Consider the following 40958-nt stretch of genomic DNA (forward strand, 5'->3'; position numbering starts at 1 on the left):
TCCCGAACGCCGCCCCCGCCGAGCTCGCCGACTTTCCGGTCCGCTGCGTCCGCGAGGGCTTCCGGTGGGAAGAGCTGCCTCCCGATCCCGCCGCCCTCGAGCTCGGCTGCGCCGTCGGCCGATCCTGCTATGAGCTTTCCCGCCGCTGCCGGCGTGTCGTGGGGCTCGACCGCTCCGAAGCCTTCCTCCGAGCCGCCCGCCTACTCCAAAAAGCCGGCTCGATCCGTTGTCCGGTCCCGCTCGAAGGCGACCGGACCGCCCCATGGGAATTTTCCCTTCCTAGGGGGGTTCGCCCGGAGCGTGTCGAATTTCGATTGGATGACGTCCTCTCGACCGCCCTGGACGAACCGTTCGATCTCCTCCTCGCCGCCAACCTTCTCGACCGGCTTCCCGATCCCGCGGCCCTCCTCCACCGCCTCCCCTCGCTTCTCCGCCCCGGCGGCCAGCTCCTTCTTACCTCCCCCTACACCTGGCTGCCGGAGTACACGCCCCGAGAGCGTTGGCTCGTTCCGGGATCGGAGGCAATCGAGCGGTTGCTCTCTCCCTCCTTTACCCTCCTCCGAAGATGGAATCTCTCCCTAGTTCTCCGCGAGCATGCCCGGAAGTTCCAATGGTGCCTCCCAGAAGCCACCCTCTGGCGCAAAAAGCCGACTGGATTCCGGCCGCCAAAGAAAAGCTGACGGCTGCAAAAAACTTTCTTATCCTCGAAGTCGGAGCTTCAGATGAGAACCCTGGCCGGATGGATTGCTCTCTTCCTCTCCCTTCTTCCCCTCTCGCCGGCGGTCGCGAGCAGCGCCCGGTGGGTGACGGTGCAGCGACCTCCCACCCTGGTTCGCACGGGCGCGATCCTTCTCCGGGAGGTGGACGGGCTTCCCGTCTACATCCAAGGAGCCCCTTCCCGCTACCACATCATCGGTGCGGTCTTCATCGACGATGACGATTTCGATGACTCGATCCACGAGCTCGTCGCCAAAGGAGCGGAGCATGGTGCGGAAGGATTGATCCTCTTTTCCCCAAGCGACAAGCGGGCCAATCCCAAGATCTACACCCGCGGCATCTGGGCTTGGTGCTACCGGTAGCCGTTTCTCCGACGCTTGCTCCCGCAGCACCTCGTCGGGAAGGGCGATCATGGGATCTTCGGCACGACGCGCCGGAAGAGCTGCTCTCCCTTGCGCTCCATCTGCATGGGTAAGCTCTTCTTGATCGCCCAATCGAGCCTCGGGGTCAGGTCCTCTTGCACATGATCGGTGGTCCCCGAGAGCCGAACCGTCGTCCAGAAATAGCCCCCCGCCCCCAGCTCAAAGAGTCCGAGATTCACCCGAGGAATCAGCTGAGCGAGCTCGGAGCGCAAGCCGACGTTGAGCACGCCGGAGACCCGCTTCCCCTCAACCTCGGCCCAACCGTGGATCACCATCGTCTCCCCGGATTGGATCGCGATGTCGGAAATGCGCATCCGCTCCCCTTTCCCCTCGACGTGGCATTGCGCCCGGCTCAGGGACACATCCTGGAGCGCTCGCACCCGCAAAAGGGAGTCGAGTGCGACAAGAAAGGGAATATCGTGGAGAACCCCCTGGTCGAGGAAGAGATCCCCTTTCCACTCGTAAGGTCCCCCCTCCTCCGCCAACACCTTGCCGAAGCCGCGCACCTCCCCGCTCACCCGCTCCTTCCACGGGCTGGGCAGAACCGTCCAGGTAGGCAGCGCCTGGATCTGCCAGGAAAGGTCGGTCGGCTCCGACGGCGCAAGGCCGAGCTTTCCGGTCCCCGCAACCAGCGCTTCCGGAGCGTCCTTAGGATGCAATTCGGCCGCTTCCATGCGAAGGGTCTTCCCCTCCAAAAGCCCATGCGCCTCCGCAAGACGGAGTTCCGGCAGCCCCGCCACGCGAATGCTTCCGCCCTTGGCACGCAGCCCCCAACCCTCTTCGCTCCCCTCTCCGCGAAGATCGATTCCCTCAGCCGAACCTCCCCCAGCCATCGTTTCGGGCCATCCGATCCCAAGCGAGGCGATACGAAACCGCCCCAAAGACCACCGTGCCAACCCCTTCTCCTCCCCAGCCGCAGATGTGCCGGCCGTCCCGGCTTTGTTTTCGACGGACGGCCTTTGGAGCACCGCCACAAGCTTCCGAATCGAAACCCTTCGTACTTGCAGCGAGAATCGGAGGATCGCCAAGGGATCGAGCTCGATCCGCACATTCTTGGCCGCGATCGAGGCGAAGTGGGAAGCCGAATTCCCCTTCCCTTGGTAGCCAGCCGTTGCCAGACCGAAACCAGCGAAGGAAAAGGGATCGAATCTTCCCGTGCAGCCGGTCGCCCGTTCCACGAGCTCTGCCGCGTGGTCGGCAAAACCCTTCCCTTGGACCGTCCTATAGACCCAGAAAGCTCCAACAACTCCCGTAACTACCAAAAGCAGAGCGGCAGCCAAGCCGGCGATCCGGAGCCATCGAGACAAGTTCTTTTTCGAAATCGTCATACCGCTCCCATCGATTTCGCCGAGAGAGCATCCTCCCAAGGGCCGATGCCTTTTATCCCGCGTCCCACCAAAGAACATTTGACGCTTCTTGCCAAGAGCGGAAAAAACCCTTCCCTTCTTCGAGGGACCGCCATAAAACGGGCTCGCCCTGGCACCCGTAGCTCAGGGGATAGAGCAGCGGATTTCTAATCCGTTGGTCGCAGGTTCGAATCCTGCCGGGTGCGGTTGGTAACTCCCATTGTCTCTTGATAAATACAGCTGTTATGAGCTTTTGACTCTGGTGATTTCGATTTCTAGCTTGTATTCCCTGATGTTGACTGGATTCCTTGGCCAACATTCTCTGGTAGGGCGAACAGTGAAGTCCCTTTCGGAACCCGAAATGCCGTCCTTAAGTGGTCACTGCTCCAGGGAAGCAACCATGCGGTGGCCGGTTTCCCGTCGTTTCGCCGGCCGAAAACCCACGCCCGAGCACGGAGCGTCGAAGCGGCAAATGGATGATTCGTATGAAGAATTCTCTTCTGCGGGAACGCAAAAACGACACGTCAAGACCGATCAACCCGACCGTTTCGAGACGAAATCCCGCCCTTGATCCCCGAGAGGGATTGGCGCGGAGATCCGCGGAGTACTTTCTCCCGAACAAAAGAGCGCCAGGAAGAATCGGCGCGTGCTAGGAGAAAGAGGAAGAACTGTCGCTTGATGCGGTTCCCCATCTCGCCCCGAGCGCAGGAGAACTTCTCGTAAAGCTCCGAAAGCGGGCCACTCCTCGGCGCCGAGGGAAGTGATGACATAGGGCGGGTCCTCTCCCTTTTCGAGCTACTCGGCTCTCGCGATCACCCGGGGTTGCCTCGACCAACTTTTTCGGGTGCGGTAGGGAAACTCGGGGAAGAGGCGAGCGGGTCTGCCGCTCGGGTTCGTGCAGAAGCCGAGCCTCCTCCATCGACGCCGCAATGGTCCGCTGCAAGCGCTCGTTGCAAGCCAAGCCGAGGAGATAGTCGACTGGACTCCTTTCGCACCAAGTCATGATCTCCTCGCAGCTGTGCCGGGGTCCGACGTCCGTCAAAGAGAAACGTCGATTTCGGCGAGACGGGGAGAGGAAAGAGCAAGCGAGAGCCCGGGAGAGCCGGAATCGGGCAGCGCTCGCCACAGGCGCAGCGTCCAAAAAGGACCATCCCAAGATCTCCGCCGTTTCCGACCAGTGGATCCATCCCGCTCAAACCCTCGCAGGGAGATCGCCCGCTCCTTCCTAACCCGCGATCCTTCCTCTTCGCCGTAGCCGTTGATCTCCCAATCTCAAGAAATCCCGGCTCCCATAACCCAATCGGTTACTTCGCTTGTTTCCCCATGATTCACTTTTCGTTGACAGATTTTCGCGTTTTGACGTAATCTTAATACTAGGTTTTCATCTGGCGATGCCGCTACCGGAGCCTGCACGGGGTTCCATGTGACGGTAAATCGGAGGATTCCGATGGTTTTGCCGATGGAGATGCAGGCTTGGGTGGCCGAAGGGGCCTTGGCGCAATCAGCGCGGAGGAGCATTCGCGCTTGCGGTTCCAACCGATGCGAGGCTGACGGGCGGCTCTTATCTGCAGAAGCCAGCCGTATTCCGGCACCAGCAGAAACCCTCCGGGCGAACGGGGAGCGGGGAATCCGGCTTTCCTCTCGGCTTTCTCCCTCGTGGAGCCAGTCCTACTATCCCACTTTTTCCGCATCGGAAGAAAGTCCCCTTCCGCAGCCGTTGGGTCTCCCCGTCTACAAAAGCTCCCATCCGTCAGCCCAAGGGCTCTTCAGCCTAAATAGAGAAAGCAAGGCAGATTGCACACGAGGAAAAAGAATGACTTACGATCCTGGGGAAGAACTATGACCAACCACAAACCGCGTTTTCGAGGTTTTGTTCCCTTTGCCGCTGCATGCGGATTGACGCTTCCCATGCTTTCCCCGGCACTTGCTCTACCGATAATGGGTCAGCTTCCCGGCCATGGAGTGGTTGCTAATGGTGCCCACCACGTTTCCTATTCCCTGGCGACTCCACACGAAGCGCTTCTACAGGTATCGCAACCCACTGCAATCGTCTGGCAAAGCTCGGGAGGATCGTTAAATGTACCTGGTTCCGGGCCGGGCTTTAACGTGGGCACACATGCGGAGCTCCTCATTCAGTCCTCCAACTCAGGATACAATCCGGTCTTGAACGTCGATACTTCGGGCAACCCTTCCATGATTTTCGGCATGGTCCAATCGACGCCTACCGCTCCATTCATTCTCGCGAACGGAAATGGCATTCTGGTAGGTTCGACCGGAATCATCGCTTCCCCCGCCGGTGTTGGCCTGATTGGATACAATCTTCCCCTTTCCGCAGCTCAAAGCTTCACTGGGTATGGATTAGGGATAACCCCTGGTCTGACCGGGAGTTATGTGACGATTCAGTCTGGAGCCTCGATTACCTACGGACCGACAAGCATACCACCGCTATCTTATGGAACCCCTGTCGGCAGCGCACTTTTGGTTACCGCCCCACAGATCGATGTTGGGATTGCTTCCCCAACATTGTTTAATGGAGGAGCGGCCAATCATTTTCTTGATTTTATTTCGGGCTACCAGTTTTTGTTTTCGTTTCGGGTCCTTGGAGATCACAATGGCTTTCGAATTGCACCCACACCCATTCTCGGTAGTAATGGGTCCATCACGCTTAGCGGACCTGCCTCGGGTAGCCCTTTTGCATTTCCAACGTATTCGTATTTACTTTCCTCGAGCATATCACTACCAGCGGCAACTTGATATTACCAGGTGGACCCTTTCTTCAGTGGGGAACAGCTACTCCCCACGTCTGGCAGGGCTGGCTTTTTAACTACGGCAACATCGCCTTTGCTTAAACATTAGATCCTCAAACACTCTCTACTCGTGGATCCCTTCTCAACCACGGATCTATTTATTCTTATCCCAACGCCCCATTTTATAATTCCGAGGGCGCTTTACTTCCCAAACTGGGAGTTACCCCAACGTTAGTTCTTTGGGTTAATGGTTCGATCATCAACGAGCCACAGGCAGCAATGAATGCAACCTCGACGATAACCGGGATGCCATCGAAAGGAAGCATCGATCTGTGGGCACAGCAAGGAGCGCTTGTCAATTATGGGGCGATGGTTGGTTATGATTTCATTAATCTTTTTGCGCAGAACCCGGCCCGCTTAAATTCTCAGTTTCCTCTGGGCAGCGTTTATAGCAATGGAACATTAGCGATTACGAGCCCGACGGCTTCGACTGATTCTTTTGTTAATCCAGGGAATGGCGCGATTACCGCCTTTGCGCCCTTATATCCTCATCAGCTGACCAATGTCCCAAACATCAATCTTTGGATAAGCAGCGCGACAGGCAATGTTGGCCTTGCTTTCGGGTCGATTAATATCACCGATCCAAGTGGCATTCATGCCGCCGCGTTATCCGCTTCGCAATCTGGTGGGCAATTTACTCTCGATCTGCCGCTGACGTCCCAAATTGTGAGTTTCAAGGGGGGGTGGCTTAACCGGTTCTGGGACCATCACTACTGACATTTTTGACCTCACGGTAGCGGGTAACGCAAATCACCGGATCAGCACGAACCCGCTGCTCAACGGCTTCCAGGTGGCGAATGGCACCAGCGGCAACACGGTGATCACGATTAACGCGGATGGGATCGGCCGTCAGGCCATTAATCTGGCGGTTTCGGGGAATGCGACGATCAACTCGGGCAGCACGGCAACTTTCCTGAACAATCCCCTCCCTGGCGTGGATTCCACTCCAGTCGCGAATGCGACGAGCAACTTGCTCGTCCAGGCTAGCGGCAACTTGTCGGTGGCCTCAAGCGCCTTGCATGTGACAAGCCTGAGTCACGATGCTTTAGGGGTGCAGGGGTTTGTCTTCCCTGGCGGGGTGGTGCTTCTTTCTGGATACACCAACGGGGTGGTGACCAATCCGTCGGCTCTTCTGACGCTGAACACCGTAGTCGACAACGCCTATGCGTCCAGGGTGGTGGCTGGTCAGGGGATTTTCTTCCAGGCGCCCACGATCATGACGGCGGCTCCCGCTGTGACGAGTGGCAACGCTTGGGTCAACTTCAGCACCAGACCGTCTACCGTGCCAGGAATTTATGGGGCTGTTTCGGCTTCTCCACTAACGCCGAGCTTCTTGACGCTGCAGCTGGACCCGACGGCCTATCACGTTCGTCCGTTCGTGCCGTAGCCGAGCCTCTGCAAGGCCGTGATCTCAGTCATTTTTTATAACGACCTAAAGCGTTCGCTTTGCCTGGTGGGCCAGCTGGCTTCGCCAAGAAGACCGAGCCCCCTCTGGCAAACAAACTCTTGCTCCTCTCTGCCTTACGCCTCTCAACCCACAAACCATGGCATCTCCCAAAGACGCCGAAATTAACCGATCTTTCGCAGAGGAATGTTGTAAGAGACTGCAACAGAACGATGATGATTTGTTAGCCCCCTCTACCCTGCCCATTGGGCCGATGAGCAAAGAGGGGCAACAGGTCGAATTCTCGGAGCAATGCATTGAGTTCTGTTGGGATCCGGGAGGAGAGGCCGATCCAGGGCTGCCCGCTTCCGGCGAGTTGGCTCAAAATGGAGCGCTTGAAGGCCGCGAGCACCTTGGGAACTTCTTCGCGGAAGCCATTCGCAATCCATTCGGTTCCGAGCCGCACACGGATCCAGAAGGCCAAGAAGCGGAGCCGCATAGGGCTGTGGACTCGGGCTCCCCGGCCGCCAGCGATAGACCGGCCGGACTTCCCGGTAACTCTTGAGCTTGGGATATGGCTGCCGCGACCTCTGCGAGCCTCTTAGTTCGCCTCCAGGATCCCGAACCTTCGTCGGACCGTCACCAAAAGCCCCGTCACCGTCGTGCGATCCGCCCGCTCCCCTCGGAGCACCTCCCCATGGATCGGAATCTCTCGGCCATCGGTGGCGACGGCAAGAAGCAGCTGGGGCCGCTCCTGCCAATACTTCTAGTTCTCAGCCGTCTCTCACGTTATTCCTCGTCCTCAACCTCATCCACACCAAATTTTGGGAGCCTCGGCTCACCGCTCCCGAAAGATGGAATGTGGAAATCTCGGTTCCTTCCGGAGCTTCCGAAGCTGTAACTTCTCAACCCTCCGGAACCTACTCGATTGTAATAGAAACCGGAACACGGGGCTATCCCCGGTGAACCCCTGCGTGATCGGGCCGTTGTCCCAGAGAAAGTAAGAACGAGAGCCATGGAATCCCTGGTAGATTTCCCCTCTTCCTTCCGCCGTCGCCGCAGCTGCCAGCGCCAACCCCAATCTTACGATCCTAATCCAGGTCGTCTTCCGTTGCTCTCTCTTTATACCTGCTCCTTATTTTGTCTTTTCTCAGCTGCCTTTAGAGCCGTTCGCTGCGAGTAGGGTTGATTCATGATTCATATGTCGGCGGGATTTCTTCTCCGCCTGCGCGTCCGTTCACGACGTCGGGAGACGTATTGGCAGGCACATACATGTCTCAGGAGCCTGCGCGGCGGTCCTGATCACAAATAAACACTGAGGCGGGCGTCAGGGTTGGGGAAGATGCTCGCAATCCGAGTGCGTCGTCGCAACTTCCGGTTGATGCGTTCCAGGTTATCGGTCGTGCACCGCCGCACACGGTGCGCTTTGGCGTAGTCGAAGAGCCTGCCACTTTCAGGAACGGCGATTTCAATCCAATCGACGAGTCTGGGATCTTCCTTGCACCAGATGTGCAAAGCGGCTCTGAGTAGGTACTCGGCCTCTCCTTTGTCGAGGGCGCAGAAGGGGCACGCTACCGGGCGGCACCGGTCTTTCCGGCCTCCCGACGGGTGGTACACTGGCCGGCACGATCGTCGGCAACGATCATGCATCCTTGCAGGCATAGCTTCTCGCAACGGGCATCGAGGAAAGAGATTGGAGGCACTTCGCCCAACAGGCGCTCGCGCCAGGACTTGAGCCCCTGGTCGAGCTTTTGGTAGCGCTCGCTCGGACCCCGTCGACTCCAAGCGGTTGCGCGTGCTCTTGCCGGCCAGGGCTTCCTGGAAATCTCTTTTCCCGCTTACGAGGGCAATCAACGGCTCGGAACGTAACCCCTCGTGGTTACGGAGATCGTCGTAGCCTAGCGCAATCCCGAAGATCTGCTGGGCCAAGAGCGCCCGAGCCGGGTGCGGGATCGGTCCCGAGCAAGCGGTCGCAGGAGGAGCTCCCGCAGCTGCCCGACCGCCATCCCTCCTCGTCGCGATGGCCGTGGCGGCCCAATCTCAAGAAATCCCCGGCTCCCGGAACCCAAGCGGTTACTTCCCCTATTTTTGCGGCGGTTCCTTCACTTGTTTGCGAGAAAAATGAGATTTTTGTTGTGGGACGGTAGCTGGCCCAGTAGGATGCAAGGCAACTCTGTAAAGGATCGCTCGCTGCCATCCTTTCTGGAATGGCAGTAACTTTATTAACTCACCGCCCCGCATGCGCGGGGATTCCTCTTTTGAGCCGTATCCTGGCCCACCAAGGGGATACTACAGAGCCCATTGGATATTATGTCGTCTTCTCTCTCCTTTCGTAGCTTCCCCTTGGGAACCAAAATTTGGCAGGCGGTCGAAGAGGCGGGTTACACCCAGCCGACTCCGATTCAAGCCGCAGCGATTCCGCTCATTCTCGAAGGACGGGACCTGATCGGCATCGCGCAGACGGGCACCGGAAAGACCGCGGCCTTCACCTTGCCGATTCTCGCCAAGCTCTGCCCGGAGGGGAACATCCCCGCCCGCAGCGGCACCCGGGCGCTTATCCTTGCGCCCACTCGGGAGCTGGCGGCGCAGATCGAGGAAAACGTGCGAACCTACGGCAAACATCTGCCCGTGCGGATGGCCACCGTCTACGGAGGAGTGAGAGAACGGCCTCAGGTCGCCGCGCTCCGTTCCGGGGTTGATCTCGTCGTTGCGTGTCCCGGTCGGCTCTTGGACTTATTGGAGCAGCAGCATGGCAACCTCGCCCGGCTCGAGTTCCTGGTCTTCGATGAGGCGGATCGGATGCTCGACATGGGTTTTATGCCCTCGATCCAGAAGATCATGAAATGGGTGGCCCGCAAGCGCCAGACGCTGCTCTTTTCCGCCACCTGTTCTCGGGAGATTGAAACGCTCGCCCAGGAGTTTCTCTGCGCGCCGGAGCTGGTCCAGATTGGACGCCGGGCGAATCCCGCTGAGGCGGTCACCCAATCGGTCTACGAAGTGGCGCGAGAGCGGAAGGCGGAACTGCTCTGCCATCTCTTGCAAGGTGCGGCACTCCAGAGCGTGCTCGTCTTTTCTCGGACCAAGCACGGGGCAGATCGGATCGGGCGGACATTGGAACGAGCAGGGATTCGGACGGCCACGATGCATGCCGACCGGTCGCAGGGCCAACGGACTCGCGCCTTAGAGGACTTCAAGGCGGGGGCGGTTCGCGTGCTCGTGGCGACCGATATCGCCGCTCGAGGAATCGATGTCGATGGCATCTCGCATGTCATCAATTTCGATTTTCCGGCGACTTCCGATGACTATGTGCACCGGATCGGGCGGACTGGACGGGCTCAAGCGACCGGGGACGCGATCAGCTTCGTCACTCGAGAGGAGTTCGGGGCGCTGAGGGCCTTGGAGCGCTTTCTCGGTCGAACGATCGAGCGGAAGCAGATCGAAGGGTTCGAGCTGGGGGAAGCCTCTCGGGGCGCCTCTTCCGAGGAGCGAGTAAAAAGGCCCGCCTTTTCCCCGGGTCATCCCACAGGCAGAAGCCGCCCCGCAGGCGGAAGCCGCTGGGGCCGGCAGCGGAACGAAGGTCGCGGAAGCGGTCGGCGCGAACCGCGATCCTTCCGCTCGGCCTAAGCCGAGTCGGGGCGAACACGAGCGCGTTGCCGCCTCCCGGGACGGATTTGTCGCCGAAAGGCGCGTCGGCCCTTCTCCTTGCTTTCCCTTCTTCGGAGGGGCTTCCAAGAGGAGCGGGGCCTTCCCTTCTTGGGAACCCGAGGCCTTTCCGGAAGCGCTTTTCAAACACCCTTCGGACGCAGGAGAAAGAGGAGCAGCGAGTGGCCAGTCAATTGATAAACGGCACCGCAAGAAAAATCAGGCTGTTCTTCTTGCTCTGGTAGGTTGGTGTCCAAGAGCAGCGACCAGCTCCCGCCTCCCGCACATTCGGGGAGATGAAACTCGACGACGTCACGATAGCCGTTGAGCAGGAGGAGAAGGGTTGCATCCTCGCCCCGCTTGCGGATCCCGGTCACCTGGGCACGGCCATCCATCAACATGCCGAAGCACTTCATGTTGGCGTCGCTCCACTCCTCGGTGCGCATCTCGGTGCCGTTGGCGTTGATCCACGTGACATCCTTGACTCCGAGCTCCTCGTTGTATTCTCCGGTGAGGAAACGAGCGCGGCGGAGAATCGGATAGCGGTGGCGAAACTCAGTGAGTTTTTGGGTGAATCGGATCTGTTTCCGGCCCGCTTCGGAAAGATTCCAGTCGAGCCAGCTGATTTCGTTGTCCTGGCAGTAGGCGTTGTTGTTGCCTTGCTGCGTCCGGCCGAACTCGTCGCCGGCGAGAATCATCGGCGTGCCTTGGGCGAGCAGAAGCGTTCCGAGCAAATTGCGCATCTGCCGCTGGCGCAGCTTGAGAATCTCCGGATCTTCCGTCGGACCTTCCACGCCACAATTCCAGGAGCGATTGTCAGAGGTGCCGTCTCGATTCTCCTCCTTGTTCGCCTCATTGTGCTTGTCGTTGTAGCTGACCAGATCGTTCAGGGTGAAGCCGTCATGAGCGCTGATAAAGTGGACGCTCGCCCAGGCTCTGCGGCCGCATCGGTTGAATTGGTCCGGAGAGGCGCAAAGGCGCTTAGCCAAAGCGGAGGCGGGAGCCTCGCCGCGCCAGAAGTCTCGCACGGTGTCGCGGAACTTGTCGTTCCATTCCGCCCAACCGGGCGGGAAGCCACCGACCTGATAGCCGCCTGGGCCACAATCCCATGGCTCTGCAATCAGCTTCACGGTCTTTAGCAATGGATCTTGCTGGACCGCCTTGAGAAAACCGCTCTCTTCATCGAAGCCGTAGCGCTCTCTGGCCAAAATGGTTCCCAAGTCGAACCGAAATCCATCGACATGCATCTCCTGCACCCAATAGCGAAGGCTGTCCATCACCAGCTGGATCACCCGGGGATGGCTCAAATTGAATGTGTTTCCTGTGCCGGTGTCGTTGATGTAATAACGAGCCTGATCGGGAAGGAGCCGATAGTAGCTGACATTGTCGATGCCTTTGAACGATAGGGTCGGACCGCGCTCGTTCCCCTCGGCGGTATGGTTGTAAACCACGTCGAGAATCACCTCGAGGCCGGCGTCATGGAACCGAGCGACCATCTCCTTGAACTCGCGGAGGCTGTTTGCCACGTCGGCTGCGTAACGAGGATCGGGCGCGAAAAAGCCGATGCTGTTGTATCCCCAATAGTTGGTGAGCCCTTTTTCCAGCAGATGTTGATCGTTGATGAAGGTATGAATCGGGAGAAGCTCGATCGAGGTAATCCCCAGCGAGCGGATGTATTCGATCCCCTCCCGAGCGGCGAGGCCGGCATAGGTGCCGCGAACTGGTTCCGCCACAGCGGGATGGCGTTTGGTAAATCCTTTGACGTGCATCTCGTAGAGAATGGTCTCCTCCCATGGCACGAAGTTCCGCTTCGCCTCTCCCCGCCAGTCGAAATTGGGATCGACGACGACGCACTTCGGTAAAAAGGGGGCGCTGTCGCGTTCATCGAAGGTGAGATCGTCAGCCGACTCTACCTGGTATCCGAAAACGGCCGGGTTCCAGATCAGCTCACCGGCATGGGCCCGGGCATAAGGATCGAGGAGTAGCTTGTGGGGATTGAATCGGTGGCCCGCCTCCGGCTCATAGGGGCCATGCACCCGATAGCCGTAGAAGGTGCCCGGACCCACCTCGGGCAGGTAACCATGAAAGATTTGATCGGTGTATTCGGGGAGCGCGATCCGTGCGGTCTCCGTTTTTCCGGAATGATCGAAGAGACAGACCTCCACCTTGGTCGCGTAGGCCGAGAAAAGGGCGAAATTGGTGCCCCGGCCATCCCAAGTGGCTCCGAGCGGATGGGGGAGACCCTCTTCGAGCGGATAGGGATTTTTCGACATGCGGCCTTCGGGAGATTCTCGGGTTCTCGATCGCTCCGCAAGCTCTTTTGCCTCTTCCCAAACCTCCCACGCCTCAACATATAAGTAATTCCCGAATAGTCTCTTGTGTAATAGAGTCGCCTAGTGGACTACGCTAAGGGACAGGGGAAAGACGGAGGAAGAACGCGTTTGCGAGTGGCGGGGTTCGGTCGGCTCCTTCCGCTCGAAGAATGAGAAGTCGGATGGCTTCCTTTTCCCTGCGGAATCGGCCCAGTCCTTCTCTTGCACGGGGAAAGATCTGCGCAAAAGGGATCATCGAAGCGGGGAGTATGCTCTCTCTTGGAGAAGGGCACGGATATCCTTCGCCACCTGCTCGGGGATCTGCGGGTGCAGGCCGCCATAGTAGCAACGGCGAATCCACCCTTTCTCATCGACGAGGTAGAGCCGCGTGGCATGGCGAAAGCGACCGTACTGCGCGCGCTCCTCGGGAGCGGTCTCGGCCACCGGAAGATCGAGCGTTGTCTGCAGGAAGCGCGTCCCCGGCCCGGTGAGGAAAACCCAGCGCCCGGGGATGGCGTGATGAGCCGCTGCATAGCTCCGAAGAACCTCTGGAGTATCCCGCTCCGGATCGAGGGTGACGGAGACGAGGACCACGTGCCGAAGAGAGTGAAGCAGCATGGAAAGCCGCTCCAGGCGTAGGGCCTGCAGCCGGCAGGGACCTGGACAATCGGCATGGAAGAAGTGGAGCAAGAAGATCTTCCCCCGGAGATTCTCGAGTCGAAAAGGCTTTCCCGAAGCGTCGACCAGCGAGAAGCCGTCCACCGCCTGGAGCATGGGCAGCGACGCCTCCGCTCGCGGATCTCGGGAGGGCTCGAGGACTTCGAGCAGCAGCGCCAGAACGCAGAGACCTCCTAGGGTATTCGTTTTGCTTTGGTTCATGCTGTGAAAAATAGAGCCCGGGAGCGTCCGACATTTCCGCCAGGGAAGGATAAGGCCCGTTCCCTCTCCTCTTCTCCGGAACTCGCTTGTTGCATGATTCCTCGTTTTCCTAGCTGAGCCGCACCGGCCGAACAAACCGGGCCATCCTCCCCACTCCGCTCGTTTTCCAACTCTTGGATCCCTAGCGCCGGACCGAAAAGCGCCTTGCAAGAGTGTTTGCCTTTCTTCGCAAGGCCGCCGAAGCGGGCGAACCAAGCGGCTCGCTTCCCAATCCTTCCCGGAAATTACCACGAACGAAGGAGGCCCTTGCACAAGAAGAGCCAGGAACTCTCGGAGGCACCGGGAATCCGCATGCGCAACCTATCCCCGTTCGACGCCGCCTTTCGTGGAAACGTTCATTCCCAAGCCGAAAGAGCGCATTTTCCGGATCGACTCGGACACGTCCCCTCCCTCGGGAGATCGGGAGGAGTCTCTCCGCTTCGGAACGTGAGTCCAGCCTCAGGAGCGAATCCGGGAAGATCACAGAAGGAAACCGGGAGCTTCCGCGCTTTTCTTGGCGAACATTCTCCATGCCTCCTTATATGGACTACTGGAGAGAGCCGCTCGGAGATGCGAACAAAACGGCTCCTGTGGCGCGGACGCGCGGCTCGATCCATGTCGACAGCCCGGCTCCCGCTTCCGACCGACCACGCATGGATGGAAAAACATCCGTTTCTTTCCCTCTCTTGCGGGAAAAACAGGCTCTCGCAAACTTTTCGGCAAAAGGCCAAAAACGAACGCCCCGTCAGATCCCGATTTCTTAAGGCGACTCGCGGGACGTCTTCTCGCCGGCCTCGAAAGAGCAGTCGCCTTCCGGCGACGGTCCCGATGGGAGCGGAAACGCCGTTTTGGGGTAAAAGAAAAAAGCGAGCCATGGATGAGAATATCTCCGGTCCCCGGAAATTTCCCGCTTGGAAAGAGGCGCGCCAAGCCGTCAGCGCATCGGTTGCCAACATTCGTCACTCTGCCGCAAAGCCGGTTGAGAAAGAGTTCGTGCCGGGATTCGTCGCCTGATGGAAATAAGCGGGCTCACCCTCTTCAAGCCGTGGCGGCAAAGGGAGAATCGCCTTGATCTCTCGGGAGAAGATGCTGCAAAAGAGAGACGCCCTCATCGAGGCGGTCCCTCCCATGAATCCGAGCAAACCCACTCCTCCCCGCAAACGAGGCGGATCTCCTTCGGGCCCGGTCGAGAGGGGGGAAATCCCGCGGAAGATTCTCGTTCTCGATGTCGGGGGACAACATGTCAAGGTCTATGCCTCCGACCATCCCGAACCGGTGAAAATCCCCACGGGGCCCAAGTTTACCCCAGACCAGCTCGTCGAAAAGGTGCAGGAAGTCGCCGGGAAGTGGGATTGGAGCGCGGTCTCGATCGGCTTTCCGGGACCCGTCGTCGACGGGAAGCCCGAGCGAGAGCCGTCGCACTTGGGACCGGGTTGGGTCCACTTTGACTTCTCCACGCAATTCGGGAAGCCGGTGCGGATCATCAACGACGCCGCGATGCAGGCGCTCGGCAGCTACCGAGGAGGGGATATGCTCTTCCTCGGGCTCGGCACGGGTCTCGGCTCCGCCTTGATCGTCGAGGGGATCCTCCAACCGCTCGAGCTCCAGGCTATGCCCTATCGGCATGGTCGGACGGCGGAGGAGTATGTGGGACAGGCGGGTCTGGAGCGGCTCGGGCATCAGAAGTGGCGCGCCCATGTCCGGCGGCTGATCAAGCTTTTTCACTTCCTCTTGCAGGTCGATTATCTGGTGATCGGCGGAGGGAACGCCCGCTTCCTCAAGAAGCTCCCTCCTTTCTGCTCGCTGGGCGAGAACGAGCTCGCCTTCCCCGGCGGGCTACGGCTCTGGCAAGGGCTACCCAAGGAGCTCTGCACGAAGACCGTAAGCAAGATCGGCTCGTTTCCACCCTCCCGCTGATCTCTTGCACCGATGACCCGAGAAGAGGAAAAACTCCAGGAAGCCGCCTCGGGCCGTGCTCCCTGGAGGCTCTGGGGTCCTTACCTCAGCGAGCGCCAGTGGGGGACCGTCCGGGAAGATTACAGCGCCAGTGGCGATGCATGGTCGTTCTTCCCGCACGACCATGCCCGGTCTCGGGCTTACCGTTGGGGAGAGGACGGGTTGGCCGGAATTTGCGACGAGGGCTGTCGGCTCTGCTTTGCGATCGCGCTTTGGAACCGTTCCGATCCCATCCTTAAGGAGCGACTCTTTGGATTGAGCAACCCCGAGGGGAATCACGGGGAGGATGGGAAGGAGTACTATTTCTATCTCGATAATACCCCTTCGCATAGCTACCTCAAGTTCCTCTACAAATATCCGCACCGCCCCTTTCCCTACACAGACCTCCTCGATGAAAACCGAAGGAGGAAGTCCGATCCGTTCCTGCCCGAATACGAACTCCTCGATACTGGCATCTTCGATGACAACCGCTATACCGATGTCTTCGTCGAATATGCGAAGAACGATCCCAAGGACATCCTGATTCGGATCGAAGTAATCAACCGGAGCTCGGCTTCCTCTTGGATCGATTTGCTGCCCACCCTCTGGTTTCGGAACACTTGGTCTTGGCACCCGGATGCCCAGCGACCCCGCTTGTGCGAGCGCAACGCCGGAGGAGAATCCTTCTTCCTGGAAGCGCTCCACCCGGAGTTCGAACCAATGGCGCTCTATTTCTCCGGAGCGTCGCAAACTCTCTTCGTCGACAACGAGACCAACTTCGAGCGCTTCGGATGGGGCCCCAATCCCGTGCCCTACCCCAAGGACGGGATCCACGACTACCTGGTGCATGGCAAGAAGAGCGTCAATCCGGAGAAGTTCGGCACCAAGGCGGCGATCCATTATCCGCTCTTTCTGGAAGCCGGAGAAAGCCGCACGGTCCGCCTCCGGCTTTCCCGCCATTTCGCGCTGGGAGAGCGATGGGGCGAAGGCTTCGACTCGATCTTCGATCGGGAAAAGGCGAACGCGGACGACTTCTATCGGTCGATCACCCCTGCCTCGCTCCCCGAAGAGCAACGCCGAATCCAGCGGCAGGCGTTTGCGGGCCTACTCTGGAACAAACAGTTCTACCACTATATCGTAGAACGGTGGCTCGAGGGCGATCCGGGGTTTCCCTCTCCTCCTCCCTCCCGCTACCGCCTGCCCAATGCGAGTTGGTGCCATTTCTACGGCAAGGAGGTCCTCTCGATGCCGGACAAATGGGAGTTTCCCTGGTTCGCGAGCTGGGATTCCTGCTTCCAGGCGGTCGTCCTGGCGATGATCGATCCAGAATATGCCAAGGAGCAGCTCCTCGTTCTGGCCAGGGAGTGGTATATGCATCCGAACGGCCAAATCCCGGCATGCGAGTGGTCCTTTTCCGATGTAAACCCTCCCCTCCACGCCTGGGCTGCCTGGCGGATCTACGAAATCGAAAAAAAACGGAAGGGGAACGGGGATCTCATCTTCCTGGGAAAGATCTTCCACCGCTGCCTCCTCTCCTTTTCCTGGTGGCTCAATCGGAAGGACATCTATGGGAACAACCTCTTTCAGGGGGGCTTTCTCGGCCTCGACAACATCGGGCTGCTCGACCGCTCCGCCCTCCCGGAAGGGACGACCATGTATCAGGTGGACGCCTCGAGTTGGATGGGCCTCTTTGCGATCAACATGATCGAGATCGCGACCGAGCTGGCGGAGACCGACGCGAAGTTTCAAGATATCGCAGCCGAATTCTTCGTCCATTTCGTCCACATCGCCCGCTCCCTTAACCAGGTCCGCTCGCTGCCGAAGGAGATCCGGGAGAGGCTCTGGGATCCCCAGGACCGATTCTATTACGACGTCCTTCGGCTCCCTTCCGGGGAGTGGCTGCCCCTCAAGGCGCGCTCCCTCCAGGGAGTGATGCCGATCTTCGCCGTCGGTTCGGTCTCCAAGGAGCTCTTCTGGAACCGGCAGGGCCATCTTCGGGAACGGATCGGCTGGTTCCTCCGGAGCCATCCGGAAATCCGCAAACAGATGGCCTTCCCGCCGACGCAGCGCCACGGCAAAACGGGGGATGCCCAAGAGCCGGAGGATTCGGCTCGAGCCGACCTCTTCCTCCTCTCCTTGGTAAGCAAGGAAAAGCTTCGCGACTTACTCTCCTTCCTCCTCGACGAGAAGGAGTTCCTGAGTCCTCATGGGATCCGCTCCCTCTCCAAGCATCACGAGGACCACCCCCTCGTCCTCTCCATCGGTGGAAAGGAGTACCGGCTCGACTATGCCCCAGGGGAAGCGACCACCCGGAGATTCGGAGGAAACTCGAACTGGCGCGGGCCGATCTGGTTTCCAATCAACCTGCTGCTCATCGAATCGCTCCAAAAGTACCACTATTACTACGGCGACGGGTTTCGCGTGGAATGCCCGACCGGCTCGGGGAAGCTCCTCAACCTATGGGAGGTTTCCCAGGAAATCTCCCGTCGGCTGGTTTCACTCTTCACCAAGGACGAGTCGGGCCGCCGGCCGGTCTTTCGAAACGCTCCCCTCTTCGAGGAAGATCCAGCATGGAAGGATTGTTGGCTCTTCTTTGAATATTTCCACGGGGATAGCGGTGCGGGGCTGGGGGCCTCCCATCAGACCGGCTGGACCGCCCTGGTAGCCAAGCTCATTCAGCAGCTTGCCGAATACAAGGACAAAAAGCCGCTTCTGCGCAAAAAGGGGTCAGGCAACACGGGGTCCCAGCGGCTGCCGGTCTCCCTCCGGGGCGAGCTCCCTCCCGGCACGGAAGGAAGCATTCTCGAAACCCCTGACGAGGACTAAGAGTCACTCGGTTCGTGCTCGATTCGCCTCTTCGTCGCTTCGGGCTCCGAAGGCCTCCGGAAAGAAGGCTTCAGCGAACGGAAGCCAGATTCTCCACGTAGGCGAGCAGCGGCTCAAGTCCGGGGATCCGGCCGAGAACCTCGGCCAGTAGACGCATCGCCACCGGAATATATCGGAGGAACTCCTTCTTCCCCCGGACGAGCCCCAGGTAGCCATAGGCGCCGAGCGCCTGCATCAGACGCTGCATGGCCACCGAATCGAAGGCCTCTGTAAGATCCTCCGGCATCGACCGTCCCGAGGCTTTCCAGAGAGATGCGTAGTACTCCTTCAGCTCGGCGCGCCGGTCGGCCGAAAGGGCAACGTAGGGGTCGAACAAGAGGGAAGCCAAGTCGTAGGAGGCGAGCCCGGGCCGCATCCCCTGAAAATCGATCAGGTAGACCTCCCCATCTCGCACCAGGACGTTTTGCGATTGGAAGTCTCGATGGACGAGCCGGCGGGGGAAAAGGGAGAGCCGCTCGGCGATTTCCCGGAGGGCCGGCTCCTTCGCCAGCCGGCGGAGTGTCTGACCCTCTCCTTGGAAGAAACGGCCCAGGCAATTCTCGAAAAAGTAGGATTGCTCCCACGCATAGAGATCGCAGGTAAAGGGCGGTTGCAGGACGATCCCCTCGACCCGAGGGGGGGCGTTCGCATGGAGCAAAAAGACTTCGTGGAGAGCGGCAAAATAGAGGCGGCGTCTCTCTTCCCAGGGAAGAGCCCGATAGGCCCAGAGATCTCGATCGCCCAGGTCCTCCATCCAAAGAAGGCCACGTTTCGGCTCGTGGCCGTAGATCCGCGGAACTCGAACTCCCAACTTTCGAAGAAATTCCGCCAGAGGGGCGTAGAGGGCGTTTTCCGGCCGACTCTCCCCATACTCGACGAGGATCAAGGAGTCGCCGTCGCCGATCCGGATGCGGTAGAAGGAGCGGTCCGAACCCCCTTTTTGGAGCTTCGTAATCGAGGCCCCTTCCGATGCGTAGCGAGGGAAGCGGAGAGCCGTTTCCCGAAGGAGGAGCTCGCAAGACATGGGTTAAATGTCTGAGTCAGCCAGGTTCCCTTTGGCAAGCCGAGAGTTCCGCACAATGCAATTCTCCAGACGGCTTTGCGCGGCGACCTCCGCCCCTTCCCAGACGATCGAGTTCTTGAGGAGAGCGCCGGCTCCGATCCAGCAGCGCGCCCCGATGGCCGTCGCGCCTTCCAGAACCGCTCCGGGCTCGATTCGAGCCGTCGGATCGACCCACCGGATCGAGCGGAAGCTCCCGGGCTCTGCCCAAAGATGGCGGTGGACGGCGAGATAGCTCTGCCGAGTCCCCAGGTCGAACCAGATCCCCTCATCGAGCAGGATGCCGCCGATCCGGCCGCAAGATTGGAGGATTTCTAGAAAAACCGAAATCAGGGAAACCGGCCCCTCCTTTGGAATCCATGAGAGAATCCCCGGCGAAAGAACCGCAATCCCCGTGTAGAGGAACTGCCGCATCTGATTGGTCCCAAGTCGGTTCCGGATATCGATCACCCTTCCACTCTCCGGGTCGAAGGCGACGTGAAGGGCCGGTCCGTTGGAACGGAGCACCAGCGTCGCCAAATCTCCACCGGCGAGATGGCGTTCCACGGCACGATCGATCGGCAGATCGGTCAGGACGTCCCCGTTGTGGATGAGAAATGGCTGATTTCCGAACAGATCGGCGACATTGCGGACCCCGCCGGCCGTGTCGAGGAGAAGCGGCTCGTGACGGAACTGAATTTCCCGACCCCGATAGCGTCCGTCGGGGAAGGCGGACCAAAAGGCCTCCGGAGCGTGATGGGTGTTGACCACGAAGGCCCGGATGCCGATGTCGATCAACCGATCGAAGGCATAAGTAATGAGCGGCTTGTTTGCCACCGGAATCAGCGGCTTGGGTCTTTCCTCCGTGAGCGGCCGAAGCCGCGTGCCGAGCCCGGCTCCCAGGACGAAGGCAACCGGGGCCAAGGAAGGAGAGGGATGCACGGTCGGCCCACCTTACGCGCTTCGAAGAAAAAAAGATAGAGGCCCTCTTCCCCTCGCCCCGCTCTCGGGGAAGGCCTTCCCATCCGCGCTAGGCCGCGCAGCAGGAGAGCCGGCGGACATCCTTTCGGAAGGTCTGCGCCGCCAGCTTGAGCCCCTCGACCATGGTAAGGTAGGGAAAGAGCTGGTCGGCCAACTCGTCCACGGTCATCCGGTGCCGGATCGCCAGCGCGGCTGTTTGAATCAGCTCACCTGCGTTCGGAGCGACCGCCTGAACGCCGAGAAGCCGTCCCGATCCCGCTTCGGCGACCATCTTGAGGAAGCCTCGAGTATCGAAGTTGGCGAGCGCCCGCGGCACGTTGTCGAGCGTGAGAGTCCGGCTCTCGGTCTCGATCCCTTCGCTCCTCGCCTTCTCCTCCTCATACCCGACGCTGGCCACTTGGGGATCGGTAAAGATCACCTCCGGCATCGAGCGCAAATCCAGGACCGCCTCTCCCCCGGTCATGTTGATCGCCGCACGGCTTCCGGCCGCCGCCGCGACGTAGACATATTGCGGTTGGTTGGTGCAGTCGCCGGCCGCATAGATATCCGGTGCGCTCGTCTGCATCCGCTCGTCGATCATGACGGCGCCGCGACCGTCGGCGGCGATCCCCGCCCGATCGAGCTCCAGCCCGCGGGTATTCGGCGAGCGGCCGGTGGCGATCAGCAGCCGATCGGCACACACTTCGCCCGCCGGGGTGCTCAGCCGAAACTCCTTCGCATAGGAGACCCGGTTCGCTTCGACCCCTTCCCAGACATCGATCCCCTCGCTGCGGAAGACCGACGCAATCGCCTTTCCGATGGCCGGATCCCGCCGAAAGAGCAGCGAGTGGCGGGCCAAGATGGTCACGCTGCTCCCCAACCGAGCAAAGGCCTGCGCCAGCTCGACAGCTACGGAAGAGGAGCCGATGACCGCGAGCCTCCGAGGAATCGTCGGGCTCGCCAGCGCCTCGGTGGAGGTCCAGAAGGGGGTCTCCTTCAGACCTTCGATTGAGGGCAGATCGGCCCCGGCCCCGGTGCCGATCAGACAGCGATCGAAGGGGATCTGCCGTTCGCCGCCGTCGTGGAGGCGCACGTCCAGACTGCGGCCGTCCCGAAATCGGGCTTCGCCCCGGACTACGGTAATCGCTGGATTTTCGTCCAAGATTCCCTCGTACTTGGCCTGCCGTAGCTCCCGGACTCGTCCTTCCTGCTGGTCGAGCAGCTTCCCGCGGTCGATCCGAGGTTGGCAGGCGGCGATGCCGACATCGAAGGGGCTCTGCCGCCGCAGATGAGCGACCTGCGCCGCCTGAATCAGGATCTTCGAGGGGACGCAGCCGACGTTGACGCAAGTGCCCCCAATGATGCCCCGCTCGATCAGCGTCACCCGAGCTCCCCGCTCGACCGCTTTGAGTGCGGCCGCCATGGCGGCCGCGCCGCTGCCGATCACCGCCACCTGGAGTGGCTGCCCGTCGCCGCTCTCCCTGCGTCCCCGCGCTTTCTTGTGGAGCGCCGACCCTCTCTTCGCGCCAGCGGCGACCTCTGCCCGATACCCGAGCACAGACACCGCTTCCACCAACGCATCCGGGGAGACACGGGCTTCCGTCTCCAGCTCCGCCCTTCCCTCTGGATAGGAGACAGAAGCCGAGCGGACACCGGGCACCTTCTTCAAGGCTCCCTCGATATGCGCCGCACAAGAAGGGCAGGTCATGCCATCGATCTGAAGAAGAATCGCTCGGGCCATGGTCATCCCTTCATCGCTTCACGGTCGATGGGTAGCCCGCGTTGGCTGTCGCCTTGGTCAGGGCTTCTGCATCGGTCTTTGCGTCATCGAAGGTGACGACGATTTCCCGCTCCCGGAAGCGGACGACGACCTTCTCAACCCCTTCCACTCGGGCTAATGCCTTTTTGACCGTGACCGGACAAGCGGCGCAGGTCATGCCGGGGACGGACAGAATCACGTTCTTGGTGGCAGCCCAGGCCGGCGCATGGAGCGCCGCGGTCAAGGCGACGAAGAGAACCAATTTCTTCATAGACATCTCCTTTCAGTAAAAAAATCGCAGGATGTAGGGAAAGAGGAAGGCCACGAGTACTAGAACAGCGGCGATCCAAAAGAAGAGCTTGTAGGCCGTCCGCGCCCGGGGCACGGCGCAGATCTCGCCCGACTTGCATTCCGGCGCCGGCCGAAAGATGCTCCGCCAAGCGAAGAAGAGGGCTACCAACGCGACTCCAAGAAAGAGCGGACGGTACCGCTCGAGCACGGATAGGTTACCGATCCAGGCACCCGAGAAGCCCAGCGTCACCAGCAAAAGCGGCCCGAGACAGCAACCCGATGCGAGGATGGCTCCAATGACCGCACCGGCCAAAGCGCCCCGATTCTTCTTGGAGTCCGACATGATCTTCTCCTTCCGAATCTCTCGTCCCTATACTATCTTTACCACCGTACTTACGTACGGAATCAAGGGCGATGGGGAGTATTCCGGCAAAACTGACGATCGGAGCCTTCGCCAAGGCGGCGGGGGTCAACGTGGAGACGATCCGCTTCTACCAGCGCAAGGGCCTCCTCTCCGAACCTCCGAAACCTTACGGTGCCATCCGCCGCTATGGGGAGGAGGATCTCGCGCGGCTCCGGTTCATTAAATCCGCCCAAGGGCTCGGATTCAGCCTCGCGGAAATCGGGGAGCTGCTCCGGCTGGAGGACGGCACCCAATGCGACGAAGCGAAGAGTTTGGCAGAAAGCAAGCTTCGGGAAGTCCGCAACAAACGGAGGACGCTGCAAAAGATCGAGGGGGTCCTCTCGGCGTTGGTCTCAGCCTGCCGGAACCGTCCCGCAAAAATCACCTGCCCCCTCATAGCGTCGTTGCAAGAAGGAGCCGCGCGCAACCGGATCGGAAGAAGCGCTGAAACTTCCGATCGATTCCATCGCCCTCCTTCCGGAGGATGAAGAGGTTGCTTTCCGAGAAGGCTCCCTCCGATGGGATCATGCGCCGCTCTCCCGCCGCGTGTCTCGATTGGATGCGAGATCTTTCGGCGTAGCCCCCATTCGGGAACCCGGGTAGAGCACCGATCCCAAGACTTGCTGGACGAGATCGTAGAAGACAATCACGAAGATCGCGCGGGGATGATCGAAAAGGACGGAGGAGGCGAGTACCAAGCCCCCGCCGTTATTGCTCATCCCACTCGCAAAGGCGAGCGATCGGCGTCCCGCCTGTGGAAGTCGGAGCAGAACTCCGATTCCATGGCCCATCCAAAACCGGAAAAGACAGAACGCAACGGTTCCCACGAGAACCAGCAGGAAGAAGCGGAGGTCTTTTTGTCGCACGATTGTGGGGAGCGCGGCGGTTGCGTTGGAATAGCAGAGCAGAACGAGCGAACCCATCTCGAAGAGCTCGATCCCCTTGCTCCGCGAGAGGATCCAACCTTGGGCAAACTGGCGCATGAGCACACCGAGAAAGGTGGGAAGAATCACGCAGACGAAAAGAAAGATCCCGATGCGGTGGAAGGCGACCTTCTGCAGGTCGGCGGCATAGGAACCCGAGACCACCCCTTGGACCCCCTCCAAGATCCAGGGAGCAAAAAGAGGACTCCCGAGAGTGGAGAGAAAGAGGAGCTTCAGCGAGAGAGCGGGGTTTCCTCCGGCACGCTCGGACCAGATCGTCGAGAATCCGGCGATCGGCATCGCAATGACGATCGCCAATCCGAGCAGCAAGCTTTCGATTTGATCGCTCTTTGCCCAGGGAGCAAAGAGCAGGCGAAAGCTCAGAAGGAGAACGAGCGGCAAGAGAAGCGTGGCGAAGAAGCCGGCGAGGATTCGGGTTAAGGGAGTGACCGGATGGAGAATCGGCTCCAGGGAGACGACCGTGCCGCTGCAGAACAGGACGATCCAGAGCGGTACCGTCGAGAGCGGGAGCGGCAGGGATTGACCGAAGAGATGGATCTTTCCGAATTCCACCTCTCTTAGGAAGCGGCCCAACGCCGGGAAGAAGGCGGCCAAGAGGTAGGCGAGGAGCAAAAGCCAAGCGGTCGGATAGCTTCCCAATCGCCGTACCATGTCGGCTTCTAGAAGTCCCGCGAAAGCCTCCGGAAGCGACCGAGCCTCGGGAATGGGATCGGCCCCTTGCCCTCGAGCGTCGCCACCGCTCCCCTCTCACCCACAAAGGGCTCCGGACAGCGCCGTCGCCGCAAAGCGGCCCAGGGCGTTCCGTGCGCGCAACCCGAAAGGGCGAGGGAAAAAGGAGCGCCGCGCGAGGGCCAAGGAAGCGGGTTCGCGCGGCCCGCCCCGATAACGGCCTTTCGGACCATGGTGCTAGGAAGCGCCCGGGCCTTCTTCCGCCTTCTTTTCCAAATGGCCGCCAAATTCGTAGCGCATCGCCGAGAGCAGCTTGTTGGCGAACTCCTCGTGCTGGCGCGAGCTGAAGCGGGCGTAGAGGGCCGAGCTGATGACCGGCGCCGGAACACCGAGATCGACGGCCGCCTGAACTGTCCAGCGTCCTTCCCCGGAATCGGAAACCCGTCCGGCAAAGCGCTCCAGCTTCGGATCCTCAAGCATGGCCTTGGCCACCAGATCGAGCAGCCAAGAGCGAATCACGCTCCCCCGCCGCCAGACCTCGGCCACGTCAGCCAAATCGATGTCGTACTGGTAATGAGCGGGCTCTCGAAGGGGTGTGGTCTCAGAGTCGATCTCCCGCCCGAGCTTGCCGGCGTTGGCATGGTGGAGAATGTTCAGGCCTTCCACGTAGGAAGCCATGATGCCGTACTCGATCCCGTTGTGCACCATCTTCACGAGATGGCCGGCGCCATGCGGGCCGCAGTGCAGGTAGCCCTTTTCTGCCGTTCCCGGCTTCTTCTCCCGTCCGGGGAGCCGCTCGGCCGCTTCCGCACCCGGAGCCAGCGCCTCAAAAAGCGGATCGAGCCGCTCGACCACCGCCTTCTCCCCGCCGATCATCAAGCAGTATCCGCATTCCAATCCCCACACCCCGCCGCTCGTCCCGACATCCACGTAGTGGAGCCCGCGGCTCTTCAACTCCCCCGCGCGGCGAATATCGTCGTGATAATAGGAGTTTCCTCCGTCGATGACGATGTCCCCCGGCTCCAGGTAAGGAGTCAGCTCTCCGAGCATCGAATCGACCGCTCCGGCCGGCACCATCAACCAGAGCGCACGCGGTTTTCCCAGCTTTCCCGCAAGGTCTTCGAGAGAGGCGGCTCCTACCGCACCCTCACGGCTCAACGCTTCCACGGCCTCCCGATGCAGATCGTAGACCACGCACCGGTGCCCTTTCCGCTGCCAACGGCGCGTCATGTTCGCTCCCATCCGACCCAATCCGATGACTCCGATTTCCATGATTGCTCCCCTCCGCTTCTTGCCCACAGCCTCCGGCTCTTTTGTTTTCTCGAATTCCGCCCATTCCCTCGTAAGCAAACCGGGCTTGCTCCGGACGGTCCTCTCGGGGCCACTCGCATGCGCTGCGCGGCGACACAAGCCTAGCCTTCTTTCTCCGGACCGCGCAAAGCCAAATTCTCAGGCCCTTCGAGATCCTATTGCGAAAGGGCCTTTCCCGAAGGTTTCCTCCGCCGCGCGCAGGCGGGCTTCCCGAACCACGGCCGCGTCCGCGTCCGCATCCTTTTTGATAGCCGCGCTATCGCAGTGGATCGCCTCCGCTTTTGCGCCCTGCTCGGCGAGATCGGGGGCGGTGAGGCCACCCAAGGTTCTTCGGCTTCGGGGTAGGCTCGGCTGCTTCCCAGCGCTTCGGAGTCGGCTTCGGAGCTTTCGAGAAGCGAGACCCCGAGCGATCTTCTCGGCAAGGTCCCATCTCTTTTGCTAGAATCGCACCGCCATGACCTTTTCCTGCGACGACGCGACGCTTTACTTCACCACGGTCGGAATGGGTCCCGCCATGGTACTGCTCCATCCGACTCCGGTCGATCATCGCTTCTGGCTGCCGGTAGCCAACCTCCTGGCTTCGGAGCACCAGGTCGTTCTTCCCGACCTGCGTGGCCATGGACGGTCGACGACTGGCACCGGACCGATCACGGTAGAAAAGCTGGCGGCCGACGTGGCCCGGCTTCTCGACCATCTCGGAATCGCCAAGGCCTTTTTCGGCGGCTGCTCGATCGGCGGTTACACCCTCTTCGAAATCTGGCGCACGATGCCCGAGCGGGTTTCCGGCTTGGCTTTCTGCTGCTCTCGGCCGCAGGCCGACACCGAAGCCGTCCTCGCCCGGCGCCGAGCGAACATCGCAAAGATCCGAGAGGGGAAGGTCAGGGAGTTCCTCGAAGAGCAGCTCCGCACCCTGATCGGAGCCACCGCCCGCGCGCGCCGGCCGCAAATCGTGGCCGAGCTTCGCGAGATGATGGAGGCGGCTTCGCCCGAAGCCCTCATCGCCGTGCAGCAAGGCCTTGCAACAAGACCCGACTCACGGGCGACCGCCCGCACGATTCGGGTCCCCTGCTGCGTGGTTGCCGGCGGGGAAGATTCCTCGAGCCCACCGGCCGATATGCGTCTTTTGGTCGGAGAGATCCGAAGTGGCGGGAGCGAGGCGGAGTATATCGAGATCCCCGACGCGGGCCACTATGCCCCCTTCGAGCAGCCGGAGCGGATCGCCGAAATCCTCCAACGCTGCTGCAAAGCCGCGGACGAAGGTCGGAAGTCGACGAGGAACGACTAGCCCGCAAGCTCGGAAAGAACCTCTCTTTCCTCTATCTCCCGCCGCGATCGATTCCGCGGTTGCGATCGATCGCCGAATGCTTTTGCCCAGAGAAAGGAGCCTGCGGCTTTTCGACCGAAACTTCCCATGGGTGCGGGATCTCCGGTATGCGGCAAACGAGCTTCTCGGTCTTTCCTCGGTAGGCCCGATAGTATGCTTCTTGCTCTCGGCAGCTGGATTCTTCTTCCAAACGCACCGGCAAGCGGGAAACGAGTGCGGCGATTCGCTGCTTTCGTTCGGGATCCCGCTCCACAAGCAGAAGACTCCTCAAAGCGGAAGGCTCCGAGGGGAACTCCCGCAGCCGAGCGGAAGCTTTTCCGAGGACCGACTCGGCCGCCCGTCGCAGCACCCCGAGGGGCTGCTGCCGCAAATCGAGCTTTGTCTCCGCTTGCCGTTTCCGGAGCTCGGCCAGAAAGCGCTCCTGACCTGGCGTGAGGCCGGTTCGAGGCCGCCCGCGGAGCTCCGCCCCCGCCGCTTCCGGGCTCAAAACCAGGCCTTGCGAGGTGAGCGATTTCTTCGAAGATCCCAGCTGCGCAAAAAGCGATTGGAGGCCCTCCCGAGTCATCGACACCGGAGGGAGCATCGCCTGATCTCCGGGGCGCTTTTCCGAGGCTGGAGCCTTCGCCTTCTCTCCCGGCTCCTTCGCAGGAGCCTTCCGCGCTCGCTCCTCCTTCCACTGCTCGATCCGGACTCCCATTTCGTAGATTCGGTCTTCCAAGTCCTCCTTCTCTTGGCCGCAGCGGTAGAGGGAGACCTCCGAAAAGCCTCGCCGCTTGAGCTCTTCGGGCAGAGAGGTCTCCCGCTTTTGCAGATCGTAAGGCGAAATCGACCGACCCGAAGGACCGAGGTGAAAGAGCCCGTTCCAGCTCAGAATCCCAAAGCAGGGGGTCTCCTTTTGGGTCGAGGCGGCAATGCGGGCAATCTCTCCCGCCATGCTGCGGTCTCGAGCATCCAGGAACTGAGAAGTCGACTGGACTTTGGATGCCAGATGTGGATAGGAGGCTCCCGTTGAATGGATCTCCCTCCAGTAGGTGCTGTTGTCAACCGGTTCTGTCTTTACCTGGTAGCCTCGTTCTGGATGGGCCGCCCGCGCTGCGGCAATCTGGTCAAGACCGTTGAAGGGAATGCCCTCGGCATTCTTCCCTCCCCGGCAGAGGAGAGAGACTTGAGCAAAAAAGGCGCTTCGCTCTGCGGAGTTTTGCCCAAAAGAGGGATTTCCCTCCTGTAAGCGGGACAGAAGCCCCTCTCCAAGCTCCTTCTCCTCCCGCCCCGAGGGCCTCTTCCCTTCCCGTGCCAGCGCTTCGGCCCGGGAAACGTAGCGATCAATCTCTCTTTGACAGCTTTGGGGAAGACCTTCTACCCCGTAAAAGCGGTCGCCGTTCTTCCACGCTTCCACTTGCTTTTGGATCGGGACATCGATGCAATGCGGCCGAATCGGCTCCTCGGGATTGCCCGCATTAATCCAGGCAACCTCCATCAGAATCGATCCCCATTCAAAACCATCTCTCGGATCGACTTGATATCGTTTGATTGCTTGCTCCCAGGTTTTGACCCACGACTCGATTACGCTCCTAGCAATGTTCTCATCGCGTCGATGCCCATCTTCATTGCTCTTCCGATCGGGCGCATAGAGAGCCTGCGCCTCCACAAGGAAATGGTCGACCAGCGGCTGGAAATCCCTCGAAAGCTCCAAAGCTACATCCCGAAAGCCCTGCTCCCGGGCCGTTGCAAGAGAACGCTCCAGATTGCCAAAATCATGACATCCTGTAAGCGGCATCCCATCGGCAGAGGCATGGATCTCCCCGCCGACGAGGATGGCGACATGGTCGGGATCAGGGGGTCGGGTTGGTTGAGGATCGCTTGGCATTGAGTCGCTGCGCCGCTTCCCGAATCGCCCGCATCAGCCCATTTTCCGGCCGAGGGCCGTGCGGCTTAGGCCTCGGATAGTAGACGCATACCTCCAAAGGCACCTCTTCGCTGGATGCGGTGTTAAACTGAAATTCAACATCTCCCGATTCGATGTCGGATCTGAATTCCGCAGGACGATACCAAACGTCAGAATAGGGCACATCGCGCCCTTCCGGATCGAGGTGGGAGCGGATGTCGGAGGATCTGGGCTTTCCCCAAGCCCGCACCAGCTCCGCTTCCTTTAAGGAAACCCTCCCCTTCCGGAAGGCGAGCTTTACGTGGCGAAAGACGCGCGGCCAGAACCGGTCACCTACCCGCACTGCGATCTGGATCGCCAGCACCGCTCCCTTCTTTTCCGGATGGGGATCGTCCCGCACGGCTCGGAAGATGAGCCAGTTCTTGAGCCAGTTCTCCTCAGGGTGCCAAGCCAGCCAAACCCTTATCTCCTCCTCATGTAACGGTGGATAGAAGTAATCGGGTCCCCACCGAAGCACAAAGTTATCGCGGCGCTTGCTAGGTCCCAGGAAGTCGCGGAATTCGAGGTGAAGGGCGTCGGGAAGGCCGTCGAGCTGCTCCGGCGGCCAAGCGATGAGCCCTTTGACCAGCGCAAAGAGCTCTTGGTTGGAAAGGGTGTGCTTCCGGACGAGTACGGCTAAATCGATTTTTCCGGAAGGCGGCTCCCCCGAGGGAGTCTCCGCCCGGGAGGGAGAATTCCCCAAGAAGCCAAGAGCCGCTGGAAGGAGAAAAAGCCATCGGGCGGCTTTGGCTCCGATGCGAAGGTGAGATATCGGAAAATGCTCCCACTGCACCTCCAAGACTTACTACCAAGAACGATAGCCTATGGCAAGGGCCCCTCTTGCTTTGCCCTGGATGAGAAAGAGGGCTGCAGAAAAGGCGAAGATTCGCGGATCGGGAAGAGACCCAAGATCACGAGAGAAAGCGCCAGCCGGACCGATCAGTCAAATGCCGCGCGGAGATTTCGACAGATCTTACCGGCATCTCTCGTCGACTGGAAACCTTCGGACAGCATCGAAAAGCGATCCGCCGGCAGGCTGAGAAAGATCGAGACCCGCAGCCCGGGCAGTTTCGAGGCCGATCGCCGTCTAGTCCACAGCCGCTTCTCCTCAAGCAGCCAACCCCGGGAAACAACGGTCGCGCAACGGTCCGCTGAAAGGCATCGGTACCCTGAGACCTTCCACCGCCTCTATGAGAAGGCGAATCCTTTTTCCCTGGAGGAGCACGAGCTCCAGCGGGACCTATGGAGCGATCGACGGGTAAGCGGCCATAGGTATTGTACGGCGGCGCGCAACAAAGGGTGCTTGTGGGCAGCTCCAAATAGGCGCGATGATCGATCCCGCCCTTCTCGACCGGCACCAGGGCTTCTCCCAGGGATTCGATGATGGCGGCAAAGAGAAAATTCCCTCTGCGCTTTACCAAGTCGGCCTGCTCCGGCCGCTCCCCAATGGGAAAGATCGGCCCTCCGATCGGTTCGAGCAGGGGGCGCATCCTCTCCAGGTGCGTAACCTTGCCCCCGACTACCAGGATGAGCCTGCCGACCGCCGCTGCGCCGGGACGGCCGAAGAGCGCAATTGCAAGATGGTCCTGCCCGCGCTCCGCATGGAGCCGGGAGGGCTCGGCCGACAGGGCCACGCGAATCGTGCCGCAGCCGATGTACGTAGCTCCTTCAGGGAGGATCGCGAGCAGCCCATGATCTCCCAAACCTACCGCGCGCATCGCGGCATCATCCGAGAGCATGCTGAAAACCACTTCTCGACCCGCGAGCTCCTTGAGATCGCCGGCGACCGCCGCTCCCCTCCGGAGAAAAGGCACCGCCGGGGCGGATCTCTGATTGAAAAGTTTCAGGTCGATTCCGGCGTCGAGGATGCGGGAGACTATTCCCGCACCCATCTGTCCCAAACCCACAAAGCCGACCTTACTCCTCGCGGGCTCGAACGGTCCTGCTGCTTTGCGAGGCCCGTGGATGAGATTGCCGCAAATGTGCCGCTGCGGCGGGAAGACTCGAAGGAGGATTGGCCTTCTTCCTCAAGGATGCAACATATTCCATCCGAGGAAGATGCCATGCAGGAATCCCCACCGAGGCGGTCGAGGAGGAGTCATTTCACCAAGATCGATTTCTCGGTGTCGCAACCGCTCCGCTATCTCGAGGAGGGATCATCTTCGTCTCCGTCGCTTTCGAGCCGGAGCGAAAGATCATGACGATGAGCTGGCAGACCGTCATGGAGTTCGCCCTCCGCTGATCGACTGGGGGATTGCGGAAAGCAACGGTAGTTTGACCCCGGTGAGAAAGAGCTGTGAGTGCGTAATCCGCCTTCCCACGACGGAGCAAATCGGGGAGGTCGTGGAAATCGGGCAGACGCAGGAGACCAGATCGACAAGCTCGCCACCCTTGGGCTGACGGCGGAGGGGAGCTGCTTGCTGAAGGCCCCGAGGATCCGCGAATGGTGTGCCCATTTCGAGCGCAAGCTGCTCGAGGATTGCCACGCAAATACACCCCTTTTATTTTCCAGATAGTCTACTCCCGAGTTGGCCGGTCGCCGAAGCATCCCGAAAACGCTCCACTACACCGGAGACGGCGTTTTTGTAGCGTCAGGGAGGATCCGTCAGTCGGTCATCGAAGTTCCGTCCGGAGCTCCCCTCGTCGGATCTTCTCCGGACCGAGCGCGGCGGAGGCTCGCTAGCCTGCTTCACCCTCGGAGGAGTCGAACCCGTAGCGGCGTATCTTGGCATACAGTAGTTGGCGATGGATGCCCAGAACACGAGCCGCCTCGGCGCGGTTACCGCCGCTTCTGACAAGAGCTCGGCGGATCAGCATCTCCTCGAGACGGGCGATGGCGGAGGGGAGATCCTCGTCGGGCCAATCGAACGGGCTGGGGCCGGACTCCTCCGAGACCAGGTCGAGATCGGCCGCGGTGATCGTCTTGCCACGGACGAGGACGGCCATCCTCTCCATGACGTTGCGCAGTTCGCGGACGTTGCCCGGCCATGGATGACGAACCAACCGTGCCGCGGCATCGGCCGCGAGCCACTTGCCGGAAGGAGCCAAGAAGTGCTCGGCCAAAGGGAGGATATCGGAAATCCGCTCCCGGAGGGGAGGCAGATGAATCGGCACGACATGGAGACGGTAGAAGAGGTCCTGACGAAAAGCACCCTCGCGGACCCTCTCGAGCAGATCGCGGTTGGTCGCGGCAACGACGCGAACGTCTACCGGCATCGGCTTTCCTCCAATCGGAGCGATCACTCGTTCTTGAAGGGCTCGAAGGATCTTCGGTTGCAAGGAAAGAGACATGTCGCCGATCTCGTCGAGGAAGAGGGTCCCCCCATCGGCCTCGAGAAATGCGCCCCGACGATCGGCGTGGGCGCCGGTGAAAGCCCCCCGAAGATGGCCGAACAGTTCGCTTTCCAAAAGCTCGGCCGGAATCGCGGCGCAGTTGACGGCCACAAACGGCTTGTCGCGACGCCGACCATGGTCGTGGATCGCCCGGGCGACCAGCTCCTTGCCGGTTCCGGTCTCTCCCTCCACCAGAACCGTCGCATCGCTGTCGGCGACCATGCCGATGATCTTTTGGATCTTTCGCATCGCTTCGCTGGAACCAACGAACTCGGGCGTGCCGACTTCGGGACGGTTCCGGAGGCTCCGGGATTTCACCTGCAACATCTCGCCGAGAAGGCGGGCCAAGTCGGCTCGGCCGATCGGCTTCGTTAAATGGTCGAAGGCTCCCAGCCGCATCGCTTCGATCGTGTTGGCCGCGGTCGCGTGGGCCGTCAAGACAGCAACCGGGGGCGCATCGGCTCGTCGCTGGATGCGCCCCAACAACTCGAGACCGTCCATTCCCGGCATCCGGAGATCGAGCAGCACCCCATCGACCGCTCTCTCCCCGAGGGCGGCCAGCGCCTCCTCCCCCGACGCGGCGATCCGGGCTCTGTGGCCGAGGCTGCGCACGGTCTCGGCGAGAGCTTCGGAGAGCGCAAGGTCATCGTCGACGATCAGGATCGTGGCCATGGAAGAACCATTTCAAAGGTGGTGCCCGCTCCCCGCTCGGGCTCGAGGAGGCGCACGCTCCCCCCATGCGCCGACGCGATCTCTCGGACGATCGAGAGCCCAAGTCCCGTCCCGCCCGGCCGGCCGGTCACGAACGGCTCGAAGAGATGCTCTCGGACGTGAGCGGGCGGGCCGTTCCCCGAGTCATGGACCAGGAAGACCAGCCCCTCGAGGGTCTTACGAGCCCGGATCGAGACCTCCGTCCCCTCTGGTGCGGCTTCGATCGCGTTGCGCAGGAGGTTGTCGACGGCCCGGCGGACCTGCTCCGGATCGAAGCATCCTCCTTGGGCATCGGCGCGATGGACTAGGGTGAGGTTCTTCGCCTTCGCAAGATCGGTTAGCGTCGCGACGCAGGAGGAGAGAAAGGGCTCGAGCCTGACCGCCTCGCAGCGGAGCTTTTCACGCTCGGTAACCGAAAGGAGGCGACGGAGGAGCGCATCGAGCCTATCGATTTGGCCCAAAATCATCCTCAGAGCCCCATCCTTGCTTGGCCCGTCTCCGCTCAAGGCGTTCTCGGCCTTGAGCTGCATCGCCGCAATCGGATTGCGAATTTCATGGGCGATTCCGGCGGAGACTCGCCCGATGGCCGCCAGACGTTCGGCCGCGGCCACTTGCCGAGAAAGGTGGTCGGCCCTCTTACGCGCCTCGGAGAGCCGCGATCCGGCGTCGTTCAGCGCGGAGACGATCCGATCGAGTTCCCGCTCGCCGGTTGCGGCCAAGGTAGGCAGATCGGTGATGTCGTGCGCCTGCAATGCGCTTTCGATGCGCCGAACGTGCCGGGACCAGGAGAGGGTGAAGTGGCTCAACAGGACCGCGGCGGCGAGGACCGTCGCGAAGAGGATCGACAAGCCGGCCGTCAAAAGGCGGTAGCTGCGGCCGGCGAACGGCAAGACGCGCGTCATCGTCCAAGCGGTCAACCCCGGGATGGGGCCGGGCAGCGGGGAGGCGGTGAGCAGCAGGGTTTGGGAAGGAGTGGCATACCGCTGCACGACCTGGCGATCGGCTTCCAAGGAGGCATGGTTGACGGCTTCGATCCGCGGGAGCTCCGCCTCCGGTACGTCGGTCTTTGGCCTTTCCCCTGGATAGGTAGGATAGGCGTAGGCCAAGGAGCCCTTCCCTTCCCGCCAGATGCCGCCTTCGATGGCCGGCCGGTCCCGCAGGGCCTGGCGGATGACTTCGGCCAGGCGGAGGCGAGCAGAAGCCTCCGAGCTCTCGAGAGGAGCCATAGGCAGCTTGGCCGCAAAGACCGCGTACCCCTCGGCGATGGCATCGCAGGCGCGGCCACTTTCCGCCTGCGCTTGCGCGGCTCGGGCCGAAGCCGATTGGCGGAAGAGGGCCACCATGAGAGCTCCCGCCGAGGCTGTAGCCGCGACAAGCAAAAGCAAGAGGAGGACGAGCCGTCCCCGCATGGAACGAAACATTGGATCGCCTCCTTCTCAGCTTACTCAAGGGCAAGGGAAGGAGGCGAGCCCGATTCCGACTCCGGGAGGGAAGCGATCAGCCTATGCGGGACGCCGCGAATTTCCGCTAGCTTTTCTGGTCGAGCGGCTGGTAGGTCGGGGCGGGCGTCTGCTGCGTCGGCTGCGGCTTGGGCTTTTCCGAGCAGGCGACGATGGCCAAGAGCGAAGCGGCGACCAGGACCTTGCCTACGACCGAGAGGAAAGAAAACGGCGGTTTCATGACTGGAGAGAATGCCCGATCGTCCTAGGCCCTGCCACTCCATTTCTCCAATCCCGAAGTTTTTATGTTTCTTGAATAAAGTGGGTTATGCAAGGAGCTCCCTCCCTTTCGCTCCGCAGTTGAGAAGAAGGTCCAGAGCGGAAAGGTTGTATCGAAACTCCCCCCAGAGCTGCGGGTAGACCGGCGGGCGGAACGGAAGGAAGACCGGCTCGATTCCTCCCGACCGGAATTGGGCGAGATCGAGGAACTTCGCGGCAAAGGGGAAGAGGAGATAGCGCGTCGCATGGAGCTTTTCGCAGAGATCGACGAGGAGCTCTGTCCCCTTCCCCTCGACGGCCAGCTCGGATTGCCGCAGGAGGGTCGCCGGGATCTTCCACACCTCCCAGAAGAGGCGGAGAAGCGCGAGGTTGAGATCGACGAGCCTTGCGGTCGTCTGGCCATAGATCGCTTCGACCAAGAGAAGGACTTCCTTACGATAGGGAGCATGGGCGTAGGCCTGTCGGAGCGAAGAAAGATGCTTTTTTCGCCATGGAAGCCCCTCGCAGATCTCCACCTCACAAATCCGCTGCTTGCCTCTTCCGCTCTTCCTCACGGGGACCGTGAGCCAGAGCTCTCCCCGCTCGTTCTTGATGCGATTGCGACTGATCCAGCTTCGGCCGAGCGGAAACTGGACCTCGTCGAGGACAACCAAGGCATCGGCGCGGAACGCCTTGGCAAAGAAACCCGGCCAGGGGAGAAAGAGCGGCGGATGAGTCGCAATCGTCATCGGCGTCCGGATCGGTTCCTTACGGAAAGATAAAGCCTCTTGGCCGACGGCGCGAACGAGGGATCGCATTCCCGCCTTTCGCTCCCTCCAGGCATGAGGCATTGTAGAAGTCGATGGGCATAGGAAGTTTGCGGGACTACTACCGAGAGCCCTCCGTTCGCCGAAGAATCGCCGAGTATTGCGGCGGATCTCCCGAGGATCCGGAAGGATTTTCCTGCGTATACCTCGTTCGTTATGGGATCGGGGAGAAGGGCGATCCCGCAGTCTCGGAGCCCCACGCCTCGGTCGAGAAGAAGCGCTTCGCGGAAATCCTCGAGGCGGGAGGGGACATCCTCCGGTCACTCTGGGATCGAGCATCCCTCCTCGGCATCTTGGATATCGAATACGTCAATAGGGATTATCCCGCGGAAATCTTTTTCCAGCCGGCGGAGGTCTTCTCGAGGATGGAGCCTCTCTATAGGACGATCCGTCGCTCCTTCGGCGCCTATGGGATCGAGCCGCTGACCATTCTGACCGGCCAGGGCTACCATTTCGTCTTTCGAGTGGGGAAAGATTCCCCCGCATTCTCGCTCCTGGCTGCCTCCGGCTCTGCTTCCGGACGGCTAATCGAATGGGGAAATCGTTTCGCGGAACGTTTCGGACGCAGCTTCTCTTTTCCGGAAGCGGCGGCCTACGAGACTCTGGGCCGTCTCTTCGAGATCCTCCTCCACCGTATCTTACGGGAATATGACTCTGCTCCCCTCGAAGGAACTGCGCGCCTTCCAACGGTTCCGACCGATGTGGCCGTCGGGCGCGTCTCCCCGAACGGCCATCGCGAAGCGGTCTCCCTCGACCTCTCGCTCTTCGGGGATCCACTGCCCCGCAGGGCCACCCGGTGCCCCTTCTCGGTCTACCAGAAGCACCGAGTGCTCTGGGAGAAGTATGGAGAGCGCGCCGGCAGGGAGCTGCCCCTACCGGTTCTTTTGCCTCGCTGCGCGAAGTCCCTGCTCCAAGAGTTGTTGGCGGCACGCGTAGACTGGAATCGAGCCGTCGTCCTCGCCCAAGAGAGCTCCGTTGCGATCCCCGACGCATCGCCATCGATCCTCGGCTGGCACAAGGATTACGAAAACTCGCCTTTGGCCCAGGTTCATCGACGGATGGAAGAGAATCCCATCCGCCCGAGGCCGAGCCTTGGAGCGCTTCCGCCCTGCGTCCTCCATTGCCTCCGCGAGCCGAATCCCCATCTTTTGAAGCCGACCAACCTCCAAACGCTGACGCGCGTGCTCTTGGCATGCGGCTGGGAGCCCTCCGAAATCGCAGAGCTCGTTCGCACGCGGTACGAAGAGGATTATGGCTGGGGCGACCTCTGGGACAAGTACGAAGCGGCTACCCGTGCCCGCTTTTACGTTCGGCTCTTCTCCGGCCTCGTGCTCACGGGGACCGATAGGGAAATCGATCTCAATTGCATCAGCCACCAGGAAAAAGGATATTGCTGGCAGCCTTTTTGCGGCTTCAACCTCGCGGATTATCGAGGGAAAGGGACAAATGGAACTCGGGCTCTCGACGGGGGTGCTCTTCTCTAAGCCTGTTCGAGAAGTTCTCCCGCTGATCGCCCGGGCGGGCTTCCGCGCAGCGGAGCTCTGGACCGGGGATCGTCTCGGTCCGACCCCTTTCGACTGGCGCAATTCCGGAGAGATCGAGGGAGTAAACAGGCTTCTGCGGGAGCTCTCTCTGCGGGTCGCGAGCTTCCATGCTCCCTATTCGACCGACCTCGATCCCAGCGATCCCGATCCGGTCCGCCGGAAGCGGACCACCGCGTTGCTCTCGGAAGCGGTCGAGGCCGCTGCCGCCCTAGGTGCGCCTACCCTCGTCCTCCACGGTTCAGCCGCAGAGCTTTCCCGGATTTCGGAAGCAGCTCGGGCGGACCGGGTGGAAGCCTTGCGAGAGAGCCTCGCCCTTCTCCACCGGGAGGCCCGCTCTCGCGGCGTCGCGCTCGCCATCGAGACCCTCCTGCCGCATCTTCTGACCGCCGATCCCTCTCTTTTGCTCGAGCTCGTCGCGCCCTACCCAAAGAACGAGGTGGGGATCTGCTTCGACACGGGCCATTGCTTCCTCTGGCGCCCCTGGCCCTTGCAACAACTCTACGAGATCCTCGCCAGCCGAGTGATTGCGCTCCATGTCAACGACAATCGCGGGACGGCCGATGACCATCTCCCGCCCGGACGCGGAAAGATCGATTGGGCCCCTTGGCTCACCGCCTTGCGGCGGGGGAAGTTCGCCGGAGTCTTCCTGCTCGAGGTGGTCCTCTCGCAGGAGACGCCTGAACCGCTGGAGGCCCTGACGGAACTACGGCGCAACGTCCTCACCCTGCTCGCAAAGGGATCGCCCGGTTGACGCTGATGGCTCCCCCCTTCCCCGACCCCTCCGCAGTTCATCTCTTTTCCGGGGCTCTTTCGCTCTTCGATGCGCAAGGGGAAGCCGAACCGAATCTTCCGGGCCGGCTCCGCGCTCTCCGGAGCGAGAGGGCGCTGCGTTCCCTTCTTTCCCGCTACACCGGCCTCGCTCCCGAAAAGGTCCCTCTCGAGAAGAACCGTTGGGGAAAGCCGCTCCTTCCCGACTCCTTCAGCCTCTGGTTTAACCTTTCCCACTCGGAAAACCGTTGGATCGCCGCGGTGGCGGCGTTTCCGGTAGGAATCGACCTCGAAGCCCACCTGCCGCGAAAAGACCCCCTTCGGTTCGCCCGACGTTTCTTCTCGCCCGAGGAAGCGGCCATCGTGGGAGCGGCACCGCCCGAAGAGCGGACGGCCGCTCTCCTCCGGATTTGGACGAAAAAGGAGGCTTTCCTCAAGGGCTGCGGCATGGGCCTCCACCGTCCCTTACGCTCGTTTTGGTTCGTCCGACCGGGGCGGCGGAGTCCTTGGGAACTCGTCGCGCCCCCCGAACCGTCCGCTCCACCCTGGTATGTGCGAGGTTGGCGGGAGGAAGATCGATTTTTCTGCGCGCTGGCGGTCGCCCATCGGCAGCCAGATCGTCTTCTCCTCGCAAGAGAGGAGCTTTTCCCGCAGGCGAAGAGCCAGCCCGCTGGCAACAACCCCCCTCTTTCCATTGACGGGCTATCTTAGGAAAGGCTAACTTTTCTTTCGTTATGAAAGAAGGCGCGGTGCAAGCCAAGAGCTCGGCCGGTTCCTCATCCCTGAGCCACTCCCAACAAGATTACCTAAAGCAGATCCTTCTCTTGGACGAGTCGCCGCGTGGGGCCACCACCCAACAACTGGCGGAGCGCATCGGGGTGCGGCCGGCCTCGGTGACTGGAATGCTCAAGAAGCTCGCCGAAGAGGGTCTCGTGGAGCGGGCGCCCTACCGAGCGGTCCATTTGACGGAGGCGGGGCGGCGGATCGCCCTAGAACTGGTGCGTCACCACCGACTTCTGGAAGCCTTCCTCTCCCGGATGCTCGGCTACCGCTGGGACGAAGTCCATGAAGAGGCCGAGGAGCTGGAGCATGTGATCAGTGAGCGATTCGAGCAGAAGGTGGCCGAACTCCTCTCGCACCCTGAGCGGGATCCCCACGGGGATCCGATTCCGACCCAGGAGCTCGCTCTCGCAGAAGATCGCCACCTCGTGTCGCTCGGGCGGCTCCCCAAGGGAAGCCGAGGGACGATTTGCCGCATCACTCTCCAAGACCAGGATGCTTTGAATCTGGTGGAAAAGCTCGGCCTCCTTCCCGGCACGCCCATCGAAGTTGCCGACAGCCACCCCGACGGCGTCGCCCTGCTGGTCCGGGGAAGCCGCTTTCTCGTTCCGTCTCTTTTGGCCGCTCATCTGCTGGTCGATCTTCCGCCCAACCCTGCGGCCGCCGATTGGGAGGAGAAGGAGCGAACGAGCGGACGCGCGATAGAGGGCCTCTAACGATGCATCCGCCCGCCTTTCGGGAGGAACGCCGTTGAAGCCGAATCCCCTTCGCCCCCCGATTCCCACCGAAGGATGGGATGTCTCGGTCCGCGAACAGGCTGCCGAGGTCCTTTCGGGCAAATGGGCCGGCAATGTGGGCCGATTCGTTCCCTTCCTGGGACCGGCCTTCATCGCCGCCGTCGCCTATATCGACCCGGGCAATTACGCAACCAACATCGAGAGCGGAACTCGCTACGGTTATCAGCTGCTCTGGGTCGTACTCTGGTCGAACCTCATCGCGCTCTTTGCGCAGGGTCTCTCGGCCAAGCTGGGAATCGTCACGGGCAAGAATCTTCCCGAGTGCATCCGCGATTTGCTGCCCCATCCCCTTCTCCGGATCGCCTACTGGCTGCAAGCCGAGCTGATGGCGATCGCGACCGACCTCGCGGAGTTCTTGGGCGCTGCCCTCGGCTTCCAACTCCTCTTGGGGATTCCCCTCTCGGTCGGCGCCCTGCTGACCGGAGCCGTCTCCTTTCTGATCCTCGGGCTGCGGCCGCGGGGCTTCCGCTACCTCGAAGTCCTGCTCACGATCTTCGTCGGCTTTATCGCGGTCTGCTACGCCTTCGAGCTCTTCTGGGTCCATCCCTCGCTCTCGGAGAGCCTCCACGGCCTCCTCGTGCCCAGCATCCCCAGCGCCGAGGCCGCATATTTGGCCGCCGGGATTATCGGGGCGACGGTGATGCCCCATGCGATCTATCTCCATTCTGCGCTGACCCAACGGCGCATCCCGGCCCGGCGGCTTGCGGAAAAGCGCAAGCTGATTCGGCTTTCCTTCCTCGACGTCTCTCTGGCGATGGCGATCGCCGGCGTCATCAATCTCGCCATGCTTGCGGTCTCAGCCGCGGCGTTTGCCGGCGCTCCCCCCGAGAGAGGAGACGGGATCACGCAAGCCTACCGCGCCCTCTCGCCCATGCTGGGCAAGCTGGCGGCGGGAGCATTCGCGCTCTCTCTCCTCGCCTCCGGCCTCTCCTCGTCGGCGGTAGGAACCCTCTCCGGCCAAGTCATCATGCAGGGCTTCGTCGGCTTTGCGATTCCGATCTGGCTGCGACGCTTGGTTACGATGGCACCGGCGATTCTCGTGATCGCTTTGGGTATCGACACAACGAAAATTTTGGTCGCCTCGCAGGTCCTGTTGAGCTTCGGAATCGGTTTTGCGCTCGTCCCCCTCCTGCTCTTCACCCAAAGCTCCCGGTGGATGGGGCCGCTCCGCAACTCTCTTTGGACGAACATCGCGGGATGGCTGATCAGCGCAGCCATCGTCGGGCTCAACGCTTTTCTGCTTGCCCGCCTCCTCCTTCCTCCTTCCCAATAGATGCCTCTTCCGGATCCGAGAAAGCCCGACCCTTCCCGCATCTATGGAAACCTGTACACTGCGTTCCTGGCCTGCCGACGGGAGACGGCGCGCCGTGGTGAGCCGGATTCTGCCGGAAATCGACGATCCCCGCTTCCCGGTGAAACGGGCGTTGGGGGAAGCGCTTTGCGTCCAGGCCCATGTCTTTTCCGACGGTCACGACCGTATCGAAGTTCGCCTCCGCTACCGCCATCAGGGAGACTCTGAGTGGCGGGAG

At 61.1% G+C, this 40958-nt stretch carries 35 protein-coding genes, 1 tRNA gene and 3 pseudogenes; 18 read left to right on the forward strand and 21 right to left on the reverse strand.

From position 1 onward, the window contains the following. On the forward strand, positions 1–680 hold a 680-nt coding region (locus tag FN369_RS03115; protein WP_142524750.1), incomplete at its 5' end, for a methyltransferase. Between the two features lie 42 nt (positions 681–722). Then, positions 723–1079 carry a hypothetical protein gene (locus FN369_RS03120; RefSeq protein WP_142524751.1) on the forward strand — a complete coding sequence of 119 codons (357 nt, stop codon included), beginning with the start codon at positions 723–725 and terminating at the stop codon, positions 1077–1079. A gap of 47 nt (positions 1080–1126) precedes the next feature. On the opposite strand, the gene FN369_RS03125 is transcribed toward FN369_RS03120, so the two are convergent. Then, positions 1127–2467 carry an AsmA family protein gene (locus FN369_RS03125; protein ID WP_142524752.1) on the reverse strand — a complete coding sequence of 447 codons (1341 nt, stop codon included), beginning with the start codon at positions 2465–2467 and terminating at the stop codon, positions 1127–1129. Between the two features lie 151 nt (positions 2468–2618). Between FN369_RS03125 and FN369_RS03130 the strand changes: the two genes are divergently transcribed. The 4 genes from FN369_RS03130 to FN369_RS03145 all read left to right on the forward strand — a co-directional run bounded on the left by FN369_RS03130 (position 2619) and on the right by FN369_RS03145 (position 6679). Further along, a tRNA-Arg gene (locus FN369_RS03130) sits at positions 2619–2691 on the forward strand. A gap of 1633 nt (positions 2692–4324) precedes the next feature. Beyond that, positions 4325–5239 carry a hypothetical protein gene (locus FN369_RS03135; protein ID WP_142524753.1) on the forward strand — a complete coding sequence of 305 codons (915 nt, stop codon included), beginning with the start codon at positions 4325–4327 and terminating at the stop codon, positions 5237–5239. A gap of 272 nt (positions 5240–5511) precedes the next feature. Further along, complete coding sequence (locus tag FN369_RS03140; protein WP_142524754.1) at positions 5512–6009, forward strand: hypothetical protein; 498 nt, start codon at positions 5512–5514, stop codon at positions 6007–6009. A gap of 217 nt (positions 6010–6226) precedes the next feature. After that, positions 6227–6679 carry a hypothetical protein gene (locus tag FN369_RS03145; RefSeq protein WP_142524755.1) on the forward strand — a complete coding sequence of 151 codons (453 nt, stop codon included), beginning with the start codon at positions 6227–6229 and terminating at the stop codon, positions 6677–6679. A 241-nt stretch (positions 6680–6920) separates the two neighbouring features. Here the strand turns inward: FN369_RS03145 and FN369_RS03150 are convergent. From FN369_RS03150 to FN369_RS11435, 3 pseudogenes are all read right to left on the reverse strand, one after another. Further along, a pseudogene (locus FN369_RS03150) lies at positions 6921–7279 on the reverse strand (IS1634 family transposase); the annotation flags it as partial. 714 nt (positions 7280–7993) lie between these two features. Continuing rightward, positions 7994–8427 (reverse strand): annotated as a pseudogene (locus FN369_RS11055) (transposase); the annotation flags it as partial. Positions 8428–8476: 49 nt separating this feature from the next. Continuing rightward, a pseudogene (locus FN369_RS11435) lies at positions 8477–8605 on the reverse strand (hypothetical protein); the annotation flags it as partial. Positions 8606–9019: 414 nt separating this feature from the next. Between FN369_RS11435 and FN369_RS03165 the strand changes: the two are divergent. Further along, complete coding sequence (locus FN369_RS03165; protein ID WP_246189510.1) at positions 9020–10300, forward strand: DEAD/DEAH box helicase; 1281 nt, start codon at positions 9020–9022, stop codon at positions 10298–10300. A gap of 161 nt (positions 10301–10461) precedes the next feature. Here FN369_RS03165 and glgX read toward each other — a convergent pair whose 3' ends face one another. Both glgX and FN369_RS03175 read right to left on the reverse strand, forming a co-directional pair. After that, on the reverse strand, positions 10462–12591 hold the full coding sequence (gene glgX / locus FN369_RS03170) for a glycogen debranching protein GlgX (RefSeq protein WP_142524759.1): 2130 nt from the start codon (positions 12589–12591) through the stop codon (positions 10462–10464). A 291-nt stretch (positions 12592–12882) separates the two neighbouring features. Next, the gene (locus FN369_RS03175) at positions 12883–13509 is read right to left on the reverse strand and encodes an SCO family protein (RefSeq protein WP_142524760.1); all 627 of its coding nucleotides are present in this window, start codon (positions 13507–13509) and stop codon (positions 12883–12885) included. Between the two features lie 912 nt (positions 13510–14421). Between FN369_RS03175 and FN369_RS11060 the strand changes: the two genes are divergently transcribed. The 3 genes from FN369_RS11060 to FN369_RS03185 all read left to right on the forward strand — a co-directional run bounded on the left by FN369_RS11060 (position 14422) and on the right by FN369_RS03185 (position 18309). Beyond that, positions 14422–14562, forward strand: coding sequence for a hypothetical protein (locus FN369_RS11060; protein ID WP_178087647.1), 141 nt, complete (start codon positions 14422–14424; stop codon positions 14560–14562). 72 nt (positions 14563–14634) lie between these two features. Beyond that, positions 14635–15465: an ROK family protein gene (locus FN369_RS03180; RefSeq protein WP_246189511.1), complete on the forward strand. Its 831-nt coding sequence runs from the start codon at positions 14635–14637 to the stop codon at positions 15463–15465. A 12-nt stretch (positions 15466–15477) separates the two neighbouring features. Then, positions 15478–18309, forward strand: a complete 2832-nt coding sequence (locus FN369_RS03185; protein WP_246189512.1) for an MGH1-like glycoside hydrolase domain-containing protein — start codon at positions 15478–15480, stop codon at positions 18307–18309. Between the two features lie 70 nt (positions 18310–18379). On the opposite strand, the gene FN369_RS03190 is transcribed toward FN369_RS03185, so the two are convergent. The 5 genes from FN369_RS03190 to merT all read right to left on the reverse strand — a co-directional run bounded on the left by FN369_RS03190 (position 18380) and on the right by merT (position 22740). After that, positions 18380–19372, reverse strand: a complete 993-nt coding sequence (locus FN369_RS03190) for an aminoglycoside phosphotransferase family protein (protein WP_142524761.1) — start codon at positions 19370–19372, stop codon at positions 18380–18382. 3 nt (positions 19373–19375) lie between these two features. Next, positions 19376–20329, reverse strand: coding sequence for a sugar phosphate nucleotidyltransferase (locus tag FN369_RS03195; RefSeq protein ID WP_142524762.1), 954 nt, complete (start codon positions 20327–20329; stop codon positions 19376–19378). Between the two features lie 88 nt (positions 20330–20417). Continuing rightward, entirely contained in the window at positions 20418–22088 is a 1671-nt protein-coding gene (gene merA / locus FN369_RS03200) for a mercury(II) reductase (RefSeq protein ID WP_142524763.1), read from the reverse strand. Between the two features lie 10 nt (positions 22089–22098). Continuing rightward, complete coding sequence (merP, locus tag FN369_RS03205; protein WP_142524764.1) at positions 22099–22377, reverse strand: mercury resistance system periplasmic binding protein MerP; 279 nt, start codon at positions 22375–22377, stop codon at positions 22099–22101. Between the two features lie 12 nt (positions 22378–22389). Further along, positions 22390–22740: a mercuric ion transporter MerT gene (gene merT, locus FN369_RS03210; protein WP_142524765.1), complete on the reverse strand. Its 351-nt coding sequence runs from the start codon at positions 22738–22740 to the stop codon at positions 22390–22392. Between the two features lie 71 nt (positions 22741–22811). On the opposite strand from merT, the gene merR reads away from it, so the two are divergent. Then, positions 22812–23288, forward strand: a complete 477-nt coding sequence (gene merR, locus FN369_RS03215; RefSeq protein WP_142524766.1) for a mercury resistance transcriptional regulator MerR — start codon at positions 22812–22814, stop codon at positions 23286–23288. A 36-nt stretch (positions 23289–23324) separates the two neighbouring features. On the opposite strand, the gene FN369_RS03220 is transcribed toward merR, so the two are convergent. After that, positions 23325–24395 carry a bile acid:sodium symporter family protein gene (locus FN369_RS03220; protein ID WP_142524767.1) on the reverse strand — a complete coding sequence of 357 codons (1071 nt, stop codon included), beginning with the start codon at positions 24393–24395 and terminating at the stop codon, positions 23325–23327. A gap of 255 nt (positions 24396–24650) precedes the next feature. Next, positions 24651–25685: a phosphogluconate dehydrogenase (NAD(+)-dependent, decarboxylating) gene (gene gnd / locus FN369_RS03225; protein WP_142524768.1), complete on the reverse strand. Its 1035-nt coding sequence runs from the start codon at positions 25683–25685 to the stop codon at positions 24651–24653. Between the two features lie 493 nt (positions 25686–26178). On the opposite strand from gnd, the gene FN369_RS03230 reads away from it, so the two are divergent. Further along, positions 26179–27009: an alpha/beta fold hydrolase gene (locus FN369_RS03230; protein ID WP_142524769.1), complete on the forward strand. Its 831-nt coding sequence runs from the start codon at positions 26179–26181 to the stop codon at positions 27007–27009. A 31-nt stretch (positions 27010–27040) separates the two neighbouring features. Here FN369_RS03230 and FN369_RS03235 read toward each other — a convergent pair whose 3' ends face one another. The 8 genes from FN369_RS03235 to FN369_RS03265 all read right to left on the reverse strand — a co-directional run bounded on the left by FN369_RS03235 (position 27041) and on the right by FN369_RS03265 (position 35531). Then, positions 27041–28915 carry a hypothetical protein gene (locus FN369_RS03235; RefSeq protein ID WP_142524770.1) on the reverse strand — a complete coding sequence of 625 codons (1875 nt, stop codon included), beginning with the start codon at positions 28913–28915 and terminating at the stop codon, positions 27041–27043. After that, positions 28881–29675 (reverse strand): hypothetical protein, encoded by a 795-nt coding sequence (locus FN369_RS03240; protein WP_142524771.1) that lies wholly within the window; start codon positions 29673–29675, stop codon positions 28881–28883. Before FN369_RS03240 ends, FN369_RS03235 begins: the two co-directional genes overlap by 35 nt. Before the next feature lie 208 nt (positions 29676–29883). Further along, positions 29884–30879 carry an NAD(P)-dependent oxidoreductase gene (locus tag FN369_RS03245; RefSeq protein WP_142524772.1) on the reverse strand — a complete coding sequence of 332 codons (996 nt, stop codon included), beginning with the start codon at positions 30877–30879 and terminating at the stop codon, positions 29884–29886. A gap of 312 nt (positions 30880–31191) precedes the next feature. Continuing rightward, positions 31192–31458 (reverse strand): hypothetical protein, encoded by a 267-nt coding sequence (locus FN369_RS03250; RefSeq protein ID WP_142524773.1) that lies wholly within the window; start codon positions 31456–31458, stop codon positions 31192–31194. A 193-nt stretch (positions 31459–31651) separates the two neighbouring features. Continuing rightward, complete coding sequence (locus FN369_RS03255; protein ID WP_142524774.1) at positions 31652–32977, reverse strand: sigma-54-dependent transcriptional regulator; 1326 nt, start codon at positions 32975–32977, stop codon at positions 31652–31654. Next, positions 32962–34437, reverse strand: coding sequence for a sensor histidine kinase (locus FN369_RS03260; RefSeq protein WP_142524775.1), 1476 nt, complete (start codon positions 34435–34437; stop codon positions 32962–32964). The genes FN369_RS03255 and FN369_RS03260 overlap by 16 nt, the downstream gene beginning before the upstream one ends. A 106-nt stretch (positions 34438–34543) precedes the next feature. After that, entirely contained in the window at positions 34544–34696 is a 153-nt protein-coding gene (locus FN369_RS11065; RefSeq protein ID WP_178087648.1) for a hypothetical protein, read from the reverse strand. A gap of 85 nt (positions 34697–34781) precedes the next feature. Beyond that, a complete protein-coding gene (locus FN369_RS03265) occupies positions 34782–35531 on the reverse strand; it encodes a WbqC family protein (protein WP_178087649.1) in 750 nt (249 codons plus the stop codon). A gap of 44 nt (positions 35532–35575) precedes the next feature. Between FN369_RS03265 and FN369_RS11070 the strand changes: the two genes are divergently transcribed. The 6 genes from FN369_RS11070 to FN369_RS03290 form a co-directional block, all read left to right on the forward strand. After that, positions 35576–37024 (forward strand): hypothetical protein, encoded by a 1449-nt coding sequence (locus FN369_RS11070; RefSeq protein WP_178087650.1) that lies wholly within the window; start codon positions 35576–35578, stop codon positions 37022–37024. After that, complete coding sequence (locus tag FN369_RS03270; protein ID WP_178087651.1) at positions 36987–37835, forward strand: sugar phosphate isomerase/epimerase family protein; 849 nt, start codon at positions 36987–36989, stop codon at positions 37833–37835. The genes FN369_RS11070 and FN369_RS03270 overlap by 38 nt, the downstream gene beginning before the upstream one ends. Before the next feature lie 5 nt (positions 37836–37840). Further along, the gene (locus tag FN369_RS03275; RefSeq protein WP_142524778.1) at positions 37841–38563 is read left to right on the forward strand and encodes a 4'-phosphopantetheinyl transferase family protein; all 723 of its coding nucleotides are present in this window, start codon (positions 37841–37843) and stop codon (positions 38561–38563) included. 23 nt (positions 38564–38586) lie between these two features. After that, positions 38587–39348 carry a metal-dependent transcriptional regulator gene (locus FN369_RS03280; protein WP_142524779.1) on the forward strand — a complete coding sequence of 254 codons (762 nt, stop codon included), beginning with the start codon at positions 38587–38589 and terminating at the stop codon, positions 39346–39348. Positions 39349–39382: 34 nt separating this feature from the next. Further along, a complete protein-coding gene (locus FN369_RS03285) occupies positions 39383–40702 on the forward strand; it encodes an Nramp family divalent metal transporter (protein WP_142524780.1) in 1320 nt (439 codons plus the stop codon). A 43-nt stretch (positions 40703–40745) separates the two neighbouring features. Then, positions 40746–40958: maltotransferase domain-containing protein (locus FN369_RS03290; RefSeq protein ID WP_142524781.1), on the forward strand; the 213-nt coding region annotated here is incomplete at its 3' end.

Source organism: Methylacidimicrobium cyclopophantes (assembly GCF_902143385.2).
Taxonomy (GTDB): domain Bacteria; phylum Verrucomicrobiota; class Verrucomicrobiia; order Methylacidiphilales; family Methylacidiphilaceae; genus Methylacidimicrobium; species Methylacidimicrobium cyclopophantes.

Coding starts and splice junctions, on each gene's coding strand:
- FN369_RS03180 (WP_246189511.1), top strand. CDS start 14,635: ATGCTGCAAAAGAGAGACGCCCTCATCGAGGCGGTCCCTCCCATGAAT.
- FN369_RS03255 (WP_142524774.1), bottom strand. CDS start 32,977: ATGGCCACGATCCTGATCGTCGACGATGACCTTGCGCTCTCCGAAGCT.
- FN369_RS11070 (WP_178087650.1), top strand. CDS start 35,576: ATGGGCATAGGAAGTTTGCGGGACTACTACCGAGAGCCCTCCGTTCGC.
- merP (WP_142524764.1), bottom strand. CDS start 22,377: ATGAAGAAATTGGTTCTCTTCGTCGCCTTGACCGCGGCGCTCCATGCG.
- FN369_RS03230 (WP_142524769.1), top strand. CDS start 26,179: ATGACCTTTTCCTGCGACGACGCGACGCTTTACTTCACCACGGTCGGA.
- FN369_RS03120 (WP_142524751.1), top strand. CDS start 723: ATGAGAACCCTGGCCGGATGGATTGCTCTCTTCCTCTCCCTTCTTCCC.
- FN369_RS03260 (WP_142524775.1), bottom strand. CDS start 34,437: ATGTTTCGTTCCATGCGGGGACGGCTCGTCCTCCTCTTGCTTTTGCTT.
- FN369_RS03190 (WP_142524761.1), bottom strand. CDS start 19,372: ATGTCTTGCGAGCTCCTCCTTCGGGAAACGGCTCTCCGCTTCCCTCGC.
- FN369_RS03140 (WP_142524754.1), top strand. CDS start 5,512: ATGAATGCAACCTCGACGATAACCGGGATGCCATCGAAAGGAAGCATC.
- FN369_RS03280 (WP_142524779.1), top strand. CDS start 38,587: ATGAAAGAAGGCGCGGTGCAAGCCAAGAGCTCGGCCGGTTCCTCATCC.
- FN369_RS03185 (WP_246189512.1), top strand. CDS start 15,478: ATGACCCGAGAAGAGGAAAAACTCCAGGAAGCCGCCTCGGGCCGTGCT.
- merR (WP_142524766.1), top strand. CDS start 22,812: ATGGGGAGTATTCCGGCAAAACTGACGATCGGAGCCTTCGCCAAGGCG.
- FN369_RS11065 (WP_178087648.1), bottom strand. CDS start 34,696: ATGAAACCGCCGTTTTCTTTCCTCTCGGTCGTAGGCAAGGTCCTGGTC.
- FN369_RS03135 (WP_142524753.1), top strand. CDS start 4,325: ATGACCAACCACAAACCGCGTTTTCGAGGTTTTGTTCCCTTTGCCGCT.
- FN369_RS03235 (WP_142524770.1), bottom strand. CDS start 28,915: ATGCCAAGCGATCCTCAACCAACCCGACCCCCTGATCCCGACCATGTC.
- merA (WP_142524763.1), bottom strand. CDS start 22,088: ATGGCCCGAGCGATTCTTCTTCAGATCGATGGCATGACCTGCCCTTCT.
- FN369_RS03265 (WP_178087649.1), bottom strand. CDS start 35,531: ATGCGATCCCTCGTTCGCGCCGTCGGCCAAGAGGCTTTATCTTTCCGT.
- FN369_RS03175 (WP_142524760.1), bottom strand. CDS start 13,509: ATGAACCAAAGCAAAACGAATACCCTAGGAGGTCTCTGCGTTCTGGCG.
- FN369_RS11060 (WP_178087647.1), top strand. CDS start 14,422: ATGGATGAGAATATCTCCGGTCCCCGGAAATTTCCCGCTTGGAAAGAG.
- FN369_RS03275 (WP_142524778.1), top strand. CDS start 37,841: ATGGCTCCCCCCTTCCCCGACCCCTCCGCAGTTCATCTCTTTTCCGGG.
- merT (WP_142524765.1), bottom strand. CDS start 22,740: ATGTCGGACTCCAAGAAGAATCGGGGCGCTTTGGCCGGTGCGGTCATT.
- gnd (WP_142524768.1), bottom strand. CDS start 25,685: ATGGAAATCGGAGTCATCGGATTGGGTCGGATGGGAGCGAACATGACG.
- FN369_RS03270 (WP_178087651.1), top strand. CDS start 36,987: ATGGAACTCGGGCTCTCGACGGGGGTGCTCTTCTCTAAGCCTGTTCGA.
- FN369_RS03125 (WP_142524752.1), bottom strand. CDS start 2,467: ATGACGATTTCGAAAAAGAACTTGTCTCGATGGCTCCGGATCGCCGGC.
- glgX (WP_142524759.1), bottom strand. CDS start 12,591: ATGTCGAAAAATCCCTATCCGCTCGAAGAGGGTCTCCCCCATCCGCTC.
- FN369_RS03220 (WP_142524767.1), bottom strand. CDS start 24,395: ATGGTACGGCGATTGGGAAGCTATCCGACCGCTTGGCTTTTGCTCCTC.